Annotated in this window: 52 protein-coding genes (2 of these 52 running past the window's edge); 36 read left to right on the top strand and 16 right to left on the bottom strand. The window is 41.1% G+C overall.

Translation table 11 applies throughout. The features are described from left to right. Window positions 1-1,100 carry the 5' portion of a sigma-54-dependent transcriptional regulator gene (locus tag BM043_RS08600; RefSeq protein WP_092790754.1) on the bottom strand. The gene continues 289 nt to the left of window position 1, outside the view, so only the first 1,100 of its 1,389 coding nucleotides appear in the window; the start codon lies at window positions 1,098-1,100; its stop codon lies off the left edge, out of view. Window positions 1,101-1,417: 317 nt separating this feature from the next. Here BM043_RS08600 and BM043_RS08605 point away from each other — a divergent pair, with 317 nt between their 5' ends. The 12 genes from BM043_RS08605 (at window position 1,418) to BM043_RS08655 (ending at window position 23,696) form a co-directional block, all read left to right on the top strand. Further along, on the top strand, window positions 1,418-2,668 hold the full coding sequence (locus BM043_RS08605; RefSeq protein ID WP_092790756.1) for an efflux RND transporter periplasmic adaptor subunit: 1,251 nt from the start codon (window positions 1,418-1,420) through the stop codon (window positions 2,666-2,668). A 190-nt stretch (window positions 2,669-2,858) separates the two neighbouring features. Then, entirely contained in the window at window positions 2,859-3,170 is a 312-nt protein-coding gene (locus BM043_RS08610) for a four helix bundle protein (protein WP_143189499.1), read from the top strand. A gap of 115 nt (window positions 3,171-3,285) precedes the next feature. After that, the gene (locus BM043_RS08615; protein WP_092790758.1) at window positions 3,286-3,984 is read left to right on the top strand and encodes an ABC transporter ATP-binding protein; all 699 of its coding nucleotides are present in this window, start codon (window positions 3,286-3,288) and stop codon (window positions 3,982-3,984) included. Window positions 3,985-4,130: 146 nt separating this feature from the next. Further along, on the top strand, window positions 4,131-6,491 hold the full coding sequence (locus BM043_RS08620) for an ABC transporter permease (protein WP_092790760.1): 2,361 nt from the start codon (window positions 4,131-4,133) through the stop codon (window positions 6,489-6,491). A gap of 180 nt (window positions 6,492-6,671) precedes the next feature. Then, window positions 6,672-9,041 carry an ABC transporter permease gene (locus BM043_RS08625; RefSeq protein ID WP_092790762.1) on the top strand — a complete coding sequence of 790 codons (2,370 nt, stop codon included), beginning with the start codon at window positions 6,672-6,674 and terminating at the stop codon, window positions 9,039-9,041. A 219-nt stretch (window positions 9,042-9,260) separates the two neighbouring features. Then, on the top strand, window positions 9,261-11,681 hold the full coding sequence (locus BM043_RS08630) for an ABC transporter permease (RefSeq protein ID WP_092790764.1): 2,421 nt from the start codon (window positions 9,261-9,263) through the stop codon (window positions 11,679-11,681). Window positions 11,682-11,834: 153 nt separating this feature from the next. Continuing rightward, on the top strand, window positions 11,835-12,014 hold the full coding sequence (locus tag BM043_RS19350; RefSeq protein WP_143189500.1) for a hypothetical protein: 180 nt from the start codon (window positions 11,835-11,837) through the stop codon (window positions 12,012-12,014). 124 nt (window positions 12,015-12,138) lie between these two features. After that, window positions 12,139-14,565, top strand: coding sequence for an ABC transporter permease (locus tag BM043_RS08635; RefSeq protein ID WP_092790766.1), 2,427 nt, complete (start codon window positions 12,139-12,141; stop codon window positions 14,563-14,565). Window positions 14,566-14,574: 9 nt separating this feature from the next. Further along, entirely contained in the window at window positions 14,575-17,001 is a 2,427-nt protein-coding gene (locus BM043_RS08640) for an ABC transporter permease (protein ID WP_092790768.1), read from the top strand. Window positions 17,002-17,205: 204 nt separating this feature from the next. Continuing rightward, window positions 17,206-19,659, top strand: a complete 2,454-nt coding sequence (locus tag BM043_RS08645; RefSeq protein WP_092790770.1) for an FtsX-like permease family protein — start codon at window positions 17,206-17,208, stop codon at window positions 19,657-19,659. A 180-nt stretch (window positions 19,660-19,839) separates the two neighbouring features. Continuing rightward, window positions 19,840-22,194: an ABC transporter permease gene (locus BM043_RS08650; RefSeq protein WP_092790772.1), complete on the top strand. Its 2,355-nt coding sequence runs from the start codon at window positions 19,840-19,842 to the stop codon at window positions 22,192-22,194. Between the two features lie 152 nt (window positions 22,195-22,346). Beyond that, a complete protein-coding gene (locus tag BM043_RS08655; RefSeq protein WP_092790774.1) occupies window positions 22,347-23,696 on the top strand; it encodes a Gfo/Idh/MocA family oxidoreductase in 1,350 nt (449 codons plus the stop codon). Window positions 23,697-23,830: 134 nt separating this feature from the next. Here BM043_RS08655 and BM043_RS08660 read toward each other — a convergent pair whose 3' ends face one another. Continuing rightward, window positions 23,831-24,379, bottom strand: coding sequence for a helix-turn-helix domain-containing protein (locus BM043_RS08660; RefSeq protein ID WP_245752995.1), 549 nt, complete (start codon window positions 24,377-24,379; stop codon window positions 23,831-23,833). Continuing rightward, the gene (locus BM043_RS08665; RefSeq protein WP_092790778.1) at window positions 24,370-24,708 is read right to left on the bottom strand and encodes a type II toxin-antitoxin system HigB family toxin; all 339 of its coding nucleotides are present in this window, start codon (window positions 24,706-24,708) and stop codon (window positions 24,370-24,372) included. The genes BM043_RS08660 and BM043_RS08665 overlap by 10 nt, the downstream gene beginning before the upstream one ends. A gap of 281 nt (window positions 24,709-24,989) precedes the next feature. On the opposite strand from BM043_RS08665, the gene BM043_RS08670 reads away from it, so the two are divergent. Further along, window positions 24,990-25,664 (top strand): ABC transporter ATP-binding protein, encoded by a 675-nt coding sequence (locus BM043_RS08670; protein WP_092790780.1) that lies wholly within the window; start codon window positions 24,990-24,992, stop codon window positions 25,662-25,664. Continuing rightward, window positions 25,651-26,979 carry a TolC family protein gene (locus BM043_RS08675; RefSeq protein ID WP_092790782.1) on the top strand — a complete coding sequence of 443 codons (1,329 nt, stop codon included), beginning with the start codon at window positions 25,651-25,653 and terminating at the stop codon, window positions 26,977-26,979. Before BM043_RS08670 ends, BM043_RS08675 begins: the two co-directional genes overlap by 14 nt. Before the next feature lie 15 nt (window positions 26,980-26,994). Here BM043_RS08675 and egtD read toward each other — a convergent pair whose 3' ends face one another. The 4 genes from egtD to BM043_RS08695 are packed head-to-tail and all read right to left on the bottom strand — an operon-like array spanning window position 26,995 to window position 30,873. Beyond that, window positions 26,995-27,942, bottom strand: a complete 948-nt coding sequence (gene egtD / locus BM043_RS08680) for an L-histidine N(alpha)-methyltransferase (protein ID WP_092790784.1) — start codon at window positions 27,940-27,942, stop codon at window positions 26,995-26,997. Between the two features lie 2 nt (window positions 27,943-27,944). Further along, window positions 27,945-29,099, bottom strand: a complete 1,155-nt coding sequence (gene egtB, locus BM043_RS08685) for an ergothioneine biosynthesis protein EgtB (protein WP_092790786.1) — start codon at window positions 29,097-29,099, stop codon at window positions 27,945-27,947. After that, window positions 29,086-30,579 (bottom strand): BCCT family transporter, encoded by a 1,494-nt coding sequence (locus tag BM043_RS08690; protein ID WP_092790788.1) that lies wholly within the window; start codon window positions 30,577-30,579, stop codon window positions 29,086-29,088. The genes egtB and BM043_RS08690 overlap by 14 nt, the downstream gene beginning before the upstream one ends. 9 nt (window positions 30,580-30,588) lie before the next feature. Then, window positions 30,589-30,873: a DUF427 domain-containing protein gene (locus BM043_RS08695; RefSeq protein WP_092790790.1), complete on the bottom strand. Its 285-nt coding sequence runs from the start codon at window positions 30,871-30,873 to the stop codon at window positions 30,589-30,591. 193 nt (window positions 30,874-31,066) lie between these two features. On the opposite strand from BM043_RS08695, the gene BM043_RS08700 reads away from it, so the two are divergent. The 4 genes from BM043_RS08700 to arsB are packed head-to-tail and all read left to right on the top strand — an operon-like array spanning window position 31,067 to window position 33,588. Then, window positions 31,067-31,399: an ArsR/SmtB family transcription factor gene (locus BM043_RS08700; protein WP_092790792.1), complete on the top strand. Its 333-nt coding sequence runs from the start codon at window positions 31,067-31,069 to the stop codon at window positions 31,397-31,399. Window positions 31,400-31,438: 39 nt separating this feature from the next. Continuing rightward, window positions 31,439-31,903, top strand: a complete 465-nt coding sequence (locus tag BM043_RS08705; RefSeq protein WP_092790793.1) for a DUF6428 family protein — start codon at window positions 31,439-31,441, stop codon at window positions 31,901-31,903. A 24-nt stretch (window positions 31,904-31,927) separates the two neighbouring features. After that, the gene (locus BM043_RS08710; RefSeq protein WP_092790795.1) at window positions 31,928-32,545 is read left to right on the top strand and encodes a low molecular weight phosphatase family protein; all 618 of its coding nucleotides are present in this window, start codon (window positions 31,928-31,930) and stop codon (window positions 32,543-32,545) included. After that, window positions 32,542-33,588, top strand: a complete 1,047-nt coding sequence (arsB, locus tag BM043_RS08715) for an ACR3 family arsenite efflux transporter (protein WP_092790796.1) — start codon at window positions 32,542-32,544, stop codon at window positions 33,586-33,588. The genes BM043_RS08710 and arsB overlap by 4 nt, the downstream gene beginning before the upstream one ends. A gap of 38 nt (window positions 33,589-33,626) precedes the next feature. Here the strand turns inward: arsB and BM043_RS08720 are convergent, their stop codons facing one another. Then, window positions 33,627-34,052, bottom strand: coding sequence for a response regulator (locus tag BM043_RS08720; protein WP_092790797.1), 426 nt, complete (start codon window positions 34,050-34,052; stop codon window positions 33,627-33,629). A 503-nt stretch (window positions 34,053-34,555) separates the two neighbouring features. On the opposite strand from BM043_RS08720, the gene BM043_RS08725 reads away from it, so the two are divergent. The 3 genes from BM043_RS08725 (at window position 34,556) to BM043_RS08735 (ending at window position 37,260) form a co-directional block, all read left to right on the top strand. Further along, the gene (locus BM043_RS08725; protein WP_092790799.1) at window positions 34,556-35,392 is read left to right on the top strand and encodes an alpha/beta hydrolase; all 837 of its coding nucleotides are present in this window, start codon (window positions 34,556-34,558) and stop codon (window positions 35,390-35,392) included. 254 nt (window positions 35,393-35,646) lie between these two features. After that, a complete protein-coding gene (locus tag BM043_RS08730) occupies window positions 35,647-36,417 on the top strand; it encodes a ferritin-like domain-containing protein (RefSeq protein ID WP_317042373.1) in 771 nt (256 codons plus the stop codon). A 24-nt stretch (window positions 36,418-36,441) separates the two neighbouring features. Next, entirely contained in the window at window positions 36,442-37,260 is an 819-nt protein-coding gene (locus BM043_RS08735) for a ferritin-like domain-containing protein (protein ID WP_092790800.1), read from the top strand. Window positions 37,261-37,382: 122 nt separating this feature from the next. Here the strand turns inward: BM043_RS08735 and BM043_RS08740 are convergent, their stop codons facing one another. Continuing rightward, window positions 37,383-37,913, bottom strand: a complete 531-nt coding sequence (locus BM043_RS08740; protein WP_092790801.1) for a GNAT family N-acetyltransferase — start codon at window positions 37,911-37,913, stop codon at window positions 37,383-37,385. Window positions 37,914-38,393: 480 nt separating this feature from the next. Between BM043_RS08740 and BM043_RS08745 the strand changes: the two genes are divergently transcribed. The 4 genes from BM043_RS08745 to BM043_RS08760 are packed head-to-tail and all read left to right on the top strand — an operon-like array spanning window position 38,394 to window position 41,288. After that, window positions 38,394-38,666, top strand: coding sequence for a hypothetical protein (locus BM043_RS08745; protein ID WP_092790803.1), 273 nt, complete (start codon window positions 38,394-38,396; stop codon window positions 38,664-38,666). A gap of 46 nt (window positions 38,667-38,712) precedes the next feature. Beyond that, complete coding sequence (locus tag BM043_RS08750; protein ID WP_092790804.1) at window positions 38,713-39,873, top strand: DUF4221 family protein; 1,161 nt, start codon at window positions 38,713-38,715, stop codon at window positions 39,871-39,873. Further along, a complete protein-coding gene (locus tag BM043_RS08755) occupies window positions 39,827-40,291 on the top strand; it encodes a hypothetical protein (protein ID WP_143189501.1) in 465 nt (154 codons plus the stop codon). Before BM043_RS08750 ends, BM043_RS08755 begins: the two co-directional genes overlap by 47 nt. Then, window positions 40,245-41,288: a hypothetical protein gene (locus tag BM043_RS08760; protein ID WP_177188446.1), complete on the top strand. Its 1,044-nt coding sequence runs from the start codon at window positions 40,245-40,247 to the stop codon at window positions 41,286-41,288. Before BM043_RS08755 ends, BM043_RS08760 begins: the two co-directional genes overlap by 47 nt. Before the next feature lie 309 nt (window positions 41,289-41,597). Here BM043_RS08760 and BM043_RS19860 read toward each other — a convergent pair whose 3' ends face one another. Beyond that, window positions 41,598-41,723, bottom strand: a complete 126-nt coding sequence (locus BM043_RS19860) for a DUF2442 domain-containing protein (RefSeq protein ID WP_218144137.1) — start codon at window positions 41,721-41,723, stop codon at window positions 41,598-41,600. 505 nt (window positions 41,724-42,228) lie between these two features. On the opposite strand from BM043_RS19860, the gene BM043_RS08770 reads away from it, so the two are divergent. Next, a complete protein-coding gene (locus BM043_RS08770) occupies window positions 42,229-42,918 on the top strand; it encodes a hypothetical protein (RefSeq protein ID WP_092790809.1) in 690 nt (229 codons plus the stop codon). Between the two features lie 246 nt (window positions 42,919-43,164). On the opposite strand, the gene dinB is transcribed toward BM043_RS08770, so the two are convergent. Beyond that, window positions 43,165-44,370: a DNA polymerase IV gene (gene dinB / locus BM043_RS08780; protein WP_092790811.1), complete on the bottom strand. Its 1,206-nt coding sequence runs from the start codon at window positions 44,368-44,370 to the stop codon at window positions 43,165-43,167. 183 nt (window positions 44,371-44,553) lie between these two features. Here dinB and BM043_RS08785 point away from each other — a divergent pair, with 183 nt between their 5' ends. From BM043_RS08785 to BM043_RS08795, 3 genes are read left to right on the top strand one after another with little or no spacing between them, the layout of a single operon-like run. Beyond that, window positions 44,554-44,760, top strand: a complete 207-nt coding sequence (locus BM043_RS08785) for a hypothetical protein (RefSeq protein WP_092790813.1) — start codon at window positions 44,554-44,556, stop codon at window positions 44,758-44,760. Window positions 44,761-44,763: 3 nt separating this feature from the next. Then, the gene (locus tag BM043_RS08790) at window positions 44,764-45,174 is read left to right on the top strand and encodes a type II toxin-antitoxin system VapC family toxin (RefSeq protein WP_092790814.1); all 411 of its coding nucleotides are present in this window, start codon (window positions 44,764-44,766) and stop codon (window positions 45,172-45,174) included. Between the two features lie 7 nt (window positions 45,175-45,181). Then, window positions 45,182-45,880, top strand: coding sequence for an XRE family transcriptional regulator (locus BM043_RS08795; RefSeq protein WP_092790815.1), 699 nt, complete (start codon window positions 45,182-45,184; stop codon window positions 45,878-45,880). Window positions 45,881-46,278: 398 nt separating this feature from the next. Here the strand turns inward: BM043_RS08795 and BM043_RS08805 are convergent, their stop codons facing one another. From BM043_RS08805 to BM043_RS19490, 3 genes are read right to left on the bottom strand one after another with little or no spacing between them, the layout of a single operon-like run. After that, complete coding sequence (locus tag BM043_RS08805; RefSeq protein WP_143189503.1) at window positions 46,279-47,469, bottom strand: hypothetical protein; 1,191 nt, start codon at window positions 47,467-47,469, stop codon at window positions 46,279-46,281. Beyond that, window positions 47,420-48,607, bottom strand: a complete 1,188-nt coding sequence (locus BM043_RS08810; protein ID WP_177188447.1) for a DUF4221 family protein — start codon at window positions 48,605-48,607, stop codon at window positions 47,420-47,422. The genes BM043_RS08805 and BM043_RS08810 overlap by 50 nt, the downstream gene beginning before the upstream one ends. Then, entirely contained in the window at window positions 48,579-48,797 is a 219-nt protein-coding gene (locus tag BM043_RS19490) for a hypothetical protein (protein WP_177188448.1), read from the bottom strand. The genes BM043_RS08810 and BM043_RS19490 overlap by 29 nt, the downstream gene beginning before the upstream one ends. A 693-nt stretch (window positions 48,798-49,490) precedes the next feature. Between BM043_RS19490 and BM043_RS08815 the strand changes: the two genes are divergently transcribed. From BM043_RS08815 to BM043_RS08850, 7 genes are all read left to right on the top strand, one after another. After that, a complete protein-coding gene (locus tag BM043_RS08815) occupies window positions 49,491-52,148 on the top strand; it encodes a PQQ-dependent sugar dehydrogenase (RefSeq protein ID WP_092790819.1) in 2,658 nt (885 codons plus the stop codon). A gap of 59 nt (window positions 52,149-52,207) precedes the next feature. Continuing rightward, the gene (locus BM043_RS08820) at window positions 52,208-52,816 is read left to right on the top strand and encodes a class I SAM-dependent methyltransferase (protein WP_092790820.1); all 609 of its coding nucleotides are present in this window, start codon (window positions 52,208-52,210) and stop codon (window positions 52,814-52,816) included. A 68-nt stretch (window positions 52,817-52,884) separates the two neighbouring features. Further along, the gene (locus tag BM043_RS08825; protein WP_092790821.1) at window positions 52,885-53,247 is read left to right on the top strand and encodes a DUF2116 family Zn-ribbon domain-containing protein; all 363 of its coding nucleotides are present in this window, start codon (window positions 52,885-52,887) and stop codon (window positions 53,245-53,247) included. Between the two features lie 24 nt (window positions 53,248-53,271). Further along, complete coding sequence (locus tag BM043_RS08830; protein ID WP_092790822.1) at window positions 53,272-53,691, top strand: VOC family protein; 420 nt, start codon at window positions 53,272-53,274, stop codon at window positions 53,689-53,691. Continuing rightward, window positions 53,691-53,975: a GNAT family N-acetyltransferase gene (locus BM043_RS08835; RefSeq protein ID WP_092790823.1), complete on the top strand. Its 285-nt coding sequence runs from the start codon at window positions 53,691-53,693 to the stop codon at window positions 53,973-53,975. Before BM043_RS08830 ends, BM043_RS08835 begins: the two co-directional genes overlap by 1 nt. A 446-nt stretch (window positions 53,976-54,421) precedes the next feature. Then, window positions 54,422-55,699, top strand: a complete 1,278-nt coding sequence (locus BM043_RS08845; RefSeq protein ID WP_092790825.1) for a metal-dependent hydrolase family protein — start codon at window positions 54,422-54,424, stop codon at window positions 55,697-55,699. 2 nt (window positions 55,700-55,701) lie between these two features. Further along, complete coding sequence (locus tag BM043_RS08850; RefSeq protein WP_092790826.1) at window positions 55,702-56,826, top strand: serine hydrolase domain-containing protein; 1,125 nt, start codon at window positions 55,702-55,704, stop codon at window positions 56,824-56,826. Between the two features lie 4 nt (window positions 56,827-56,830). Here the strand turns inward: BM043_RS08850 and BM043_RS08855 are convergent, their stop codons facing one another. Beyond that, window positions 56,831-57,220, bottom strand: coding sequence for a response regulator (locus tag BM043_RS08855; protein ID WP_092790827.1), 390 nt, complete (start codon window positions 57,218-57,220; stop codon window positions 56,831-56,833). 164 nt (window positions 57,221-57,384) lie between these two features. Next, window positions 57,385-57,671: the 3' end of a chaperonin GroEL gene (groL, locus tag BM043_RS08860; protein WP_092790828.1), read on the bottom strand. Its footprint extends 1,345 nt past the window's final position; only the last 287 of its 1,632 coding nucleotides appear in the window; its start codon lies beyond the right edge, outside the window; its stop codon occupies window positions 57,385-57,387.

Raw genomic sequence — 57,671 nt, forward strand, 5'->3', positions numbered from 1 at the left:
TTGCTCATTCGCTTGACTAGGGGATCAGAGGCTTTTCGGATATCCTTATTGTACTTTTTGGCATAGTAAGAGATAAAGTGATCCGCAAGCAAAGGAATGTCTTCTACCCGTTCGCGAAGCGGAGGCAAGGTGATTTCTATGGTATTGATCCGATAAAGTAAATCTTGTCTGAACGTGTTGTCATAAACCATGTTATAAATCGGCATATTGGTTGCCGAGATTAGGCGGATATTGACATCCACTGCCCGATTGGCCCCCACCCGGGTGACTTGGCGATTTTGCAGCGCAGCCAAAAGTTTGGACTGAAGCGCCAGAGGAAGGTTTCCGATTTCATCCAAAAAAAGTGTGCCCTTATGTGCCTGCTCAAATCTTCCTGCGCGATCTTCTTTGGCGTCGGTAAATGATCCTTTTTTATGACCGAAAAGTTCGGATTCAAATAGGGTCGAGGTAATTGATCCTAAGTCCACTCCGACAAAGGCTTCCCGATTTCTACGCGAATTGCGGTGAATTGCCCGGGCCACCAATTCCTTTCCCGTTCCATTTTCACCCAAAATCAATACATTGGCATCTGTGGTCGCCACGCGCTCGATTGTCTCAAAGACTTTTTGCATCGAAGGACTCTGTCCGATGATATCTTTGAATTTATCGTCCATGTCCTGATGCAGGGTGGCTTTTTGATCTTTGAGCAAATTGACCTCGAGTTTTTTCTGTCTGAGCTGAAGGGCTGAATTTAGCGTAGCCAATAGGCGTTCGTTTTCCCAGGGCTTCAGTACAAAATCCGTCGCGCCTTCTTTGATCGCTCGCACGGCGAGATTGACGTCTCCATAGGCCGTGATCAAAACCACCACTGCCGAAGGATCCAATTCCAATATCCGATCCAGCCAATAAAAACCTTCCTGACCCGAACTCAGATCTTTGGTAAAGTTCATGTCAAGTAGGATCACGTCATAATTTTCATTGTGGGTGAGGATCGGAAGCAAATCCGGATTGGTCTCCGTATCCACCTGGGCAAAATGCCGCTTGAGAAAAATCTTTGCTGCTTTTAGCAAATCCTCATTATCATCGACAATCAGGATTTTTCCAATTCGTTGCTCATTCATCAGGATTCGGATTTAGTATTATTGGTTTTGATCGGATATTCAGTGTTCCAAAAGTTTGCCGACTTTTTTGGCCTGCGTATTTTTTTCAAAAAGTGCCATTTTCGGACAAGATTGGCGGATTTTGAACAGTTAGTCCAAAGGTAGTGACTGTTCACTTCATTCCAGTCTTGAGGCACTTTTGTTCGCTGGCGGACGAAAATGTTCGAGAATTGATTTCGTATTTTCCTTTAAAAGGGGAATTAAGCGGATTTTGAGCCACTTTTTTGCTGGCACAGCCTTTGGCAACTAGAGGGCAAGCCCAAAAGGGTGAATGAATCATGGATAGAAAAATCGAAAAGAAAACGTGGACTCCCAAAAGAATAGCTGCGATCCTAGGAGGGGCAATTTTGATCGGGGGAATAATTTACCAGTTGGGCTTTGCTGATCATCGATCTACAATGAATGTAGAAAAAGATCGCCTAAGCATTGGCACTGTCCAAATGGGTGAGTTTACAGATTATATTTTGGTCTCTGGACAGATCGAGCCCGCCCGCACCGTTTATCTGGATGCGATCGAAGGGGGTGTGGTCAATCAGGTGATCCGGGAATCCGGCGCTTTGGTTGATCGGGGGGATACGATCCTCATTCTGGCCAACTCCAACTTGCAGCTTGATGTCATGCAGCGGGAAACAATGCTCTACGAGCAGATTAATAATCTCCGCCAAACTCGCTTGTTATTGGATCAAAATGACTTGAATCAACAAGGGCAATTGGCCGAAATAGATTATCAAATTAGTTTACTGGAACCTCAATATGAGCGATTCAAAGAACTCCATGAAAAGAAGCTGGTTTCCGATCGGGAATTTGAAGAGGTCAAGGAGCAATACGATTACAACCTGAAACGCAAAAAACTCACCTATGCTTCGTATAGAAATGATTCGATAGCTCGCTCGCTTCAGCTGAATCAATTGCGAATGTCCGAAAATAGGATGCAGGCATCGTTGACTGGGGTGGGAAATATTTTGGATAACCTGGTGATCACTGCTCCGATAGGGGGGCAATTGGCCACTCCCGAACAGCTGGAAATCGGACAGGCCATCAATCCTGGACAGCGCTATGGACAGATTGACGTCTTGGATGAGTTTAAAGTCCGAGTGCCGGTAGATGAACTTTATCTTCCTAGAATTAGCCTGGGACTGAACGGGAAGTTTTCCCTGAGCGGTCAAGAATACGAACTCGAAATCAACAAAATCTATCCGACGATCACCAATGGGCGATTTGAGGTAGACATGGTATTTACCGGAGAGCGACCTCAGGGAATCCGGAGGGGACAAAGTGTCCGGATCCGACTTCAGCTCGGTCAGAGTGAACAGAGTTTATTGCTTCCCACAGGAGGATTCTTCAAGGATACCGGCGGAAACTGGGTATTTGTGCTCAATACCTCTGGAAATGCCGAGAAACGAACGATCCGCTTAGGCCGAAAAAATCCAGAATTCTATGAGGTATTAGAAGGTCTCGTCGAAGGTGAAAAAGTCATCATCAGCGGATATGAGAATTTCGGGGATAATGAGGTGCTGGAGATGAGGTAAATAATTAGAGGGAAGACAGAAGACGGGAGACAGAAGACGGGAGACGGAAGATCGAAGAGGGCCCCTGAGATAAATTGAGCTTATAAAAATAGGGTTTAGAAAAGTTGAAATGATTAAATTATAGTATTCATAATCAAATATTTAATCCTATGAGCTTCAAATTTGAAAACTCTTAATCTGGCAAAAAGCAATGGATCTTGCTGAAGAAATCCATTTGCTTTCAAAGAAATTTCCCAAAGAGGAATTCTACAATCTTACTGGTCAATCAAATCGATCAGCTGATTCTATTGCTCTTAATATTGCTGAAGGATCGATTTCTCAGACAAATCCTGAACAACATCGGTTTTTGGGATACGCCATAAGGTCCATCGCTGAATTAGTCACTTGCCTGTATAAGGCCAAAAGGAGAAAGTATATTACTCAGGAAGAATTTGATATAAATTACAAAGAGTGCTTTGACCTGATGAATATGACCATTGGATTTAAAAAGAACATGAACTAACGGAATCAATAGGATTTCAAAATTGAATAAAAATTAAGCTGATAATAATCTTAAAATAAGGCTGGAACTGCTAGAACCCTTCGGTCTTCGGTCTCCTGTCTTCAATCTCTACATTATGGAAAACGTAATCAAAACAGTAAACCTTCGTAAGTTATACACTACGGAGGAGGTTGAAACCACCGCACTGGATGGAATTCAAATTGAAATCAAGAAAGGCGAATTCGTCGCTATTATGGGACCTTCGGGTTGTGGTAAATCCACCTTGCTCAATATTATCGGGCTACTGGACAATCCTGATGAAGGACAATATTTCTTCCTCGGACAGGAAGTGGCGCAATACTCTGAAAGACAGCGCTCCTCACTCAGAAAAGGAAACATCGGATTTGTCTTTCAAAGCTTTAACCTCATCGACGAACTTACAGTATTCGAAAATGTGGAGCTGCCCTTGCTGTACCTCAAAATTCCTGCAGATGAGCGAAAAAGACGAGTCGAGGAAGTCTTGACCCGGATGAATATCATGCATCGTCGAAACCACTTTCCACAGCAGCTTTCCGGTGGTCAGCAGCAGCGGGTAGCCATCGCGCGGGCTATTGTCGCAAAACCTTCCGTGATCCTGGCCGATGAGCCAACAGGTAATCTGGACTCTAAAAATGGGGAAGAGGTGATGCGGCTTTTGGAGGAATTAAACAATGAGGGAACGACGATCGTGATGGTGACTCACTCCCCGCACGATGCCAACTATGCCCATCGAATCATCAATCTCTTCGATGGAAAAGTAGTGACCGAGAATATCCGGGAGCAGTTTCACGTCTAATTTGAGCTTGAAGACCGAAGACCGGAGACGGAAGAAGACCATAAGCTTTTTTTGTCTCCACTTTAAAAAAAGCAATAACGGAACTCATGGGAGGATTTTAGATCGCATTTCGGTCTTCGGTCTCCTGTCTTCCAAACTTAAAATCCATGCTCTCCCACTACCTTCTTCTTGCTATTCGGAACTTTTCCAAATTCAAGTCCATCTTTATCATTAACCTGATGGGATTAGCACTTGGGTTGACTACGGTGATTTTGATTTCGCTTTGGGTCAAAGATGAATTAAGCATCAATCGCTATCATGAGCATTCCGATCGGATTTACTCGGTCATGACCAATCATGATAATTCCGGAGGAATGGTGACTTGGAATCTCACGCCTGCAGAAATGCCTGAGGCCATGAAAGCGGACCTTCCCCAAGTGGAAAAATCGGCCGGAGTTTCTCCTTTTATCAAGGGAATGGCTTTTGATTCGGGAAAGGAGAAAATAGAGGCAGCGGGTTTTTTTGTGGATCAGGACTACTTGGAGATTTTCAGTCATGAATTTATCATTGGCAATCAATCCAAGGCACTGTCCGGAATCAATTCCATTGCCCTGTCTGAATCTTTGGCCAATGCACTCTTTGGCTCTCCTCAAAATGCCATCGGAAAATCACTGAAATGGCAGGTTTTTGATTTTGGGAATGAGGTGGAGGTCACCGGAGTCTATCGGGATTTTGGATCGCTTGATGTGGAAAAACCGGAGTTTTTGATGGCTTATCCCTTTTTCTTACAAATGCTCGGTGATGGAGCACATTGGGATAATTACAACTCGTCTACGGTATTGTTGCTCCGCGAAGGAACGGATATCGCAGCCTTCAATTCACAGATTGCTGATTTCATCAAAGAAAGGGCAGAAGGATCCAATGTCACTCCATTTGTTCAGCTATTTGCAGACACCTATTTGTATGGAACCTATGAAGGTGGAAAAGTAGCAGGAGGACGGATCAATTACGTTTGGATTTTCTCAGGGATTGCCTTGTTCATTCTCCTGATTGCCTGTATCAATTTTATGAATTTATCCACTGCCCGATCAGGGGCAAGGGCAAAGGAAATCGGGGTGAAAAAGTCAATGGGAGCTTCCCGAACCGGGATTTTTGGACAGTTTATGGTCGAATCGTTGGTCATGACATTTTTGGCCTTGGTGATCGCTATTCTTGCCGTTTACCTCCTGCAGCCGCTTTTTAGTCAAGTTACCCTAAAGCAGTTGAGTTTGGATATGAACGTGGAGGTAATCTTCATTTTGTTTGGAATTTGGGTTTTCACCAGTTTAATCGTAGGAATATATCCCTCGCTTTATTTATCCCGATTTAAGCCAGTTCAGATTATGCAAATCAATCTGAAAGGAAGTCTTGGAGAATTGATCGCCAGAAAAGGACTGGTAGTTTTCCAGTTTGGAATTTCCATGTTATTAATCATTGGAGTAGTGGTGATTGGTAAACAAATGAATTATATACAGAATCAAAATCTGGGATATGATCAATCCCATCTGTTGAAAATTCCTTCAGAGTCTATTCCAAAATCCCAGATAAATACTGTTTTGGATCAAGTCAAAGCTATTCCTGGAGTAGAAAATGCGTCAAGTCTTACGCATCCGCTGGTTGGGCTGGCAAGCTCTACCATCGGACTTTCCTGGGATGGGAAAAATCCCAATGAGCAGGTGAAGTTTGAAAACATCACGGTGAACATGGGTTTGATCGAAACGATGGATTTTGAGTTGGTAGCAGGGAGATCTTTTTCTCAGGAATATGGAGAGGAGAAGGCCAAACTCATCCTAAACGAGTCCGCTGTTGAAACCATTGGTTTTGAAGAGCCTGTAGGTCAAATGGTAAATCTATGGGGGGATGACATGGAAATAATTGGCGTGATAAAGGACTTTCATTTCGAATCACTAAAAGAAACCGTGAAGCCTGCTTTTTTGAAATATGATCCAGGCTTCGCCCAAAATATCTTGGTCCGAATCCAGTCCGAAAATCAACCGGAAACCATCGCGGAAGTCACCGCCATATTCCAAAATCTTCTCGGACAGAAACCCACCGTATCATTTATGGATGAATCCTATCAAGCATTATATCTTCAGGAGCAGCGGGTTTCCGCACTGGCCGAATACTTTGGGATAGTCGCTATTTTCCTTTCCTGTCTGGGACTATTTGGTTTGGCGGCATTTACTGCCGAAAGTCGAAAAAAAGAAATAGGAGTACGCAAAGTTCTGGGTGAATCCATAGGAGGCATTTTGAATTTAATTACTGTGGACTTTATCAAATTGGTCGCAATTGCTATTCTGACAACACTACCTCTCGGTTGGTATTTCGCCAATTCCTGGCTGGAAACCTATGCTTATCAAACCAATCTGAGCTGGTGGGTTTTTGTAGGTTCGGGTTTGCTTTTGATTCTTGTTGCCTTGATGACTGTGGGCTTTCAGGCCTACAAAGCTGCGGCTTCTAATCCGGTTCATTCCCTTCGAAATGACTGATCCAAATCGGTCGATATTTTTGGTCGATTTCGAACGAAATTGTCCATTATATTCACATGGAATCTTACAAAAACAGGCTTTAAAGGGTTGATTTAGGCTTTTTGGAATGGCATAAAACGTGAAATTAAATTCACATCTACTTGAACGACAAGAAACCCAATTTCAATTTATCCCAAGACTATGTTTGCTAATTATTTGAAAATCGCACTTAGAGGCTTTGCCAAACACCGGCTGACTTTCTTTATCAACACACTAGGACTTTCACTTGGTCTTTGGGCGGCTATTTTGATTGGGCTTTGGATCAAAAGTGAGTTTGAAGTGGGAAGAGGCCTACCGGATTCTGATCAGGTATTTCGGGTCATGGAGCATCAGACCTATGGAGATCAGGTTTTCACTTTTCCTTCTACTCCTGGGGTTTTGGCTGAAGCTATGAAAGAAAATTTATCCGAGGTGGAGCATGCTGCCACCTATACTTGGAATGAGGAGCACTTGTTTGTGCATGAGGAAAATAAAATCAAGTTGAATGGCTTGTATGCGGGACCTGATTATCTAAAGATTTTTCAATTTCCATTACTTGCTGGAAACAGGGAATCGGCACTCTCAGATAAATCCCATATCGTCTTGACCGAGTCTGCGGCGATCAAATTATTTGGGAAACTGGATGTATTGGGAGAGCAGGTAGAGTTGATTTCAAATGAAGAAACTGAGCTTTATTTGGTGGAGGGCATACTAGCTGACCCCGGAGAAAAGGCGGAGTCCAAGTTTGAATACATTTTGCCGTATCAGGTTCTATTCGACAAGCCCTACAACGAATGGCTCAAGCACTGGGGAAATAATGGACCGAGCACAATCTTAAAATTACAGGCGGGTACCGACCCGGATCAGTTTTCGGCTTCCATCAAAAACTTCATCAAAGATCGCATGGAAGGCAGTCATGTGGAATTGTTCGTTTTTCCCCAAAGTGATATGTATCTCTACGGTTCGTGGAAAGATGGGATTTTGCAGGAAGGTAGAATCAAAACCGTAAAGCTTTTTGCCCTAATCGGATTTTTTATCCTCATCATAGCCTGCATCAATTTCATGAATCTATCTACCGCCAAATCTCAAAAGAGAGCCAAAGAGGTGGGAGTCAGAAAGGTGTCAGGAGCTGATCGAAAGTCATTGATCTATCAGTTTTTGAGCGAGTCTCTGTTGATTACGCTGTTTTCGGGTTTTTTGGCGCTGTTGCTCGTTCAGGGGACCTTGCCAGTTTTTAATCAACTCACCGGAAAGGATCTGATCATTCCATTTTTGGACTTGGCTTTCTGGCTTCAATTCATCGGAATTTTACTCTTTACTGGACTGATAGCCGGTAGCTATCCGGCGTTTTATCTTTCGGCCACCAAGGTGGTATCGGTGTTCAAAAATCATTTGAAGGGAAGTAAAAATGTGATTTTGGCCAGAAAGGGATTGGTTTTATTTCAGTTTGTTTTGGCCACTGGACTGATCGTTTCAACAGTGGTGATTTTTCAGCAGATCAACTATGCCCTCAATCAGGATTTGGGTTATGAAAAAGACCAGTTGATTGCCCTATCTCTGGAGGGTCAGTTACTCGAAAAGTATGATATTTTCAAAAGCCGGATCGAATCCATTCCGGAAGTCGGCTCGATGTCAAGAGCGCTTCACAGTATGATGGGGAGAAGTAATAATACCGGCGGGTTGGATTGGGAAGGAAAGGACCCGGATTTCAATGCCTTGTTTGAGCGATTTCGGGTGGATTATGATTTTTTGGAAACGATGGGAATGCAGCTCGTCAGCGGGGAAGATTTCTCAAGAGAAAGAGGTTCGGATTCCATTGGTACAGTGATTTTAAATGAAAAGGCTTTTCAAATTATCACCCAAAATAATCCAGAAAACCGATCAGTGAATATCAACGGAGACGATCGGGAAGTAATAGGAGTAGTCAAGGATTTTCACTTCCAGAGTTTGCATGATGCCATGGAACCCGCATTCATTATTCTTGAACCGCAATTTGCCGAAAATGCCTTTATCCGAGTGAAATCAGGCGATATGAAACAGACCTTGGCATCCATTCAGCAAGTAGCCGAGGAACTAAACCCTTTGTTCCCGTTTAGCTACCAGTTTATGGATGAAAATTACGCTAGGATGTATCAGGACGATGTTCGTCTTCGGGATTTGGCCAAATACTTCAGCATGTTAACTATTTTGATTTCCTGCTTAGGGTTATTGGGACTTTCGGCTCATGTGGCGGAGCAAAAAACCAAAGAAATTGGAATTCGAAAAGTCTTGGGAGCTTCCACTTGGTCGATTTTGACGGTGATTAATCGTGAGTTTATTTCCATTGTAATGCTGTCCATATTCATCGGTTCTGCGATGGCTTTTTGGCTGATGCGGGATTGGCTGGAAGGGTATGCCTATCGGATAGATTTTGAGTGGTGGTTTATTCCCTTGGCCGCTGCAGTGATTCTCGGAATTGCTTTGCTTACCGTGGGGATACAATCGCTCAAAGCAGCACGTTCCAATCCAGTTCATGCCATAAAATCCGAATAATTTATTTATATGCTCAAATTATTTGTCCGAAAGCGATCAAATTTTGAACATTACGGACATAGGAAAATAATAAAAAATGCCCTCTGAATAGTCAGAAGGGCATTTTTTTGTTTTGGAACATTCTGTGAACTTACTGTTGCAACCTTTCTAACGGGGAATGCATCTCAATTAAAGAAGGCTAAACCAACTTTATACAACCCACTTTATCCCTCCAGCATTATGTGGAAAAATTATTTAAAAATCGCCTACCGAAATCTGCTCAAAAATAAGATTTACTCCGGTATCAATGTCTTCGGTTTGAGTTTGGGAATGGCCGCCAGCTTTCTCATTTTGATTTATGTACTGGATGAATTGAGCTATGATAAATTTCATCCTGATGGAGAGCACATTTATCGGATCGGTATGCAGGGAAGCATGAATGGGAATGATTTTGATATGCCTTTTTCTCCTGCCCCAATGGCTCAGGCTATGGTAGACGAAATTCCTGAAGTAGAGGAAGCAACAAGAATCGGCGTGTTTAGAACAATGCCGATGCGCTATGAGGAAAAATCGTTTACCGAGCCGATCACGCTGGTCGTTGATCCTAATTTCTTCAATTTTTTTGGATTTAAATTACTAAAAGGAAATCCCAAAGAAGCACTGACTGGACCCGATAAAGTGATTCTTACAGAGTCTACTGCCAAGCGCTATTTTGGAGATCAAGAACCGATCGGAAAAGTTTTGTTGAGAGGTTCGGAGAAAACCGCCACTGAGGTGAGTGGGATTGTGGCAGATCCTCCTTATCATTCTCATTTAACTTTTGAAATGCTGCTTTCTGCTGACAGCTGGGGCTATATGAAAGATGAACAATGGTCCTCAAACAACCTTTACACCTACTTTCGGATTCACTCAGAGGCCAATCCCCAAAATGCACAGGATGGGATCGATGGCTTTGTAACCAAGTATTTTGGACCCGAAATCCAGCAGTTTCTGGGCATTTCTCTTGATGCATTTTTGGAGCAAGGAAACCGCTACGGGTATTCCTATATTCCTATGATGGACATCCATCTATTTTCCGGTTCGGCAGATGATATCAAGCCGGGTGGAAATATTCAATACCTCTATATTTTTGGAGCCGTCGCTCTGTTTATCATTTTGATCGCCTGTATTAATTTCATGAATTTGGCTACAGCGAGAGCTTCTAGCCGGGCTAAAGAAGTGGGCGTCAGAAAAGCGATCGGAGCTCAAAAAAGCCGCTTAATCTATCAGTTTCTCACCGAATCGATGCTTTACAGTCTGATATCTGGTTTATTGGCTTTGGTTTTTATCGTTCTCGCCTTAGCACCTTTTAATGGCTTGTCCGGAAAAGATTTGGGATTGGAATTGCTCACCAAACCCTATTTTCTGATTGGCTTGGTTTCTTTCATTCTCCTAGTGGGCGTATTGGCTGGTTCATATCCAGCATTTTACCTCACTTCATTTTCGCCAGTGGAGGTTTTGAAAGGCAAAATCAGAAGTGGAGTAAAGCGCTCCAATTTCCGAAATGGACTGGTGGTTTTTCAGTTTTTTATTTCGATCTGTTTGATTATCAGTAGCATGGTGGTTTATAAGCAGCTGCGTTTTATGCAGGAAAAAAACCTGGGATTCAATAAAGAGAATGTGGTGGATTTGCTGCATACCCAGACCTTGGGGAAAAACGCAGAGGCTTTTAAACAGGAGCTGTTGAGTCAGACAGATTTTGTGTCCGCCAGCTTTGCCAATACCCTTCCTCCAAATATCGATTGGTCTTCGGTATTTAAAACCACGGACAGTCAGCAGGATTTTCTTTGTACACTCAATTTTGTGGACCATGATCAATTGCAAACTTTGGGATATGAGCTTGTAAAGGGAAGATTTTTCTCCCGGGATTTTCCCAGCGATACGGGCACTGTCGTACTGAATGAAACAGCCTTTCGGCAAATGGGCTGGACTGAACTGGACGGAAGCCAAAAAGTAAGCGGCTTTTGGAATGTCAACTCGGAGCCAGTGGCTCGGACGGTCGTTGGGGTCATCCGGGATTTCAATTTTGAAAGTTTGCGGACATCGGTGAGGCCTTTGATTATGACCTTGGGAACTGTCCCAAATAATGAAATGGCTATTCGGCTCCGTTCAGGGAATCCAGCCGAGAAAGTGGCTCTACTCGAGCAGATTTGGAAAAAGCACTCTGACGGAGCGCCTTTTGAATATTCGTTTATCGATTCCAATTTTCAAAGGCTATTTCAAGCCGAGCAAAAAATGGGGAATATCATATTGGTTTTCACCGTTTTGGCGATCAGTATTGCCTGTTTGGGATTATTTGGGTTAGCGGCCTACACCACTGAGCAGCGATCCAAGGAAATCAGCATTCGTAAAGCCTTGGGAGCATCGATACCGCATTTGGTAACGATACTTAGCAAGGATTTTACCATCTTGGTCTTGATCGCTTTCGTATTTGCCGGACCTTTGGCCTATTACTTGATGAATAGTTTCTGGTTGGGGAATTTCGCTTACCGGATTGAAATTGGGATTTTCTTGATTTTACTTTCGGGATTAATGGCAATCCTGATAGCCTGGATTACGGTCAGTTATCAGAGTTTTAAAACAGCTGCCTCCAATCCCGTGGATTATTTAAAAAGTGAATAAACGCCCTATTCTTTCTTATCGTCCGTCAGCGGTCAAAATGGCTGCTGATCGGACAATAGATTCTGGTTAAATGGTTGATTTTGCAAGATTTAGCGGCCTTTTTCCTTGGCACAATTCCTGAATTCATTTAGTCATATATAGCCCAGTATCCTGATGAAACTCAATTCTGTACTATTTTCATCGATTCTGTTTATGGCTGTTGTTTTTACGGTAAGAGCCCAAAATACAGAAACACGATCCCCCGGCACCTTTACCAAAATCGAAAACGGCGGAAGCTGGGATGTTCAAATCATTAAAGGATCTACCGATGAAATCCTAAGAAAAAGGCATTGACATCTCCAACTCTTCGAAAGTAATCAAGCAATAATATATTAAATCCCAGCCCTATGAATGAATGAAAAGTGTCCTTAATCTCAATTTTGTGGCACTTTTTGTTTTTAAACTAGCCTCATGATGCATGCTTAGAAACTATCTTAAAATAGCCTATCGCAATCTAGTCAAAAACAAAACCTATACCTCAATCAATATTTTTGGATTGACGCTGGGTTTTGTTTGTTGTATTCTCATCATATTATTTGTCAGAGACGAATTTTCTTATGATCAGTTTATTCCCGAGGAGGATAGGATTTTTCGGGTGGCTTTGGAGCGGATTTATCCAGATCATACCAGTTTTTATGCTGTCATTCCTGACGGTTATTCAGATGTATTCGCAGAGGAAATTATTGGTGTAGAGGAGTCAACTCGGATTTTTGGATTAGGAAATACCTTTGTGATTGATATTGACGATCAGCGATTTGATGAGCGGTATGGAGCTGCGGCCGACTCTAATTTTTTCAATGTTTTCGACTTTGAAATTCTGCACGGAGCATCGCAGCAGGAGGCCTTAGCTAAACCCAATACAGCCGTCTTGACCCAGTCAGCTGCACGGCGGCTATTCAAATCTGAAAACCCGGTAGGAAAATCGTTTGATGTTTTTGGGCTGGATTTTGAAGTCTCTGCTGTAATGGCAGATTTACCGGAAAATTCCCATCTCCAATTAGACTTTTTGTTTGCTTCGGTTTCATTTCCGGGACTTGAGGGGGAGAATTTTACTGGATTTTCTGCATTTACTTACCTGAAAATCAATCCGGAGATTAATGCCCTGCAAGTGGAAAATCAAATCCCAGAATTGGTTAATAAATACGCTTCAGGGCAAATCGAGCGGGAATTGGGAGTTTCATTTGCTGACTATACCACCGCAGGAAATGGCTATCGTTACTTTCTTCAGCCCATTACATCCATTCATCTTCATTCCAATTTGGAAGGGGAGATGAAACCCAATGGAAATTCCCTTTATGTCTATATCTTCATTTCCATAGCGATTTTCATTCTGGTATTGGCTTGTATCAACTTTATCAATTTGGCCACAGCCCGATCTGCCGATCGGGCACGAGAGGTCGGAGTGCGCAAAGCCATGGGCTCGGATAGAAGTCAGATTATTTTACAGTTTTTGTTTGAAGCACTTATCCTGACCTTTATTTCCCTTTTGTTGGGGATTTTGCTGGTGAATTTAGCCTTGCCTTTTTTCAACGATCTGGCAGAGAAATCACTTAGGATAGAATTGGAATCGGTTCTATATGCCTTGCCATTTTTAATCGGTTTTGGCTTTCTGGTTGGGCTTTTAGCAGGATATTATCCGGCATTTCATATATCCAAGCTGAATACCATCAGCATACTCAAGGGCAAACTGGAAGTGAGTGGTGGGAGAAATTGGCTTCGGAATGGATTGGTTGTTTTTCAGTTTGCCATTGCTATCATGCTCATCGCTGGCACTCTGATCATTCAAGGTCAGGTCAAATTCATTCAATCCACCAGTTTGGGTTTCCAAAAAGAAAATGTACTGGTCGTGGAGCGCTATGGAAACCAAGAAAAAAGAGAATTTATCAAGGAAGAGTTGGCAAAGATTCCCGGTGTTATTTCGGCCGGGGTATCGAGTAGTCTTCCTGGAAGAGGTACTACTGGCATTCAATTTACGAAACCTGGCGGAGGCGATGTATTGACTGCTAAAAGTTTTGCAGTGGATGATTATTTTTTCCAAACTATCGGAATTCCTCCGTTGGAAGGTCGGGTTTTTAATGAAAATTTCAACGATTCGCTTTCCCTGATTTTAAATCGTGAGGCAGGAAAAGTATTTTTTGGAGACCAAGACCCCATCGGACAGAGGCTAAAAACCAATACAAACCTCGATGGTCAAAACCAAGAGCTGCAGCTGACAATCATCGGAGTAGTGGATAATTTCAATTTTGAATCACTCCATACCCAAGTTACTCCACTGGTGATCCTTCACGTGGAAAATCCCATCGGAAATGAAAATTTTCTTTCCCTCAAATTCGATTCCGGTCAGCAGGCAGCTCTGGTAGAAGCTCTAGAATCCAAGTGGAATCAGCTTTCGGATGGCAGTAACCTTTCCTATTTCTTTCTGGATAATGATCTTGTGCAACTCTACCGAAGTGAACAGGTCTCTGGCCAGATTCTGGGAGTATTTTCCATTTTGGCGATTGTGATCGCCTGTATTGGATTGTTTGGGTTGGCGGCATATACCGCATTTTTAAAAACAAAGGAAATCGGTGTCCGGAAAGTTCTAGGCGCCACAGTGGGTAGCATTGTTTTTCTCTTGACTTTGGAATTTGCCAAATTAGTAGGAATCGCCTTTCTTTTTGCAATACCTGTAGTTTGGTTTGCGATGGATTCTTGGTTGGAATCCTTTGCCTTCAGAGTGCCTATGAACCCTTTGGTTTTTTTAGCGGCTGGAGGGATTACCCTATCGATTGCTTTGCTGACGGTAAGTTACCAGGCGATCAGTGCAGCTCTAGTCAATCCAGTAAAAAGTTTAAAATCAGAATAATCTCCAGCCATGCTCAAAAACTACTTCAAAATCGTTTTCCGAAATGCACAAAAGCATCCCTTGTATGTCCTGATTAATCTAATCGGTTTGGCCATCGGGATGGCGGTAAGTATCGTGATTTTACTTTATGTCCAGTTCGAATTAAGCTATGATCGCTTTCATCCGGATGCAGACCGGATTTTTAGGGTTTCCAGAGCATGGTTCAATCCGGATGGGGATATCAGCCTACACTTGGGACATACTGCACCTCCTTTTGGGCCCTTGATCAAATCTGATTTTCCGGAGGAAGTAGAATATTCTGCCCGTCTGTTCAATTTTAATCCCTTGATCAAATCCGGTGAAAATGCCTTTGAAGAAGAGCGTTTTTTCTTTGCGGATCCGGAAGCATTTGACCTCTTTGGCTGGGAAATAATCGAGGGCGAAGGAAAATCCGCCATGGATCAGGCGGACGGTGTAGTGATTACCGAGGAAACTGCCCAGCGCTATTTTGGAAATGAATCAGCAGTGGGGAAAGAATTTTTGGCCAATTTGGCGGGGCAAGAGGTTACTTTACAGGTAAGAGGGGTGATGAAAAATACCCCTGAAAACTCCCATTTTCATGTGGATTTTATTGCCTCCATGGTTCCGGTAGTTCAGTTTTATGGAGGCTTGGAATCCTTTATGTCCAATTATGGGTCAAATAATTTTTCCACCTTTATTAAATTAAAAGAAGGAGTTGACTATCAATTATTTGAGGATAAGCTTCCCACGTTGATCGACAGACACATTGGCCCAAATCAAGCCGGGATTGCTGCTTCTAAAGGAACTCAATTGTTTTTATGGCCAATTACTGACGTGCATTTGTATTCCAATTTGGATTCGGAAATAGAACCTAACGGGAATATCGACTACGTGTACACTTACATGGCAGTCGCGTTTTTTATTCTGCTGATCGCCTGTATCAATTTTATGAATCTCTCTACCGCCCGATCTTCTCTTCGGTCCATGGAGGTCGGTTTACGCAAGGTCATGGGGGCAGACCGGGGGCTGCTGATTCGTCAGTTTATGGGAGAGTCTTTTATTATGACCTGTATGGCTATGGTTTTGGCATTGATACTTGCCTTTTTGTTCTTGCCTACTTTTAGTGATTTTACGCAGAGTGCTTTGAGCTTTAATCTTTTGGAGAACCCAGAATACCTTTTGGGGATTTTCGGGATTATCATCTTTGTAGGTTTGATTTCGGGAAGTTACCCAGCTTTGTTTCTATCTGGCTTTTTACCCGCGAGAGTGTTGAAGGGGACTTTTAAAGCCGGAAAAGCCCATGAGCGATTTCGCTCAGTGTTGGTCGTTGGGCAATTTGCGATTTCGGTCATGCTGATTGTGGCAGTCTTGGTAGTGGTGCGACAATTGGAATACATGCAAAACAAAGATCTCGGCTTTGAAAATGAGGATATTGTGGTCTTGCCGACGAGTGATCAAATCAATGAAAATTACCTGATTTTAAAGGATCGACTGGAAAATCATCCCGGAATTCAGGCGGTGTCGGTTTCTAGTCGTGTTCCTTCCGGCAGACTGCTTGACTCACAGACTACAAGTGCAGAAGTGGATGGAGAGTTGACCCAGATTAATTTGAGGATAGCGGATATTCACATAGGGCATAATTTTCTGGAAACTTACGGGATAGATATCGTAGCCGGTCGCACTTTCGATTTTCAATTGGCTTCAGACTCTACTGAGGCATTTGTGCTCAACGAAACTGCGATTCGTGAGGTGGGTTGGTCTAGTCCTGAGGAAGCCGTCGGAAAACAATTTATCTATGGCAACCGCAGGGGCTTTGTCACGGGAGTGATGAAGGATTTTCATTTTGAAAGTCTTCATCAGCCGATTGTACCTATTGTTTTCATGATTTCGCAGAATAGAAATAATTTGATCAGCCTTAAAATCGACTCCAATCAGCGGGATGAGGTTTTGTCTTATCTGAGAGAGGAATGGGCACAGTTCCGTCCGGATTTCCCGTTTGAGCCATTTTTTGTGGATGAAGGATTTGACCGTCAATATGAATCAGAGGCTCGTGTCAGGACTATTTTCACGTTTTTCTCGGCATTGGCTATCTTGATATCCGTGTTGGGGCTTTTGGGATTGGTCACTTTTGCGACTGAGCAGCGGACACGGGAAATCGGCATCCGAAAAGTCATGGGCGCGGAGACATCCAATATTCTGATTCTGCTGGGAAAAGACTTTTTGAAACTGGTCGGGATAGGATTTTTGATCGCAATTCCCATTTCCTGGTTTGGGATGAATACCTGGCTGGAGGATTTTGCCTACCGGATCGGGATTCACTGGAGCACCTTCTTGTGGGCGGGACTTTTGGCTGGTTTGATCGCAGCAATTACGGTAACTTCACAAACCATCAGAGCCGCCTGGGCCAATCCGGTAAAAAGTATCAAGAATGAGTAGTATAAATTTTGATCAGGGTATTGATTTCCAAGCGGTTTTGCTTTTCAGAGTTTGATTTGAGAGTTGACCGAAATCGGTCAAAATCGTCCGTAAATTAAGGCCTGAATTCCATTGAATGCTTCAAATTACGCTGCATTGGCATTTTTTGAGTTGGCTTGATTTTGATCTATTCAAAGGAAAGAAATCAAATTTAATTTAACCTCTATGTGGATTAATAATCTTAAAATCGGCTTCCGAAATTTATTGAAAAATCGGGCCTATACCATGATCAATTTCATCGGACTTTCGGTAGGTGTGGCAGTCGCTACCTTGTTGTTTTTTTATATCCAATTTCAGGTCAGTTTTGATTCTTTTCACCCGGAAGAAAAATCACTATATCGGGTTTTGAGAGTGCAAAATGGCGATCAGGGAGAACTTCGTTTTCCTTCCTTGCCTTTGGTTTTGGAATCGGTAATCGATAAAAATCTTTCGGATCGAGTGGATTATACCAATTTTGTCCCGAATAATTTTTTGGTCAAAAAACCACAAGGAGATGGATTCAATCAGTCGACGACATTGGTGGGTACAGATTTTTTTGAAATGTTTGGATTCAAAATGCTTCAGGGAAGCTATCCTGAAAATATGGAGCAGCGAAGCGGAATCGTAGTTTCCGAATCCACTGCCACTCGGTTTTTTGGAACGGAGAATCCTATCGGTCAAGAACTTCAAATCCGTCTGACTGACGAATTGCTCAATTTTGAAGTGATCGGGCTGATAGAGGATACGCCGGCTAATTCCAGTCTGAGCTATGAAATACTGATGCATGATTCCAATCTGGAGTTGCTTTATCCCGAGCGAATGCGAACTCATTGGTACATGTCATTTGGAGATGGATTTGCCAAGCTGAAAGATGGAATGAGCCCAGAGGTGTTTGAGTCAGAAACCAAGGATTTTGTTCGTAGAGCATTCCAAGATCCTCAAGAGGCCGAGAATTATGGTTTTACCCTTCAGGAAATCACCGACATGCATTTGAATCCGGAAATCCCAACGGGTATTGCCTCAGTGGTTAATCCCAGGATTTTATGGATTCTTGGCGGGATTTCAGTGTTGATTATCCTGATCGCTTGTATCAATTTCACTACCATGGCGATTGGAAATTCTGCCAGCAGAGCCAAAGAAGTGGGCGTGAGAAAAACCATGGGAGCAGGATCTAGACAGCTTTTTGGGCAGTTTATGTCCGAATCGGTTATTTTAACTTCCAGTGCAATGATTTTAGGTTTGATTCTAGCCATGATCCTATTGCCTATTTTCAATTCCTTGATGCAGACACAGCTAGAAATCAATTTTTCGCTGGAGCAATCACTTATTTTTGTTATGACAGGATTGGTGATCGCCTTGATGGCTGGGTCCTATCCTGCGCTTTTCTTGGCTTCATTCAGACCGATTCAGGTGTTGAAATCCAATGTGGGACTAAAGCTAGGAAAGCAAAATTTGCGAATGACGATGCTTGGTTTCCAGTTTTTCATCTCCATGCTTTTGATTACCTGTACCCTAGTGATGCTGAAGCAAATGAAAACAGTGGAACAATATGACTTGGGTTCTGCGAGTTCGGACATTCTCCAAATCACAGTTCCTCCACCCGCTGCGCAGGGATTGGAAGATGCGATTGCCAAAAGCTTCGAATATGCCCAGCCTTTTAAAAACGAACTTCGGAAATTGCCGGAAGTGACTGGCGTGACCGTGGCCACGGCTATGTATGGGGACAATTCCTGGTTTAGCGTTGGTTTTCAGGAAAATGAGAGTAAACCAGGAATCGACTTTCACCTCAATATTGTGGATGAAGATTATGTGGATTTCTTTGAGTTAAATGTGCTAGAGGGAAGAAATTTTTCGGCAGCGACACCTTCTGATTTGACGAGTGCATTTTTGATGAATGAGGAAATGAAAAAAACCTTGGATTGGGAAGATGTTTTTGGAAAAAGTATGGAAAGTCTCAACGGGTTTGGGGAAAACCGGGCCGTAGGAGTCGTAGAAGATTTTCACTATGAAAGCTTGTATCAGCCGGTAGAGCCTGCAATTCTGGTGATGAAACCAGAGAATTTCTTCAGGGGAATGAGAAATCTGACCATGGAAGATGAGATGACCGGGAAGGTTTTTATTAAGCTGAATAGTCAGGATAAACAAGCCACTGTGGCAACTATAGCCGGGATTTGGAAAGAGCTTTACGGATCTGATCCATTTGACTACCAATACATCGAAGATCAGATTGCTCAGGAATATGTGCAGGCTAGCAGCTTGAGCTCTTTGGTCACGATTGCATCAGTTGTTGCCTTAATCATAGCGGGAATGGGACTTTTCGCTATGGCTTCTTTGGCGATTTCATCGAGAATGAAAGAAATCGGAATTCGCCGGGTGATGGGAGCGACGACTACAGAAATCTCCCTGCTTTTCAATAAGCAGTTTATCTGGATTACGCTGATCGGAGTGGCTATTTCCATACCGGCCAGCTATTACCTGATGAGTATTTGGTTGGAGGATTTTGCAGTCAAAACTACCATCGGAATTGGTGTATTCCTGATTGCTTTGATAATTGGGGTTGTATTTTCTGTCGTGATTGTGAGCTTTGAAACCATCAAATCAGCCTGGGTAAATCCTACCAAGTTATTGAGAAGTGAATAGAAAGAATAGGGTATGGGGAAACCATTTTCCCCAATTTAAAATGAAATTCTGCTCGTTATCGGACAAAATTGGCCGCAGATTTTCTCTATTTATCCAAAAATGTCTGTTTCTGAGCAATGAACAGGCCTATCGATTGGCATAAAAGTGGGAATTCAGTTGATACCGTTTAACTTTTGAATTATGTGGAAGAATTATCTAAAAATCGCCTGGAGGTCCATTATCCGAAGCAAAGGATTTGCTTTTATCAATGTGTTTGGATTGGCAGTTGGACTTGCTGCCTCAGTCTTGATTTTTGTCTGGATTCTATTTGAGCGATCCATTGACAGCTTTTACGAAAAATCGGATCGCATTTATGCGGTATGGAGAAATGACCACAATCAGGGAGAAATCAACAGCTGGGATTATACACCTGCCCTGTATGCTCCGACGATGAAAGCTCAATTTCCCGAGGTGGAAGAAGTGGCTCGGGTTACCCGCTGGGATAGTCAATTGTTGGCGGTGGAGGAAAACAGTTTTTATGAGTGGACTACCTTTACGGACCCGGGCTTTTTTACTTTATTCGATTTTGAGGTGCTTGAGGGCGATCCTGTGGCGGCATTGGAGGAGCCGGGAAATATTGTGCTGACAAAATCGGTTGCCGATAAGCTTTTTGGCAGCCAATCTGCGATGGGAGAGACCGTCAAAGTCGAAGGACAGTTGGATTTTAAAGTAAGCGCGATCATTTCGGATTTACCCGAGAATACCAATTTCAATTTCACCGCTTTCCTCCCTTTTAAAAAATTGGAGACCATGGGATGGGCAGATGAATTTTGGGGGAATAATTCCTATCAAACGTTCGCTTTGCTTACCGAAGGAACCGGTTTGGAAGAATTTAATCAAAAATTCGAAGATTTTACTAGCCGAAACTCGGATGCTGAGACGGTTACTGATTTTTTGTTTCCGATGGCTGATTTGCATTTGAAATCCAAATTTGAAAATGGAAAATCAGTAGGAGGACGGATTGATCTTATCCGGATGTTTGGTATTGTAGCCATCATCGTCTTGTTGATTGCCTGTATCAATTTTATGAATCTCAGTACTGCTCAAGGCGGAAAACGGGCAAAGGAAGTGGGAGTTCGCAAGATTTCGGGAGCGGGCAGGGGGATGCTGATTCGGCAATTTCTAACCGAATCCGCTCTAATCGCCTTGGTAGCCTATCTAGTAGCTTTGGTGATCGTTTCGGTGACCTTACCGGTTTTCAGTGATATCATCGGAAGCCGTCTTCCCAATCCGTTTGGGGAGTTGTATTTTTGGGTCATTTCCTTGGCTTATATTTTGGTCACGGGAATCTTGGCAGGAAGTTATCCGGCTTTTCTATTGAGTTCATTTCAGCCTGCGATTGTTTTCCAAACCAAAATGAACACCATGCGCTATTGGTTTACCCCTCGACAAGTGTTGGTGGTGTTTCAGTTTATGGTCGTAGTCATGCTGATTTCCAGTGCTTGGATTATTCGGGATCAGATGGATCATGTTCAAAACCGGGACTTGGGAATAGATCAGGAGAATTTGATTTTTCACCCAGTGACTTCGGAGATTCGCAAAAACAAACAAGCGCTACGAAATGAGTTGTTGGCACTGCCTGAAGTCAAATCAGTCAGCTATACTTTTTCGCCTTTGACGGAAATTTACAGCAATACGCAGTCGATGAATTGGCAGGGCAAAGATGAGGGCTATCGCCCGAATATCAGCCGAATGGCTACCGATGCTGATCTGATTGAAACAGCCGGGATGGAATTAATTGCTGGAAGGGAGATTGATACCTATACCTTTCCATCGGATAGTTCTGCCGCTCTAATCAACCAAAAAACGGCTGAAATTATGGGTTTTGATGATCCTATTGGTCAGGTGATCGATGATGATACGAAAAAGTTTACGGTAGTGGGAGTGGTGAAGGATTTTATCATGGATTCCCCATTTGAAGACGTAAAGCCTATCGTGATAGTGGGTCCAATGCGAAATCTCGATTTCATCCATATCCGATTAAATCCAGGAAATACGGTGGCTGCCCTTGGTGAGGTAGAAGCTATTTTTAAGAAATTCAATTCGGGATTTCCTTTTGAATACCGATTTGTGGATCAGGAGCATGAGCGTAAGTTTTCCGGTCAAAAACAAACTGCCCAGCTGACCGGCATTTTCACGTTATTGGCGATTTCGATTTCGTGCATGGGTTTGTTTGGCTTGGCGGCTTTTATGGCTGAGCAGCGAAGTAAAGAACTATCGGTGAGAAAGGTTTTTGGCGCTTCCGTGATGGGATTGATTCGGTTGATTTCCTCTGAATTTACCAAATTGGTGCTGGTGTCTGTGGTCTTGGCAATTCCGATTACTTGGTATTTGATGAATAATTGGTTGGAAACTTTCCCCTATCGAATTTCCATTGACTGGCAGGTTTTCCTTTGGACTGCAATGGCCGCTTTGGGGATCGCCTTTGTCACGGTAAGTTCACAAGCCTTCAAAGCGGCTAGGGTCAATCCGACCAAGCTTTTGCGCAGCGAATAAGAATAGTAGCAATGAACCATTTTGATCGGGCTAGGAGAAGGGGGTAGGGTTGATAGTTATTCCAATTGATAAATGGCGCTGAAAAATCCATTTACTCTTTTAGATTTGTAAATCAACCTTGAGATTCAATCAAACCAATAAACCCATAACCTATGAATACGAAATTCCAATTTATCGACCGACGGGACTTTTTGAAAAAGTCATTGCTTGGAGCAGCTGGTGTGACTTTGGCCCCATCACTTTTGGCTCAGGCGAAAGCCGCAGGAAAACTAAGAACTGCCCATATCGGATTGGGGGCGATGGGAATGGAGGATTTGACTGCGATTGCCTCTCATGAATTGGTAGAAGTGGTGGCCCTTTGTGACGTGGACAGCAATGCCCTTGCTACGGCGACCTCACGCTTTCCCAATGCGAAGACCTACTCGGATTATCGAATTTTATTGGAAGAAATGTCCGAAGAGATTGATGCGGTGATTGTTTCCACTCCGGATCATACGCATGCGCCGGCATCTCTAATGGCCATGGAAAAAAATAAGCCGGTTTATTGCCAAAAGCCGCTGACCCACCATGTGACTGAGGCTCGTGAAATGAAGAAAATGGCGGAGGAAAAAAATCTGATTACCCAAATGGGAATTCAGGTGCATTCCTTTTACGATTATAAACTGGCGACCTTACTGATCCAAGATGGCATCATCGGAAAAGTCCATACCGTACGGGCTTGGTCACCCAAAAACTGGGGATACGACGGTCCCAAACCTAAAGGAAAAGATCCGATTCCAGAGAATTTGGATTGGAATCTGTGGTTGGGGACAGCCAAAAAGCGAAAATATAAAGAAGGGGTTTATCATCCGGGTAATTGGCGAAAGCTACTCGATTACGGTTGCGGCACCCTTGGAGACATGGGCGTTCATATTTTTGATACCCCTTACAATGCACTGCAGCTGGATGTCCCACGCACTATTATTAATAATTGTAGGAGGCCGAATGGTTTTGGTTTTCCGGAGAATAACGTGGTGACGTATGAATTCCCCGCTACACCTTACACCGCTGAGACACTGAAGTGGGTATGGTATGATGGTCCCGGTGCACCTGTAGATCATGAAGATCTGAAGCTTCCCAACGGCGATGAGCTACCGGATCAGGGTGCGATGTTTTTGGGAGAAAAAGGGCGGTTGCTGTTGCCGCACTTTCAGCAATTGCCACGCTTGATCGTGGATGGGGAATATCAGGAGTTTGATGTGGCCAAATACAATCTCGGAGAACCGGTCAAAGATTACGCAGGAGAAAGCAAAAAGCATTATCATCAGTTTGTGGATGCCTGCCTGGGCAAAGATGAATGCAGCGCGCCCTTTGAGTATTCTGCCCGATTGACAGAGACGATTTTGCTGGGGGTGATTGCAGGCCGATTCCCGAATCAAACCTTACACTGGGACAGTGAAAAGGCCGAGTTTGCCGAGCGAAAGGCCAATAAGTTTTTGGGCGGGAAGTATCGGAAATTTTAGAAAAGTCTGAAATTTAATGTCTGAAGTACTAAAAATGGAAATAATACGAGGGAAAGATTTATTTCTTTCCTTCGGCTAAATACATATATATCAGATATTTATATTTAATGTTAAAAATAACCCTAGGTATTTTTTTAGAAGTTTAGCTTTGGATTGTTCATCTTTTCAATAGCCTCTAAAACCTTATCTTGATCTGATTTGGAAATAAAAGGGGGAATTAAGTCATTTAATTTTATCCCAAGAAGTTTGCTGATGATAAGTAGATCTTTCAAGGTAAAAGATCTGATCCCATTGATGAGTTCTGATATATAGGATTTATTTTGATGACCTAGAATTTTACCCAAATCCTGTTGTGTAAGATCAAAGTAATTTAGCTTTTGTCGGATAAGTTTCTTTCGTTGGAGAAAAAAAATCCGTTCTTCATTGGCTATTATTTCGGCCTCATCACTTTTTCTTAATTTGCTTTCAGTAATCCGAGAGTGAGTTGACCACGTTTCATTTTCATAATTGTAAATCAAAGCTCTGAGCTTTTTTCGAATTTCTGAAAATTTAGAATTTTCTTTACTCAAAACGCGTAGTTTCCTATCTGCAATTATTGCTCTTTCTAAATCCAGTTCATTGCTGATTTGGCCAGATTCTAAAATCTTATCGATATCAGAAAATGTATTCATATTTAAATCCATTCTTTATTTCTTAACCATTTTTTTATTGTTCTCTTGTTATTTTGAAAGGTTTTTTCATAATCTGAATGACTTCCTGCCCATACCACTGTTGCTTCAAGATCATCAAATTCGACCAGAATCATAGTTCGACAGATGGCTATGTTAAAGAAATAAAATCCATCGCTGTGCACACAATCTGCATCGGGCCTTGATTTTTTTAGATCGATCTGGTTAGTCCAATTATTTTCTGCAATATCTGAGATCAAGGCATCTATTGCTAAATTCAAAGATGAATTACCTTTATTCTTCCGTTTTAGTTTTTCCAATAATTTTTTATTGATCAACCTCATTTCAATTCATAATTTATAAAAAAAGTTCTAATTATTTCCGAACCTTTGATTTCTTAAGATTATTTTTTGGGCAGGAAGTATTGAGAGTTTTAAAAATCGGAAATTCTAAATATTTAGGTTTTAAATTTTATCTTTCAGACTTTCAGTAATTCGTCCGCCAGCGAACAAAAATGTACGCAAAATCAAAGGCTTTCTAACTCACATAATGGCTCTGGAGTGTATTCAGGACCTTTTTTTATGGCATAAAACTGGAACTACCGCTCGGCATAATACGACACAACATGATTCAACTCAAGGATATTGATAAATACATCGAATCCCGATTTCAACGGGTTTTCCTGCTCAAAGGAATTAATCTGACTATCAGTGAGGGTGAGTTTTTGACACTGATGGGACCTTCCGGTGCCGGCAAATCTACTTTGCTCAATATCATCGGATTGTTGGATGAGGATTTTGAGGGAGATTATTTTTTTGGTGAAAAAAATATCCGCAAGATGAAGCAGCGAGAACTATCCAACCTGCACAAAAGTGAATTTGGTTACATTTTTCAGGCGTATCATTTGATCGATGAACTGACCGTCTATGAAAATATCGAAACTCCACTGCTTTATCGGAAAGTAAGTTCTTCTGAGCGGAAAAGCATCATCGCTGATTTGCTGGACCGATTTAATATGGTCGCAAAAAAAGATCTCTTTCCTGCACAATTGAGTGGCGGTCAGCAGCAGCTTGTAGGGGTTGCACGGGCTATCGCCGGAAAACCAAGAGTTCTTTTGGCCGATGAACCCACCGGAAATCTGCACTCGGCACAAGCCAAAGAAATCATGGAGATTTTCCTAGAACTTCATCGGGAAGGGACTACCATAATTCAGGCAACGCATGCCCGAGAGAATGCGGAATTTGGCACGCGTTTGATTCAATTAATTGACGGAAGAATAAAAAGTGATGAAAAAATTTAATCTGATTATACTGATCCTTTTCCTTTTTGTAGGGAAACTTCATGCCCAAGATACCCTGCTTTTGAATTTTGACCAGGCGGTGGAATATGCCCTTAAAGCCAATTTGGATTTTCAAATCCAGAATAACAATCAAGAAGTTCTGAAGCATGAAAGACGCGCTGCGCTTTTTGCCCAGTTACCAACGACGAATATTAATTCCAATTTTTTCCGTCAAAACGGTCAGCAGTTTCAACAGGTCGAGGGAGAAATCGTCGTAACCAATGTGACCAATGATATCATCTCAGGAGGATTGAGTATGAATATGCCTCTGTTTAATTCGGGGCGGAGAATGCTTGAAACCCAAGCGGCTAAGTTGTCCTTGACCGCTGGCGAAAATGGATTAAAGCGAGCCCGACAGCAGGTTGTCTTTGATGTAGCCCAGCGGTACTTGCAGGTTCTTTTAGATCAGGAATTGGTAAGAATAGCGAGCGAAAATCTCGAAAATCAGCAGCAGCAACTTCGACAGATTGAAGGATTTGTCGATGCCGGAATCCGAACCATATCCGACAGGTACAATCAACAATCCGAAGTAGCCCGGCTGGAATCAGTTTTGGTCGATGCGCGGATCACGCTGGAAAATGACCTTTGGTCTCTGACCGAATACTTACAGCTCGAAACAGGAACGGTTCCTGAGCTGGAATCCGTGGAGTTTTCCGACTCAGACGGCTTCGTCTTTGCGGAAGAAAATCTTTCAGATCTGGTCAGTATCGCCATGGAAAACCGAGTCGATCGAAACCAACAGGAGCTTTTGGTCACTGCGGCCAAAAAATCCATTCAGGCTTCAAAGGCGATGTATTTTCCGAGAGTCAATGCTTTTTTTAATTATAATACCTTCTTTACCTCTCTGGATGAGCGAAGTACCAGTGAGCAGCTTTGGCGGATTTATCCCCAAAATACGATTGGGTTTAATCTGGCGATTCCGATTTTCAATAATTGGCAAAATAGACTTGCGGTGGTGCGGGCTCGGGTAAATTTTCAAAATGAAACCCTCCGGGAAGAAGCCTTGGACCGAAGGATTTTTCAAGATGTCAAATTGGCCCATCAAAACTATCAAGCTGCGTTGCAAAAATTTAAAAATGCAGCGGTACAGGTCAATGCCGCAGAGGAAGCCTATTTGGCGGTTAATGAGCGGTTTCGATTGGGATTGTCCACTTTCGTCGATTTGGCTACGGCCAATCAGCAGCGGGTAGCGGCAAAATCGGATCAGGCACAGGCTGTATATTCTCTTTATTTTCAGGAAACCCTGATGCGATTTGCTTTGGGTATCACAGAGTAGCGATAGGCCGGGATTTTAATTTCCCGATACGTTCATGAGCACCCAGGCAAAACGCTCCTTTGAGTCCTTGTAAATCGAATCTATGACATAACCGGAATCAGATGCCAGATTTTCCAGCATAGGGAGATCATATTTCTGGGAAATTTCGGTTTGTATAATTTCATCCTTTTCGAATTGTACCTGTTCTTCGCCGATATTTACTGATTGCTTTTTGAGACTTACCAAAAAGCTTTCAGAAGCTCCGGTGATCGGATGATAAGTGGCATAATGGTCAAAAGCGCTTAGGTCAAAATCCCCTCCAAGTTCCCGATTGATTCGCTTCAATAAATTCAAATTGAACTTTTTGGTGATTCCTCCTGCATCATCATAGGCATTTCGGATCGTTCGTGGATGTTTTTTAAGGTCCACTCCCAATAAAAAGAAATCACCTGATTGTAAATGTTCCCTAACAAATCGTAGAAATTCAGCTGCTTTTTCCTTTCTAAAATTTCCAATATTGCTTCCCGCAAAAAGCATGATTCGAGTATGGGTCCTGTCTTTAATTTCCGGAAGGGTATGAAAGAAATCTCCTGCTAGAGGATGCACCCGAACTCCTGGGATTTCCTGCTCAAATAGACGTCGGTTGACTTGTAAAATACTTTCCGAAATATCCAAGGGGAGATAGGTCAGGTCAGTAGTTTTTGCTTGGAGGATTTTGACAAAATGGACCATTTTTCGTCCATCTCCCGCTCCGAGCTCGATCAAGTCCACCGACTTGTCCCGAAACAATTCTGCTATGGCTTGCGATTGAGAATGGATTATATCGAGTTCGGCCTGAGGTAAATAATAGGAAGCCATATCCATGATTTCCTGAAAAATCCGGGAGCCTTCTTCGTCATAGAAATATTTGGAGGAAAGGGTTTTCGGGGTCTGACGAAGTCCCAAAAGGACATCGTTTAAGAAAGTCTGTGTGCTTGAAGTCATATTTACTTAGCTAATCGGATTCCTGAAAAGATCCATCGGGCAGCCGGATGGAAAAAATTACGATAGGTGGGGCGGGAGTGTCCAGTAGCAGTGGCGACCGATGCACCGCGGAGAACCTGCTGATTGACCATGAATTTGCCGTTGTATTCGCCGAGTGCACCGGGAGCTTTTTTGAAGCGCGGATAGGGCAAGTATGCACTTCCGGTCCACTCCCAGAGTTGGCCCCAGTCAAATTTTTCTGAGGCTATTTCCCATTCAAATTCGCTCGGAAGCCGAAGTCCTTTCCAAGCCGCATAAGCTTGCGCTTCATAGTAGCTGACGTGCTGCACGGGTAGTTCAGGATTTATTTTTTGCAAGCCAGAAAGCGTATAATGTTGCCATTCGCCCTCGATCAGATGCCAATAAAGGGGAGCCTTGATGCCTTCGTTTCGAATGAAACTCAATCCTTCGTCCAGCCAATAATCAAAATTTTCATAGCCTCCGGCTTCGATGAATTCCAAATACTCTCCGTTGCTTACGAGTTGATCGGAAATTTCAAATTCCTCCAAAAAAACCTTGTGACGTCCGTGCTCATTATCATAAGAAAATCCTGATCCCTCAAATCCCACTTCATATAACCCCTCCGGTACTTTAAACAATTTTCCCCGGGAAGTTTCATTAGTTTGAAAAGCTGATCCATATACCGGGAAAGTCGGTTGGTAACCGAGAATGTATTTGAGGTCATAAATCAACAATTCCTGATGCTGCTGCTCATGATTGATACCGAGCTCAATCCGCTCCAAAATTTCCGGGTTTTCTATAGGATTATTGAGCAAGTCCACCATTGCTTCGCTGATATAAGCTCTGTATTTCATTACTTCTCTGACAGGTGGACGGCTCATCAATCCGCGATTGGGCCGAAGAACCCGCTTGCCGGCGTGATTGTAGTAGCTATTGAATAGAAAGGCAAAATCCTCGTGATAGATCTGGTAGTTTTTGGCAAAAGGAACCAAGATAAACTGCTCAAAAAACCAAGTCGTGTGTCCCAAGTGCCATTTGGGAGGCGAGACATCTGCAATTGGCTGGGGAATATAATCTTCGATTTCCAAAGGCTCACAGATCTGCTCAGTATGCGTTCGGGTGAGCTGAAATTGGTGGAGCAAATCAGCTGTTTTCATGGAGCGTTGATTTAAGGTTTTTAAACAAAAACAAAAGGAGTGGTAAGAAAACCACTGCAAAAGGTAAAGAACTTACGATAAGAATATTACTTATTGAACCGAGTAATTGTTCGCTTCCGTTCCATAAAACTATGGCAGTCAACACAAAAAAAGATATCCCCCAGAAAATTCGAATTCGTTTTTTGGGCTCTTTTTTTCCATTATCGAGGTACATACTGAGAACAAAAATCGCTGAATCCACAGAGGTAATTAAGAAGGTAGCTAGGAAAAATGAGCTTAGAAATTGCGTGATCTTCGGGAGGGGTAATAAACCAAAAAAGATAAAAATCGAACTGTAAACTGATTCAAATGCTTCTACAGAAACGGATTGATTTGCTACCAGACTGAAGGCATGATTCCCAAAAACCGTAAACCAGAGGAAAGTACCCAGAGAAGGTATCAAGAGGGTGCCTAGCAATACCTCTCGGATGCTTCTGCCCTGAGAAATTCGTGCGATAAAAATCCCGGTAAATGGTGCCCAAGCCAGCCAAAAAGCCCAGTAAAAGACGGTCCAGCTTTGTAGAAAGTCATACGATACGGCAGAATTACCCAAGTTTAGACTCATGGGGATCCATTCGAGTAAATAATAAAACAGAGTTTCAAAAAAGAGCCCTGTGCTTTCCCCAATGGGACCCAGCATAAAAGTAAATGCCAACAGCAGCAAGGCTCCGGCAATATTCAAATCCGAAAGTCTTTTAATCCCCTGTCTGACACCAAGAAATGCAGATAATGTCGCTGCTAGGCAAATAATTGCAAGCGGGATGAAAGCCCATTTGGGTTCCCAGATAATCCCTCCCCAAAACTCTCCTGATGCCAATAACTGTCGGCTGCCGAGAGCTACCGAAGCCAAAACTCCAAAAAAAGTGGTTACGATTACCAATAAATCGATCAGATCTCGGAGCCATTTTCTTTTGATACCACCACCAAAGAGTAAGTCTGAAAAAAGAAAGCTTTTATCTTTTTGATAATAAAACCAGCCTACCAGCACAGCCGTCAATCCATAAAATGCCCATGGAGTAAAACCCCAATGGAAAAAAGTGTATTCCAGTGCAAAAATTTCAGCGGAATGAGAAGATGCTCTAGGGGGATTTTTTAAAAAGTAAATCGGCTCCTGTATTGCCCGAAGGAGCAATCCAGAGCCCATTCCGGTACTGTAAAGCATGGCGACCCAAGACCACAATCCATACTCGGGTTTGCCTTTTCCGAGTTTCTTTTTGCTAATGGGGTGAACGGACAAAATGATCCCGATGACCACAGCCGAAAATCCCAGAATCAAATAAAACGGTCCAAAAAAACTCATCAATGTTGCGGTACTTTCGTTGATAAACTGGAAAAAACGAGGTCCAGCCCAAACAATACCAAAAAGCAGGATGATTAAAAAAAGAATTATCCAGAGGATTAATCGGGATTTAGGATTGGGAAGATTTGTATTGGATTCCAAATGAGTAAATTATGAGGGATCAACTAATACGCCTCTCCAAAAAGCAATGTAATTTTTAATACTTTTTGCTGCCGTTTTGGGATCGGGGTAATACCAGGCCGCATCAGGATTTATCTTTCCATCGACATGGATGTCATAGTAAGATGCTTCCCCTTTCCACGGACAAGTGGTATGAGTATCTGATTGCTTAAAAAATTCGCATTTAATAGATTCAGGGGGGAAGTAATGATTGCCTTCGATGAGAATCGTTTGATTACTTTCTGCTATAATCTGATTGTTCCAGGTGGCTTTCATAAAGGATTTGGCTATAAGGAAAATAAAAGAAAAAAGGAGAGAATAGACTTTCCCTCTAGTGCTAATTTAAGGAAATCCATTGGGAAATAGTGCCCAAATGACGATTTGGTCGTGAATTAATAAAAAAAACACCGATCTATTTGGATTTATAATCCTTTGTATCGTAATATTGCAATGAATAATTCAATAGGATATGGGAGTAACCCAAACACATCTCTTTACCGCAGAGCAAAATGAACTCGCCCAAATGGCCAAAGCTATTGCTCATCCGGCTAGGATTGCCATTCTTCAGCACTTGGTCAAAACCCGGTCTTGTATCAATGGAGATTTGGTTATGGAAATCGGCTTGGCTCAAGCGACCATCAGTCAGCACCTTCGTGAACTCAAAGACGCGGGACTGATTCAGGGAAGCATCGAAGGCACTCGAGTCAATTATTGTATCAATCCCGAAAAATGGACACTCTTAAAGGCACTCTTTCAAGATTTCTTTGAAAGTTATGACACGTGCTGTGGTTCCAACTGCTAAAAAAATTTGAATTTAATCATCGTAATAAAGCAATAAATCATGAAACTATCTGAAGCAAAACAAATCCTGAATCAATCCGAAACCATCGCTTTTCAGCTACCAAATGGAGAATTGGTTCCCCGTCATTTTCACGTGACCGAAGTCGGCTTGATCGACAAGCATTTTATCGATTGCGGTGGGACAGTTCGTAAAGAACAAAAAGTCAATTTTCAACTTTGGAATGCAGACGATTATGATCACCGATTGCATCCTGATAAACTGGTGAAGATCATCGAACTGTCGGAGCGGATACTGAGAATCACCGATTTAGAAATCGAAGTGGAATATCAAGGTGAAACCATCGGGAAATATGGTTTGGATCACGACGGAACCCATTTTCTATTGACTACCAAGATGACTGACTGCTTAGCCAAAGACAACTGTGGGATTTCAGCAGAAAAACCTAAAGTTCGACTTTCCCAACTGCAAGCTTCTTCTTGTGCACCGGGTTCAGGTTGTTGTTAATTGTTTTTCTCCAAAATCATACGCATGACACTATTTTCCAAGCTTTCCGATTCGGTCGACAAAGCACTTGAATTACCCATTTCTCCAGAGCGAAAAGAACTACTGGGATTATTGATCGACTTCATCCAAGAAAAAATCAATCAAGGAGAAATGGTCAATTTGAATTTTATATGCACGCATAATTCCCGTCGCAGCCAATTTTCACAGATCTGGGCTCAGACCGCAGCGGATTATTACGGAATCCCCGCCAACTGCTACTCTGGAGGAGTCGAGGTCACCGCATTTAATGAGCGTGCAGTGGATTCGATCATGCGAGCTGGTTTTGACGTTATTCCAACCGATACTTCTGACAATCCGCGATACCATATTTTACATTCCCGGGGGGGCAGACCAATTTTGGCATTTTCCAAAACCTATGATGATCCTGCCAATGACGCTAAAAATTTTGCAGCTGTCATGACTTGTGATCATGCGGACGAAAACTGCCCCTTTATCCCGGGAACAGAGCAGCGGATTCCGCTTCGCTACGAAGATCCGAAAGCTTTTGATGGAACGGGACAAGAAGCCGAAAAATACGATGAGCGATCCTTACAGATTGCTTCAGAGCTATTCTACGTCTTTTCCAAAATCCAGAAAAAATGAGCCCAACTAAGCGGTTGAGTTTTCTGGATTCCTACTTGACCTTGTGGATCTTCATGGCCATGGGGATAGGTATAGGATTGGGTTATTTGCTTCCGAGTGCGGCAGGGGCGATCGAATCGATGAGCAGTGGTAGCACCAATATTCCCATTGCCATTGGATTGATCGCGATGATGTATCCGCCTTTGGCGAAAGTCGATTATCGTTTACTTCCTCAGGTATTCAGAAATGTCAAAATTTTAAGCCTTTCTTTAGTCTTAAACTGGGTTATTGGCCCGGTATTGATGTTTATTTTGGCAATAACCTTTCTTCAGGATTACCCGGAATATATGGTTGGTCTGATTTTGATCGGATTGGCCCGCTGTATTGCCATGGTTTTGGTCTGGAACGACCTCGCGGAGGGGAGTCGGGAATATGGAGCAGGTTTGGTGGCTTTGAATAGTATTTTTCAAGTCTTCTTTTACAGCTTTTATGCTTGGATATTCATTACGGTACTGCCTCCATATTTCGGATTTGAAGGCGCGATTATAGACATTTCCATCGCTACTATTGCCGAAAGTGTGGCGATTTACCTGGGTGTGCCCTTCCTGATGGGTTTACTTAGTCGCTTGATTTTGGTCAAAATGAAAGGGGAGGAATGGTACACTAATCAGTTTATCCCGACAATTTCTCCGATCACCCTGATTGCCTTGCTTTTCACGATCGTGGTGATGTTTTCGCTGAAAGGGGAATTGATCGTGGAGATTCCGGGTGATGTGCTGAGAATAGCCGTTCCTTTGTTGATTTATTTTGCACTGATGTTTTTGATTGGGTTTTTCCTCAGCAAAGTTTTTGGAGCAGCTTATGATAAAAATGCTGCTATTGCTTTTACAGCAGCAGGAAATAATTTCGAATTGGCTATCGCGGTAGCGATTGCGGTATTTGGCCTTAACTCCGGGCAGGCTTTTGCGGGCGTAATAGGTCCGCTTGTCGAAGTTCCGGCTCTGATTTTACTGGTCAGAGTTTCTTTCTGGTTAAGGGATAAATATTATTCTAAAACTGATTGACAAAAAAGGAGTCTTTCTGCCTGTTCAGGAAGACTCCTTTATTCTATCGCCTCATCGCAGGATTTTAAGATCTGATTAAAATCTGCCACCAATAGGGGTTTGGAATAGTAATTTTTCACACAATCGTAAGTTAAGGCACGATCCCGATCAGACTTGTTGATCGAGCTACTGACGATAAAAATGGTGTAATGTTCCTTAATGGATTTGGGTAGGTTATGGAAAAGGTCCAAAAATCCCCAGCCATCCAAAATAGGCATAGTTAAATCCAAAAGAATGATGGATTTGTAGGCTCTTTCGTCTTCCTCCATGGGATCCCTGACATACTCAATGGCATCTAGTCCATCAAAGAAAGAATGAATCGTCAAGTTTGGGTCCAAGGCGAAAAAAGTTTTTTTCAAAATCATATGAAAGGAATGATCATCCTCTATAATTAAGATTTCTCTTTTGATATTTAATAAGGGCATTTAGGGTACAGCTGGGCAGCGTTTTGTAAAAATTTTATTTTCAAACTTTAATTTACCACCTAAAGACTAAAATCCAAGGAAAATGATTTGAGGATTTTTTCAAAGAATGGTGGCAGGTAGATTAAAGAATAAAAAAACAGGAAACCCCGGAGGATTTCCTGCTGAACAATGTCGGATCAACTAAACTAAAGAAAAGCCTTACTCTCCGTATGAGCAGCAGAACAAATTCTTTGACATTGTCACATTACTATACCGTATGTTTCAAATCAAAGTTTTGGTAAGCCTTACATTTATGATTTCAGGGTTTTTTTCAGTTCAGTCGGTTAATTTTCATGATTAATAAAAACGCCCGTTTTGGCACAAAAATCCGCTTTGAACGCCTTTGAGACGGGTTTTTCGATAGCGGACAGATCGTTATTTGAAGTTATCCGATCATTCCTTTGGCATCTTCATGAGGGATTGAAATATACTTTTGTATTTTCCGACAATAAAGAAGAACATGTATGAATCATTTAGAGACAAATTACCAAACACCGGATGGAGTCAATCTTTTTCTTCAGGCATGGATGCCAGAAAATCCAAGAGCTTCTTTATTATTGATTCATGGCCTCGGCGAGCATAGTGGACGCTATGGGAAGTTGGTCCAAGGATTAACCGAGCTTGGAATAGCGGTCTTTACATTTGACGGCCGTGGCCATGGAAAGTCCGATTTGCCAAAGCCCAGTGCCTATTTTGATTCATTTGAGGAATATTTAAAAGATATTCATGCGCTATTTGGTAAGGTGAAGTCCTATGTTCCCGGTTTGCCTTCTTTTATTTTTGGTCACAGTATGGGTGGAGGAATGGCCGCGTCATATGCCCTAAAATACCGTCCAGAAGTTAATGGAATCATTTTGTCCGCTCCAGCCATCAAAGAGGCCGAAGGAACTTCCGCACTTTTGGTGGCAATCTCAGGGGTTTTGAACCGGATTTCTCCCAAATTGAAAGCCCTGGTATTGGATATTGTGGGGATTTCGAGAATACCGGAGGAGTTAGAAAAATATAAAAATGATCCCTTGGTTTATCAGGGTAAAATTCCTGTGAGAACCGGCTACGAGCTGCTACAGATGATGCGCTTCATTCAATCCAATGTGTATCGGTTTGACTTTCCTTTTTTAATCATGCATGGGACTGCCGATCGACTGACCAATCCGAAGGGCTCCCGTCTATTGTTTGATAAATCATCTTCTCGAGACAAAACACTGAAGATTTTTGAAGGAGCCTATCATGAGTTGCTCAATGACTCTGATCAGGAGGAAGTTTTATCCTTGATTTTGGACTGGGTCAAAGAGCGGATGTAGATTTTGCTGGATATTTTAAAGACAAAAAGATAAACAGAACAGCGGTTAATCGACGGGTTCATTTTGAAAAGAATGGAGGGTTAATTTTTTGCCTCCTGTGAAAAAGAGTTTGAAATCAGACAACTCGATTTTTTGATTGCGATAGGACATTGGGCTTTTAAATAAATAAATTCCTGAATAATAATCCATCATTTTTAGAATCCACTCAATCCAAGGTTTCCCATCACTTCGTAAATCTTTTTAATTCTGTCAAAATGATGACCGTATGCAGTTTTGATTTTTACATCAAAAGCCGAAACCGAAATTTTAATAACCTAAACACCACAAAAATGAAAAGTGAATTGATCAAATCACCTGGACTGGTGAAAAATGCAAACAGGCGGCAATTCTTAAAAAGAGGCACGCTATCGGTAGCTGCAGCAGGACTTTTGTTAGTTGGCTGTAGTGATGAGGATGATCCCATCCCAATGAATCCTGGAGTAAATTTAGGATCTGGAGATACCGGGATTTTGAATTATGCCTATGCGCTGGAGCAGTTAGAGGCGGCGTTTTATGCGGCTGTGCTGGAGGGAGGATATTTTGCCAATGCAAGTGCAGAAGAGAAAACTATTATGGGTGATCTGGAAAAGCACGAACGAGCGCATCGGGAGTTTTTCAAAGCCGCATTGGGAAATAGTGCAATTGAAAATTTGGAAGTGAACTTTGGGTCCATCGACTTCAATAGCCGAAACTCAGTTTTGGCGGCTGCAAAGACCTTTGAAGACTTGGGAGTCGCGGCATACAACGGAGCTGGACAGTTTTTAGAAAATCCTGATTTCTTACTGATTGCCGGTAAAATCGTTTCTGTGGAGGCTCGTCATGCAGCAGCGATTCGAGACTTGATCAATCCCGGTTCTGATGATTTTGCGGGAGATGATCTGATTGATAGTAACGGATTGGAGCGGACACTTACTTTCTCGGAAGTTTTGACAGCGGCGAGTTCCTTTGTGACGACCCCGATCGATTTTAGTCAATTGCCAAGTTAATTTTCACCAAAACAAAAAACAGCTATGAACTTGATCAAATTATTAGATAAAATGTGTCCGGATACTCAAAGTTCGGAACAAAAAGATATGTTTTTCACCAGAAGAGAGGCCTTTAGGCAGTTTGGTGATTTTGGGAAGAAGGTGGCACTTTCGGCTGTACCGCTGTCGATTTTGACTGCGATTCCCCGGGTAGCGAAAGCGGATACAGAGAGCTTAATTGGCGTGTTGAACTATGCGTTGACTTTGGAGCATTTGGAATATCGGTATTACCAACTAGGATTGGATTCAGGCGTGATCGAAGGAGGAGATTTAAATATTTTCACCAAAATCAGAGATCATGAATTAGCTCACGTCCTGTTTCTGCAAGAAGTGATTAGTAATGTATTGGGTGGTAGTCCGGTAGCAGAGCCGGAGTTTGATTTTACCGCTGGCGGCAACTTCTCTCCTTTTACGGATTATCCTACATTTTTGGCACTATCTCAGGCATTTGAGGATACCGGGGTAAGGGCATATAAAGGACAGGCGGCGAACGTGATGGAAAGCGACGTGGTGTTGACAGCCGCTCTGTCCATACATTCTGTGGAGGCGAGACATGCTTCCATGGTCCGGAGATTAAGAACCAAAAAAGGGCAAGACGATATCAAAGGATGGATTACCAATGCATCGATTGGTTCGCTTCCTGCGGCTACCCAGGCCATCTATGCCGGAGAGGATAATCTGACTCATGGAGGAGTGAATGTGGCAAATCTCACTAGCATCGATGCAGCGGCAGTTGCAGAAGGCTGGGATGAGCCATTGAATATGGAAGAGGTTTTGGGCATTGCCTCCTTGTTCCTAGCCTAAAGACTTGTTTTAGTTGAGTTGGGGTTTGGGATGTCATCTTTAGTAGAGGTGGCATCCTTTTTTTGATATTCAGTTTTGTGTTGTCTGGAAATCTTGGATTGTGATAATGGGTTTTGAGGACGTCAGAAAACTATTCCAAACAAACTGCATCTCATGATTTCTGGATGAGTTTTAAGTTCAGGATAGTCAAAGTCCTTATGGTAAGTCATCCCTATTTTTCTCATCACTTGGATGGATGCGATGTTTCTGGCAGGGGTAAAAGCGTTAACTTCTTTGATTTTTTGATCCTTAGCAAATTCCAAACATCGGGAAGCTCCTTCGCTAGCTAACCCCTGATTCCAGAATTCTTTGTGAATTCGCCATCCGATATCCACACAGGGAGTGAAATCAGCTTCAAAGGTTTTCCAGCCCAATCCAATCGTGCCAATCAATTCTTGGCTATACAACAAATCTAATTCAAAATAACAATAGCCCTTTTCCTCATACATGGATTGCATTCTATGTATCATTGCTAGGGTTTCGTCCTTGGAAAATGGCTTCTGGAAATACTGCATGACTTCTGGATCAGCATTGATAGCAGAGAAAGGATCAAGATCTGATGCTTGCCAAGTGCGGAATCCGAGTAGGGGAGTCGTAATTAGATATCGGTTCATTTGGGGTAAAAATCTGAGTTTTCCCGATCGTAATCGAAAGTTTACCCATTTATTTTCGGTTATGATTGAGGATTAACATTTCCAATTTCAGATTTCTAATTTTTCACTTCTCACTTGCTCACACCTCCATCCCATTAAAGGGATTAAATCGTCTCCTTCCTACAGCCATGGCTACGGCCCGGCAGACGGTTTTGTTGATTATTTACTTGCCTCCTCTTTAATCGCAATTTATTCATTTACAATTTTCGTTAGTTCATGTATTAAATATAATAATTCATTTATTATTTATAAAAAAATCAATTTTTATAGTTGACTTTTACACACACACACACCATATTTTAGTTTAAAAAAAGCTTAAAAAGGGCTAGCAACCCAACCTAAGTCGGGGATGTGAAAGCGAAAAACGACTTAAAAAATCCAAGAGTAGTCCCGGATGCCGAAAAGGGAATGAGTAGGTGAAATTATTTTCGAACAAAAATTATGAAGAAAACATTTTCAAATCTTATAGGAACAGCAGTAATAGTGGTCAGCCTATTTTCAATTAATCCAGCTTTTGGGACTGAGGGTGAATCTGAAGGATTCGTTAAAGAGTTTTGCGCTGTAAGTCAAACAGAAAAATGCAAACAGGCCGGTGATGGTTGCACAGCCAAAAAGATTTGCTTCTGGAAAGATTTGGGTCAGATAGCAGAAACAGCAGGTAAGATAGCAGCTACAGCTGCATCTGTAGTTGTTATTGCTGATGCAATAGATTAATAAGTTTTGCCACCTTTACTGAAGGTGGCTCTTTTTAAAATATCAAATGAGGAATAGTTTAATTGCCGCAATATTAGTTCTATCAGGGTGTACTCAAAATGCCGAAAATGTAACTTTTCACGAGGAATTGGTACATCAGTTTGGAGAGCAGAAAACTTTGATTCATTCTGAGACTAGGACTATTTTGATTGATTCACTTTCATTACCGTTCTACGATTATTTCCAATTGATTAATCGAGACGAATCGCCTTATCTGGTAGGTTTCAACAGGCAAAGTGTATCATTGGATTTTATCCCGTTAAGGCAGGGGGATGCGATTGATCATTTAGTATTTGCAGATGATGGGCCAAATGCTGTTGATGCTGATTTGGATATTATTCATCTGTTTTCAGAGGACAGTATTGTGACCATACAAGACCGCGCCCTACGATTTAAAGTGTTGAATAGAGAAGGGAAATTGATAAATTCTTACCGAAAGACCATTAGGGATTTCAAAGGGGTGGAGATGTATCCTGTTTCCTATTCATACCTTGGACAATGGCCGGTTTTTTTAGATTCAGTTTGGGTTTTACCAGTATATCCGGACTTAAACGTGAAAAAGAAGCTCTACTATGAGCGGAATAAATTCATGATTTATGATCCAGTTAAGGATGAGGTGGTGGATGAGTTTGGTGCCTATCCACAAATGTATCGAGGAGATAATTACTTTGATGTTTTACGTGAGCCGAATCTCACCCCAACCCCACAAGGGACATTTTTGGTGACCTTTCCCGCCGACCCGGGGATTTATGAATATCAATTGGATAGTGATACCGTGATCTATCACCGCTATGAGGAATGGGGAAGGTTTTTCAATGAAGGGGTTGACCGGGATGCAGACTTACAGCAGTTTGTCAATCATTACATTTCATCTGCTTGGTTTCAGCAACTTATATATGATCCTTTCAGGGAGGTTTATTATCGTTTTGGAAAGGAGCAACAAGATCTTCGAAAGTCCGATGGAGAAAAAAATACTGCATTTGATGCAGAATGGAAGATCTTCCTATTAGACAAAGACCTCAATCCTATGGGAGCTTACTCACTGGATTCGAAACGGTTTAATCCTCTTTTCACCTTTGTGAGTAAAGAAGGTTTATTTATATATGATAATCAAAGAGAACATGACGATGAAATGGTCTTCGGTATTTTCCAGCTTTCGGATTATTAAGGTAGCCCTGCTCTTATTATTAGTTTCCTGCACTGGGTCGAAAATGGAGCCTTATGTGTATGGGCAAGAATTTGAAGCCTATTTGGAAGCGATAGATGCTAAGCTTGATTTCGAAAAGGTAATTCTTCTTCCACTTGATAGCTGTGGACTCTGTGTAGAGCAAGTACTGGAAGACTTACAAAAAAGTAATCAGGGCTTTTCTGTCATCTTCTCAGGAGAAAAAAACTCTCCCGATCGGGTGGAAAAAGCTAAAAAATTGTTCCAAAAAGAAAACCTTCAGATCATCATTGATGAAAACAGCAAATCAAAATCTTTCGACCTGAATGCCTTCAGTCCAATTATTCTTGACGTTTCAAAAAAAGAGTATAGCTATGCTTCGCTTTCACCACAAAATTCTCCTGAATATATTCTGGATTAATCTTCTCATTAGTTCTAGCCTATTTGCTCAAGAAGAAATAAAACCTGAGTTGGTATATGGCTGTGAAAACTGTGTTTTGACTTCTTTTTTGCCTATGGGCGACTATAAGGTACTTATCTATGCCTCAAATAAAAAACCAGAGAAGCGGCACATGTATCTTTTGGATCAGTCCAATCTTATCGTCGATGATATGAAGATCGATGCGGCTCAGTCTTTTGTAAAAGTGAATGACTCCATTTTTAGTCCTTTAGATGTTAGTTATGCTGTCATGGTGAAGATTGAAGAGAATGAAATGATAGTAGATGAGGCTTATGAGTTTTATAATGGTAAAAAACATGGAATCAATACTCCTAATACTTTCATGAATCCAGAGTATATCACTGGCTTTGATTACATCGAAAATGGAAAGACGGAAGGGGTTCAGTTATATCTTATTGACCGTCCTGAAAAGAAAATTATAAGCTCACGCAAATTTCATGTGGGGTATGATTTTAAAGAGAGAGCACCATTTGATTATGGATTTTTATCCAAAGAAGATACTTCCGTAATTTTTCAGCCATATGGAAGACTTATAGGAAAATCAGACGAGACATTTTCTAGATATTTCGGTTATAAGGATGGTACAACCTATATCTGGGCTACTACTCATAAAACATTGATTCGTGTAGATAAAGAGGGAAATATCCGTAGAAGTCGCGTTCCGATTCCTTCGGAAAATACGGAGATGAAGATGTATGTTGATAATGTCTCGGGGGAACTCTATTTGCTCTCATGGGAGTCTGGTTTGGAAGATGATGAGCGCGTATATAGATTGAATCAAGTCACTGATGAGAATCAGCTTCGCCCTTTGCTCAATCTTTACTTTTTTCCGATGGTCATTGATAATGGCTATGCATACGAAGGACGAAAAGATAAGAAGTCGTTTGAAGTCTATCGCTATCCGCTCAAGGGTCAAGTGCCTGAGAAGGTTGTTCCCTTTGGATTTGAGGAAAATTAGCTATTTTGTTTTCACAACTCCATTCTATTAAAAGGATTAAATCGTCTCCTTCCCACTCCCATGGCTATGGCCCGGCAGACGGTTTTGTCGCCATACTTGACATTGAGTCTGTCTAGGGCCTGGTAGAGGTTGATCTGCTCTTGGCTGTCTTCGAAGGGCTTGTGATCTCTAGTAAAAATTTCAAAAACTAGGCTAATTCTACTTTTTCACCTTCCAATTCCTTTAGAAAATTAGGACAAAAATCATAGCCATTTTCCCATGCGATTCCTCCTCCCTGTTCGATAAATACTTTTTCAAATTTGGAAGGATCTAAGAGTTCGGCGGTAAACCCTTGCCTAGGAAAGGTCGAAGATTAACTATTTTTACTTCATCATCTTTGAAGCGTAACCAAACTCGATAATCCTTCAATACTTTTATTTCGACTACTTCGTTCATATTGCCTCGGTCCTATGACAGCTATTGCTTTGAAGTTTTTGGATAATAATTCCAGTTCACTTTCTGCTTCGCGATAAATCATTTTATTTACAATTTGAGAATTTAATTCCTAAATTGTAAAAAATATTTGGCTTATTCAAGTCTTAAACCTCCATCCCATTAAAGGGATTAAATCGTCTCCTTCCCACACCCATCGCTACGGCTCGGCAGACGGTTTTGTTGATTATTTACTTGCCTCCTCTCTAATCGCAATTTATTCATTTACAATTTTCGTTAGTTCATGTATTAAATATAATAATTCATTTATTATTTATAAAAAAATCAATTTTTATAGTTGACTTTTACACACACACACACCATATTTTAGTTTAAAAAAAGGCTATAGTAGGGCTGGCAACCCAATAAAGTCGGGGATGTGCAAGCGAAAAACGACTAAAATAAACCGAGAGTAGCCCCGGATACCGAAAAGGGAATGAGTAGGTGAAATCATTTTCAATCAAAAATCATGAAAAAAATATTTAAAGGGAGTTTGGCAATTGTTTTGATCAAACTAATAGTAGTTTTGTCTTCTTTTGTTTATTCATCCTGTCAGGAAATTGAGTTTACAGATGATATATCCAATGATTATTTTTTGGAAAAATTTCGAGATGTATCAAAAATTCAAACGACAATCTTAAAAAATAGAATTACAAGCGAAGAAGGAATTAATTCCCGAATAACATCAGAATCCACAATCGAAGGTATGGAGGAGTCTGAATTGAAACTTATAATAGAGCCTATGGTATCTTCAGGTGTAGAATTGTTAATGTCTTATGGATTGACGGAAGATGAAATAATCTATGAATTTGGAAGTTTGACTTCTCCAGATATCTCAAGAGCTGCCTTGGCTGTCAGTCAGCTTGAAAATTTAGCCAATGATGGATATACCATTGAAGGCTTTGATGATACTGATTTTGTTATTTCAGGCCTTTTCGTACAGCAAGCCTATGCTTCGGATATTTACGACTGTGCATTGCAAGCGGCAGGGGTAAAAGTTCTAGTTGAGCTCGCTAGTGAAGGTCTTGAAGAAGGAGTGAAGAAGTTAGGAAAAAAAGGTGTAAAGAAACTTGTTAAAAAAGTTGCTTCCCGAACATTAGGTTGGGTTGGAGCTGCAGTTGCCGGTTATGAATTTGGAGATTGTATGGGATGGTGGTAAATTACGACTGTTATGAGATTCAAAATTAAATTTACTCAATCTTGGTTTGCCTTGGTTTTGTTTTTACTGGCATGCACGATTTACGAGCTTTTTTTCCTAAGGTCAATGAGAAGTATATCATTTTCTGATGCCTTGATATTTGTCCTTTTAATCTTTTTGACTTTATCTTATGTTTTTAAAATATTTAAGAAGAATATCTTGGGAAAAAAGCAATCAACAGATTAGATTATTTAAAAAAACAGAGTCCTAGGGCTCTGTTTTTTTGACCTCCACCCCATTAAAGGGATTAAATCGTCTCCTTCCTACAGCCATGGCCACGGCCCGGCAGACGGTTTTGTCGCCATACTTCACGTTTAGTTTGTCGAGGGCCTGATACAGATTGATTTGCTCTTGGCTGTCTTCGAAGAGTTTGATTTGGTAGTTGCCATAGACCAGGCTACTAAAGCGCACGCCGATCAGACGGATGAGCATACGCCGACTGTAGAGCTTTCGGAAGAGTTCCTTCACCACCGGTAGGATCGTATGATCCGCAGAAGTGTAGGGGATGCGCTGCTGCATGGTATGTGTCTCAAAGTCCGAATAACGAATCTTCACACTCACACAGGCGGTGAGTTGGCCTTTCTGACGAAGCTTGGAGGCGAGTTGCTCGGTCATTGCCACCAGCGTCGCTTCCAGTAGTTGAACATCGATGGTGTCCTCTTCGAAGGTATTTTCGGAGGAAACCGACTTGGCTTCGGAGTAGGGGATGACCGGATTGCGGTCGATGCCATTCGCTTTTTCCCAGATCATCTTCCCATTTTTTCCAAAAGTTGCTTCCAGAAGTTGGGAAGGCATCTGCTGCAGCGTATGGACTTTTTTGACGCCCATGTTGTAGAGTGTTTGGGAGGTTTTTTCGCCGATCATCGGGATTTTACGCACGGAGAGTGGGGCGAGAAATGGCTTTTCCTGCCCGTTGGGCACCTGCTTTTCATTATTGGGTTTGGCTTCGCCGGTAGCGACTTTGGAGACGGTTTTGTTCTCCGACAGCCCCATGGAAATGTTCAGTCCGCTTTCTTTGATGATGCGTTGGCGGAGTTCGTGGGCAAGCTTGAAGCAACCGAAAAAGCGGTCCATTCCCGTCAGGTCGATGTAAAACTCATCGATGGATGACTTTTCAAAGAGCGGAACAGATTCCTTGATGATTTCGGTGACCTCATGGGATTTTTGGCTGTATTTTTCAAAATCTCCTTTGACGATGATGGCCTCAGGACACAGCTGCCTCGCCGTCCGCATCGGCATGGCGGAGTGCACGCCGAATTTTCGCGCCTCATAGCTGCAGGAAGCCACCACACCCCGGTCACTCGAACCTCCGATCAGGATGGGTTTCCCATCGAGCCGGTTGTCAAAAAGCCGCTCCACCGACACAAAAAACGTGTCCAAATCCATATGCGCAATACTCCGCTTCCCCTCCATAACTTTTTGTTAATTATCTTGACATTTTAATGTTTATAATTTAATCAAAAAGATTAGATTTGGGGTAGTAATATGACGGGACTTGTCGGGGTTGAAACAATTGTAGCTTGAGCTTAATAGGTAACAACTCCAAAGAAAAATCGTAATTTGTAAAGCTAAATCACTTTAAATCAAAAGTAAGTCATGTCAAAAGTTGAGCTATTAATTCAGGAAATTAGAACTCTTGAGCCGGATGATCTTCAAAAAGTCCTTCAGGAATTGCTGAAGCAGGCAGATCGCTTCAATTTAGCAAAAGATGCATTGACGAAATTTGCTGGTTCAGGAAAAGGGGTTTGGAGCCAAGATGCTCAAGAATATACGGATCAACTTCGAGCAACTGACAGACTTTGATTTATGAAATTGTTTGTAGATACCTCACCATTTATCTATTTAGTAGAATTCCATAAGACTTATGGAGAAAAGGTTCGGGATTTGTTATTGACTAGTGTGGTGAGAGATGATCAATTGGTTACCAGTGTGATTACTTGGATGGAATTTAGTGTTATACCAAAGAAGACAAAGAGATGGGATTTGATAGAAAAATACCAAAATCTTTTAGATCAACTTGGAATTCCTCTAATCGAAATTTCAAAATCTACTGCTGATCAAGCTGCCTTTTTACGAAGTGAGTATGATTTTTTGAGGCCTATGGATTCATTACAGCTCGCTGTGGCCATCGAGTCAGCATGTACTCGTTTTGTCACTAATGATAAAGGACTCCATCGGATTACTGAAATAGAAGTAGTGACACTTGATCAATTTTAAACCAGTAATGCAAGTCCAAAACAACCTCAAATTCCTCCGAAAACGGAAAAACCTCACCCAAGAGTCCCTCGCTCAAGCTCTGGGTATCTCACGATCCAAACTCGCGGGATATGAGTCAACCATCAATCCTCCGATCGAGACCTTGGTCAAGATCTCTGATTACCTTAGGATATCGCTTGATATTTTGCTCAAAGAAGATCTCTGCAACTATTCCGAATACAAACTCCGTGAACTGCTCGAAACGGATCAGTTTCTGAGAGGGCGAAAGCTGCGGATACTCTCCACTACGGTGGATGCCGAGGGCCGCGAACTCATCGAAGTGGTCTCTCAGCGGGTAAAAGCGAGTTACTTGGCAGGATTTTCCGATCCGGAGTTTATCTCAGAACTGCCTCGCTTTTCCCTGCCTTTTCTCCCCATGGATAAAAAGCATCGGGTCTTTCAGGTGGACGGAGACTCTATGCTGCCAATTCCCGATGGTGCCTGGATTGTCTGCGAATATTTGGATGACTGGATGGCGATCAAAGACGGGGAGCGCTATGTGATCGTCACCGAGCAGGATGGGGTGACCTTCAAAATCGCCTATAATCGCATCAAGGATCAGGAAAAATTATTACTCTGTTCCTCCAACCCGATTTATCCCCCCTTCGAAGTAGCGATTGAGCAGCTGAGAGAAGTGTGGCGGTATCGCTTGGCGATGAGTGAGTGAAACTTGCTTAATGAAGTTTGCTTAGTAAAACTTCGAAATTACTACTGTCTAAATTTTCAATTTTAGTTATGTCCTCATTTTCAATTTGAATGATCATAGGCTGATTGTGTTTAAAATCAAATTCTAAGAATTTTCCATTACTATCTATTATGGTGTTTTCATGGTTGAAGAGCTCCTCCCCATATTGCATTTTACTAGATTTCAGTGAAAGGAAATTGTAAATAATAAGCTTGTTCTTGTTTAGTACCGATAAATTACTTGATATGTATGACAGACTTGAGTGAATGCATGCGTTACATGCGTCAAATGGAAGGATAATTATCGAAAACTTATCTTCATATTCTAAGCCTATATTATATTTAATATAATTTTCGATCGATTTTTTTTCTGATTGACAACTAATTATTAGTATTACGAGAGATAGTAAAAGATTTAAATGTAATTTTGTTTTCATCGGGTTTTGATTTTATGTAAGGAATAAATAGGGTGTCTCTTTTAGAGAATATGAAGTCTTCTGAAGCTGATACAAGCAGAATGTCATTGTCTAGAGTAGGATTTTGGAAATATTTTTCCCCTAATAATTCTCCATTCTTCGAGAAAATATAAATTGTGAAATTTCTTGCTTTAGCTTCTGTTTGATTAGATTGATGAATAAATAATCTAACAATAAAATTTTCTGTTAAAATTATGGATGTGTATCTGCTCAAAGAATTGATTTTATTTAGAATGTTGCTAATTCTATTTGGTTCTAAATTACTGTATCTTATATCATTGTATATAGGTTTGTAATGATTTTCAAATTGATGATTTAATATTGGTGTATGTAGACCTTCCATTGAATTTTTATTCAAGTTGTATTTGTAAATTGAATTGGTTAATGGAAATGACAAATAGAGGGAATTTGTACTTTCATCTAGGTCATACCAAAAATCTACAAAATCATTTTCAAATAGATTTTGAATAGAATATGGTGGTTCTATTATTTCGTTAAGTGTTTCCGAATTAATGTTATAAATACCAAGTCTTTTGTATTCAGAAGATAAATGCTCAGTCGGGTAAAATATTTTATTTTGTTTGAATAGAAAATTCTTGTTATTTCCTATTTGAGTATACCCAAAAATGCCAGAATATTCATTATTTTTGCTCTTTATTTCGCCAATTAAAAATTCATCAATAATTTCCCCCTTCTTGTTGATAAGTTTTATGTTTTCTCCAAAATCAACTACAAATATTGAATCCCTGTTATGATAGAAAAATCTTGTTGGGTTGTATATAATATTTTTTTCATCTATATTTAAAGGTATTTTTTCAATTAGTTCTCCGTTATTCCATTCGAAAATATTTATATTGTTTTTTATTGCATCTAGGGTTAGTAAAATATTCTCTTTCTCTTTTAATTGTAAGCTTAACAATTCAAAGGAGCTTTCTGTGTCAAGTTGAATGATTTTGTCTTTACCTTCTATTATTGATGTTTTTTTAACATATTGTTTTGTGTTTTGCGTGCAACTTAATAAAGTTGCAATTATTAGCCCGACAAACTTAATATTTTTCAGTAATTGTGTAAATGTCATATGTGATGTATTCATCATTTTCAGGTATTTTTTTAACATATATTTTGTTATCTATATTGAAAATTTCTGATTGTTCATAAATACCGATCTGATAATCATTAGGAAAGCTATTTGTTTTGCCTTTTATTTTTAAATTTTCATCATAAACTATGATTTCTATTTCGTTTTTCCAATATTTTAAAGGTTTTGGGTATGAATTAAATTGCTTGGGCTCAATTGGTTTTTTTAAAATCCTATAATATTTTTTATTTTTCTTATCATATAGGAGGTTGCTGTAATGATAATTATTGTATGTATTTGAAATTAGGTTATTTAATTCTTCTTCGGCTAAATTATTTATTTTATTTTCTGTGTAATGGCTTTCTCTTGGGAAAGGATAATTATTTATTACTTCTATTATTTCTTTAGAATTAATATTTAATTTTGATAAATTATTGGAAATAGGATGTCCATAAATTAGGATTGTATCGTTTATCATTATGTGGCTTAGGTAATCATACCAATTTCCAGCCAAATAATCTTTTTTTTCTTTATAAAATTTTGGATATTCCCCGTAGTTTTTTTCTTTTTTATTTATCATATTATATTCCCAGAATATCTTATTCAAAAAATTATTCTGTGAAGATGTGTATATTATCCTATCATTAGTTATGTAAAATGGAAATCTATGATCAATTTTTACATCGTTAGGTCTATTTGAAGTAGGTAGGTTGTAGTTTGCTAAATATTGACCTGTATTTCGGTCTATTAATAATAAGTCGGATTGGTAATTCATTACAAACAAGGAGTCCTTTCCTTTTAAATAAAAACCGGAAATCCCACCTCCTTTTTCAAAAAATGGCATTAAATTATTCAGATCTAATTTTATTATTCCTATTTCCTTCGATTTATTCAGGGAATAAATAGATAATGTTTCATATCCATAATTTGCTCTTATTATTTCTATGTCCTCATTTATTTCCCTTATTTGATGATCACTTATTGATAAGCCTTTTTTATTTAATTTTATCTTAATTTCTCCAGTTTTCTCTAATGTGTGAAGTTCTTCAATATTTAATTTATTGGAGTTAGTACAGGCAATAAATAAAACAAAAGTAAGGAGAAAATTTAATTTTCTCCTTAAATTTTTAACCAATTTCCGGCGCAATTTCTCCATCTTTCTTAAATAGACATCGTCCTTCAGAATTTTCCGTTGGCTTTTCCACACATGTTTTCTTAACCCCGCCACCGGCTTTTTCCTGCTGATCGCAATATCCATTTGTATGTGTTGTTTGGCAATCTGAATATCCAATTAAAACAGTTGAAAACATTAGCAAAGTACCAATTATCCATTTTGTCTTTTTCATGGTGCTATAGTTGATTGTGATTGGCAACTTTCGGATTCGCATCCAGAATTGCTGCATGCTATATTACATTTTCGCATGGGCGACTCGTATCTCGAGCTACAAACATATCCAAACCATAGATTGTAACTGCAGTATGATGGCGAAGCAATGTTGTCACAATCCCAACAATCTGCTTTTGTTTGAAAGGGATTACTGAGCATAATCGTAAAGATTATACCAATCCCAAATACCTTTAGTATTGAATTTTTCATAATAGTTTTTGGTTATATATTAATTACGCTCTGAATGTTTGAATATATTTTTGCATTTCCAAATATGAAATTAATTTTCTTTAAATAATTTATTTTTTTTTCTTCTAATTTTGATATTTTATTTTGGTGAAATTAGAAAAAAGAAATAATATTATGTTTAAATTTTTAAAACCTATATTTTATTTTACTGTATTTATTGTTAACAATATTTTGTTTTTTTTCAATTTTTTTTAATTTTCTTGTTTTGTTTATATTTTTATTCTTTATTTAGTTATAATTCAATTTTGAATTAGAATTTTTAAATATTTATATTGTATTTTTTTTATTATTTTTAGCTTAAAGTTTTAAAATTTTATGTCTCAGTTATTTTTTCTCAACGGTTCTAGCCTTTTGCCTTCTCTTTTTTATCTTGAAGGCCAAATAAACCTAAAAACCTGCTTTCATGAAATTTGGTCGATTTTCAGGATTTTTTGTCCTGCTCGGATTGCTTTGGAATTGCTCCCCAAAAGAGGCTGATCCCTTTGCCACCGTCAAACCGGATGAGACTCGCTTTACCAAGGTGACTCTGGTCGAAAAGCTCAATGAACCCATGGAGCTCGAAGTTCTCAATAATGGGGATGTGCTTTTTATTGAGCGGGCGGGTAAACTTAAATTATACGAGGCCGAGTTAGGAGAAACCACGGTAGTCGGTGAACTGGAAGTATATCTGGAACATGAGGATGGTTTATTGGGTTTGGCCAAGGATCCCGGTTTTGAAAAGAATCACTGGATTTATCTTTATTATGCCCCTTTGGATTTTTCTCCGGATGTTAATCGTCTTTCACGATTTGAGTTTGTAGATAATAGGCTGGATCTCACCTCGGAAAAAGTAATCTTGGAAATCCCGGTTTTTAGAGGCTGTTGCCATTCTGGCGGTTCGATTGAGTTTGATGCCAATGGACTGCTTTTTCTTTCTACCGGAGATGATACCACCCCATTTGAATCGGATAATTACAACCCGATCGATGAGCGCCAGGACCGCCCTGCCAATGTAGATGCACAAAAAACCTCGGCAAATACTAATGATTTGAGAGGAAAGATTATTCGCATCAAACCCGAAGCTGATGGAACCTACAGCATTCCTGAAGGTAATCTCTTTCCCCCAGGCACTCCCAATACCCGACCGGAAATCTATGTGATGGGCAATCGAAACCCTTTCCGCATTTCTGTCGATCAGCATACCGGCAATCTTTTTTGGGGGGAAGTGGGGCCCGATGCTTCAGTGGATTCATTAAAAAGAGGCCCCAAAGGCCATGATGAAATCAATTTGGCTCAAAAGCCAGGTTTTTATGGTTGGCCCTATTTTGTGGGGAATAACAAACCCTATTGGAAATATGATTTTGATACGCAAGAAAGCCTGTTTGAATTTGATCCTGCGGCACCGGTGAATACCAGTCCCAATTCGACTGGATTGGAAAAATTGCCACCCGCTCAATCTGCCTTGATTTGGTATCCTTATGATGAGTCGGAAGAGTTTCCCATGCTTGCTACTGGCGGAAGAAACGCTATGGCCGGGCCGGTCTATCATCGGGAAGATTTTGAAAATTCGGCTATTCGTTTTCCAGGGTATTATAATGATAAGCTTTTTATCTATGACTGGATGAGAAACTGGATTTTTACTGTTTCTCTGACGGAAAATTACGAGTATGATACCATGGAGCGTTTTATGCCCTCGACCGTTTTTGACAAGCCTGTGGATATGCAGTTTGCCAAGGATGGATCGCTTTATGTGTTGGAGTACGGGACCTATTGGCGTGCTCAAAATGATGATTCGGGTTTGTACCGGATCGAGTTTGCTCCCGGAAATCGTCAGCCGGTTGCCAAAGTTTCTGTTGACAAGCGAACAGGTGCTGCGCCGCTGACCGTACAGTTTTCCTCTGAAGGTTCGATGGATTTTGATCCTTCGGATAGTCTTTCCTATTCATGGGATTTTGGCGAAGCCAACGCAAGCAGTCAGGATGTCAATCCTACCCATACCTTTGAGCAGCCAGGAGTTTATTCTGTGACATTGACCGTCACAGATCTGGAAGGTGAAAAAGCCACCGCCTCCATCGAAATCCAAGTGGGGAATGAGCGCCCTCAAGTCTTTATTGAGTGGGCGGGAAATAGTAGCTTCTATTTTGAAAATGAGTCGGTGAATTATTCCGTCCAGGTTATGGATCGGGAAGATGGTGAGATTGATTCTGATCAGGTGGATTTTTCCATTGACTACATTGCGGGAGGATATGATTTGATTCAAGCAGGGCATCAGGAGGAGCAAGTATCTGTGGGCGAGAATTTCATCACTCAGGCGGGCTGCAAAGCTTGTCATGCCATTGCCAATGAATCTGTGGGACCGACCTATGAGGAAGTTTCCGTCAAATACAAAGGTCAAGCCGATGCCAAAGATTATCTAATCGGAAAGATCCGAAATGGAGGCGGTGGCGTGTGGAGTGATGAGCGAATCATGCCCGGTCATCCGCATTTGCCAGAAGATCAGGTAGGAGAAATGGTTGATTTTATTTTAGGGCTGAAAGATCCAGATTATGGCAAGGAAATTTTGCCTTTGGAAGGTGAATTTACTCCCGATCAAATTGAGCAATCAGAAGGCTATTATTTGATCCAAGCGAGCTATACCGATCAGGGAGCAAATGAAATAGGCCCACTTCGTGGAAATGTCCAATTGCTGCTTCGTCATCCCGAGGTCAAGGCAGTGACAGCAAATCGCTTTGAAAATACCGCAAAGGCCAACGCCAACGGGCTCAACTTTGTGAAGTTTACCGAAAAAGGATCTTGGATTGCTTTTGATCAGTTGGATTTACGCGGAATAAATGAATTGGAATTGCTGGTGAATCCAGCGGGTATCAAAGGAGTTTTAGAAATCAGAACAGGAGGGCCTGAAGGAACCCTGATTGGTCAAACCCAAGAGTTGATTCAAGGTGATCGAAAAGGTTATTTTCCAGTAAAAGTGGCATTGGAGACAAGGGAAGATTTAACCGATCTTTATTTCGTTTTGCGAACTGATTCGGGAGTTTCCATTTGGAATACCTTTAATCTGGATTGGGTAAGGTTTATAAGATGATTTTAATGGGAACTTTCGGGTTCCCTTTTTTATTTTCTCAATAAAAAAATCTAGAGATCATGAAAGAGTTTTGGGATGAGCGATATGCCGCAGAGGAATATGTATACGGGAAGGAAGCTAACTTATTTTTACAGGCACAATTGGCTGATCTAAGCCCAGGAAAAGCACTTTTTGCAGCAGAGGGAGAGGGGAGAAATGCCGTCTTTGCAGCCACTCTCGGATGGGATGTCATTGCTTTTGACATCAGTGAATCTGCCAAAGTCAAAGCAGATCGATTGGCCAAAGAGAAAGGTGTTGCGCTTGATTACCGTGTCGGTACTCTGGGACAGTTGGATTTTGAGGAAAATTCGTTTGACTTGGTTGTGTTGATTTTTGCACATTTTCCAGTTAGTCTCCGAGCTGAAATCCATCAAAAGTTGGTGAAATTAGTTAAACCCGGGGGAATCGTGATCTTAGAAGCATTTTCTAAAAAACACCTCCAGTTCAATTCCAAAAATCCAAAAGCTGGAGGTCCTAAAGACGTGAGCATGCTTTTTTCGCAAAGTGAATTGGAGGATGATTTTAAAGGGCTGAGTCAATTGGTTTTTGAAGAGAAGGAATTGTACCTGGAGGAGGGCGCCTATCATGTCGGTCAATCAGCAGTAATTCGCTTGCTAGGGAAAAAGTAAGATTTTTGGGCTTTTTCTTGATTTTTTAAACTAATTCTATAAATTCAAATAAATCTTTTTTAACAGCTATGGAAAAAAAGCATTGCCTCAACTGTGGAGAACCCATTCAAGGTCGCATTGATAAGAAATTTTGCGACGATCAGTGCAGGAATAATTACAATTATCAGCAATATGCGGCCTCCAATAATCTGATCCGGAGAGTCAATCATTCGTTAAAAAAAAACCGGAATATTCTCGAATCTATGATTCCGGAGGGTGAAGAAATGGGCAAGACGACCAAAGAGCGACTGCTCCGCGATGGGTTTCAGTTCAAATACCAAACGCATACCTATGAGACTAAAAAAGGCAGTATTTATCATTTCTGCTATGACTATGGATATTTGCCTTTGGATGGAGATTGGTTTTTGGTCGTGAAAGGAAAAGATGTGTAATTCATTAAAAAACAATCTAAATCTATGAGTCGAAAAGTCACGGGAATCGGAGGGGTATTTTTTAAAGTGAAGGACCCCGATGCCACCAAAAGCTGGTATTCCGAACATCTAGGATTGAATGTCGATCGATACGGAACTGCCTTTGAGTGGAGGAGTGCTGAAAATCCGGAACAAAAAGGCTTCAGTCAATGGTCTCCTATGAAAGAGGATACTACTTATTTTGAACCTTCGGCCAAAGATTTTATGATCAATTATCGGGTGGAAAATTTACTTAAACTCGTGGAAGAATTGAAGAGGAATGGCGTTCGGATTTTAGATGAAATCCAAGAATTTGAATATGGGAAATTTGTCCATATCCTCGATCCAGATGGGCATGCCATTGAGCTTTGGGAGCCCAATGATGAAGTTTACGATCAATTAACAGAAGGAAGAACTAAGAGCTAATGACAGTAATTCAACATCAATCCGACGGAAAACGGGGGTCGTTTTTTATCGAAGAAGGGGCTAAACGATTTGCCGAAATGGTCTATGTGATGGCTGGTGCCCGAAAAATGATCATCGAACATACCGAAGTAGACCCTTCGCTGACCGGTCAGGGGATCGGAGCGGATCTTTTGGAGGAATTGGTGGCTTATGTCCGTGAAAAAGACATCAAAGTCATCCCTCTTTGCCCTTTTGCCAAGGCGATGTTTAAAAAGCGAAAAGATCTTCAGGATGTGCTTAATTGAAAAATAGCAAGATTAAAAAAGCCATCAGTAGAATAAAAATTAACCAAGAAAGAACATTCTTTTTTAGGTAACTTCTTTGCCTTTGTTCTTGGTGCAAATGGAAAGCAAGGGAAATATCTTTTTTAGAGGCGTTTTTACCACTTCGTGATTTTTCCTCTATTTTCAATTGGGGTCTAACTTTCCCCAGTGAGTGATTGTCCTTAAAGGACTGCATACTTGATCTACTAAATCCCGCTCCTCCAGTCATGGATTGATTTTGTGTAAATTTCAAGTTAGTAAAAAATGGGATTCAAATCAGTGTTTTTGACTATGATTTTAATTAAATCGCCGTTGATTATTTCATCTAACTTATGATAAGCCTATTCGATACCCCAAAAGCACTTGAAGATTTGATTTGCCTAAACCAATTTTTAACTATATTTCTCCTTCTAAAAACATCACCATCTATGAAAAAGATAGTTCTATCCACTTTAGCTTTTTTAATTGCTTTTGCCTCATTAGCTCAAAAAACCTATATCCAAGCCGGAAAATTGATTGATGTGCGGGAAATGAAAGTCTTGACAGAGCAAACCATCATCGTCGAAGAAGACAAGATTGTGGAAATCAGATCAGGCTACCATTCTGGTGAAAATGAAGATCAGGTCATTGATTTGAAAACTAAAACGGTCATGCCAGGCTTGATGGATATGCACGTCCACATCGAAGGACAGACAAGTCCTACGCGCTATGTGGATGGTTTCCGTGACAACGAAGCCGATGTAGCATACAAGGCTTTGCCCTATGCCAAAATCACTTTGATGGCGGGTTTTACTACCGTCAGAGATTTGGGTGGATCAGGGGTGAATATCGCTTTGAGAAATGCCATCAATAATGGCTTGGTTGTAGGTCCACGGATATATACCGCCGGAAAATCCATCGCTCCGACAGGAGGTCACGCGGATCCGACAAATGGCGTAAAGCGTGAGTTGATGGGCGATCCGGGACCTGACCAAGGGGTAATCAATGGACCTTATGATGCTCGAAAAGCCGTGCGTCAGGCAGTCAAATATGGTTCGGACGTCATTAAAATAACTGCCACAGGTGGAGTGCTTTCTGTCGCCAGAGATGGGTCTGCTCCTCAATTTCAGCAGGATGAAATCGATGCGGTAGTGGAGACAGCCAAAGATTTTGGAATTCATGTCGCGGCGCATGCGCATGGAGATGAAGGAATGCAGCGGGCGATTAAAGCGGGGATTCACTCCATCGAGCATGGCACTATGATGGAGGAGGAAACCATGGATATGATGCGAGAAGCGGGAACTTGGTATGTCCCCACAGTGACTGCGGGAATGTCAGCTGCCGAGTATGCCAAAATTCCAGGTTACTATCCTCCTATCGTCCGGGATAAGGCGATGCGAATCGGGGCCCAAATCCAGGAGACTTTTGGAAAAGCTTATAAAAAAGGAGTCAAAATTGCCTTTGGCACCGATGCGGGTGTTTTTCCTCATGGAGAGAATTACCGTGAATTTCAGTACATGACCGAAGTGGGAATGCACAATCTTGAGGCCATCCAATCAGCGACACTTAATGGAGCATTATTGCTAGGTATTGAGGATAAATTAGGAACCATTGAGCCGGGGAAATTAGCCGATATTATTGCCGTGGATGGTGATCCTTCTGAGAATATTGAGGTGATGAAGGAAGTGGTTTTTGTAATGAAAGACGGTAAAATAGTAAAGAAATAGTCATGAGTAAGATTCTTCGATTGATAAAAAGTCGTATTCAAACTTACTTTAAACTCCTGATTTTTATAGGGAGTTTCCTTTCATTTTCACTTTCTTTTGCCCAGAAAAGCATTATTTCAGATTTATATTTCCCTCCAAACAGTTCTTCTGAGTGGGAAAAGATGAGCTTGATTGAAGCGGGGTTTGATCAAGAAAATATTGGAGAGTTTTTGGCTTGGATCTCGACGACCAATACCCGGTCATTCATCGTGTTAAAGGATGGTAAACTGGTCATTGAGGAACACTGGGGTAATAAACTAACCGGTATGGGAGCAATGAATCAAGAATCATTTTGGTATTGGGCCTCTGCTGGGAAAACCTTGACTGCGGCTCTGATTGGGATAGCTGAACAGGAAAAGATCCTTAAATTGAATCATAGCAGTCAAAAATATTTGGGAAAAGGCTGGACGGCCATGTCCAATTCACAAGAACGGAAAATAAAAATTATTCATCACCTCAGTATGACCACTGGTTTGGATCATCAGGTTTCCAATCCAAATAGTACGGTATCTGATGATCTCAAGTTTAAAGCCAAGCCAGGAACTCGCTGGAGCTATCATAATGCGCCTTACACGATTTTGGATCGAGTACTGGAATCTGCTAGCGAGATGAGTTTTGCGGATTATTTTAAATCAAAGATTGGCGATCCCATAGGTATGCAGGGATTTTGGCAGAAAAATGGACGGAATAATGTTTTTTACAGCACCCCGCGTTCCATGGCACGATTTGGTTTGTTTTTGTTGGCTAAAGGAAATTGGAATGGGGTTCAAATTGGATCAGCGGATTTTTTTGATTCTATGACTACGCCCAGTCAAAATTTAAATTCCAGCTATGGATATCTTACTTGGCTCAATGGACAAAATTCCTACATGCTTCCTGGTATTCAGCAAGGATTTGAGGGTCCATTAGTTCCATCTGCCCCTTCGGATATGTATCAGGCTATGGGCTTAAACGGGCAATTCCTGATGGTTATTCCTTCGAAGAATTTGGTGATTATTAGAATGGGGTCTAGTCCTAATTCAACAGAAATTCCCTTTACCCTGATTCAGGATATGTGGGATCGACTAGCTCCATTGATACTGGATTAAAAAGTTATACTTGGTATTTTTTCATCTGAGATTCAATCTTCTCAAGCGTTAGAGGTTTTTCTAAAAAACCACTGACGATATCGTAGCCCATGGCTCGCTGACGATCCTGAAAATCAATCGAACTGGAAAGGATCACAATTTTATCTTTTCGATTCTCAAATTGGATCAAATATTCATTTAAAAATTCCCATCCATTCATGACCGGCATATTGATGTCTAAAAACACCATGATAGATTGAGTAGGGGGGAGAGAGGCAATATTTTCCAAAGCTTTTTCAGCTTCCAAAAATTCATAGATATTCTCCGAATATTTCATTTTTTTGAGTAGACGTTTATTGATCAGATTGTTGATCGGATCATCGTCTACCAGAAAAATTGCATCGAAATAAATCATTGATTAATCAAAAGTCAAAAACGGTTTCTCTATAGGCCAAAATACGATTATTCCGATTGCAAGTAAAACCATTATGAAGCTTTTTTTTAATTGATTTCAAATCATTTTCATTTGAAATAAAAAAAGGAGGCTACTTGCCTCCTTTTAATAGGTATGAAATGGGATTACATCATGCCGCCCATTCCTCCGCCGCCACCCATTGGAGGCATGGAAGGTCCGTCTTCTTTAACATCAGCTACCACACATTCGGTAGTCAATAGAAGTGCGGCGATAGAAGCTGCGTTTTCCAAAGCCAATCTCGTCACTTTAGTAGGATCGATTACACCGGCTTTGAACAGATCTTCATATTGATCGGTGCGGGCATTGAATCCAAAGTTTCCTTTATTTTCACGGATCTTATTGATTACCACAGAAGGTTCGCCACCAGCATTGAGGATGATCGTTCTCAAAG

It is taken from the genome of Algoriphagus hitonicola, from assembly GCF_900113375.1.
Classification (GTDB): Bacteria; Bacteroidota; Bacteroidia; order Cytophagales; family Cyclobacteriaceae; genus Algoriphagus; species Algoriphagus hitonicola.

Bases quoted from the DNA above. Each gene is read 5' to 3' on its own strand.
- BM043_RS08740 (WP_092790801.1), bottom strand. From the start codon at position 37,913: ATGAACCGATATCTAATTACGACTCCCCTACTCGGATTCCGCACTTGG.
- BM043_RS08625 (WP_092790762.1), top strand. From the start codon at position 6,672: ATGTTTGCTAATTATTTGAAAATCGCACTTAGAGGCTTTGCCAAACAC.
- BM043_RS08725 (WP_092790799.1), top strand. From the start codon at position 34,556: ATGAATCATTTAGAGACAAATTACCAAACACCGGATGGAGTCAATCTT.
- BM043_RS08675 (WP_092790782.1), top strand. From the start codon at position 25,651: ATGAAAAAATTTAATCTGATTATACTGATCCTTTTCCTTTTTGTAGGG.
- BM043_RS08710 (WP_092790795.1), top strand. From the start codon at position 31,928: ATGACACTATTTTCCAAGCTTTCCGATTCGGTCGACAAAGCACTTGAA.
- dinB (WP_092790811.1), bottom strand. From the start codon at position 44,370: ATGGAGGGGAAGCGGAGTATTGCGCATATGGATTTGGACACGTTTTTT.
- BM043_RS08830 (WP_092790822.1), top strand. From the start codon at position 53,272: ATGAGTCGAAAAGTCACGGGAATCGGAGGGGTATTTTTTAAAGTGAAG.
- BM043_RS08855 (WP_092790827.1), bottom strand. From the start codon at position 57,220: ATGATTTATTTCGATGCAATTTTTCTGGTAGACGATGATCCGATCAAC.
- BM043_RS08805 (WP_143189503.1), bottom strand. From the start codon at position 47,469: ATGATGAATACATCACATATGACATTTACACAATTACTGAAAAATATT.
- BM043_RS19490 (WP_177188448.1), bottom strand. From the start codon at position 48,797: ATGAAAAAGACAAAATGGATAATTGGTACTTTGCTAATGTTTTCAACT.
- BM043_RS08645 (WP_092790770.1), top strand. From the start codon at position 17,206: ATGTGGATTAATAATCTTAAAATCGGCTTCCGAAATTTATTGAAAAAT.
- egtD (WP_092790784.1), bottom strand. From the start codon at position 27,942: ATGACTTCAAGCACACAGACTTTCTTAAACGATGTCCTTTTGGGACTT.
- BM043_RS08730 (WP_317042373.1), top strand. From the start codon at position 35,647: ATGATGACCGTATGCAGTTTTGATTTTTACATCAAAAGCCGAAACCGA.
- BM043_RS08655 (WP_092790774.1), top strand. From the start codon at position 22,347: ATGAATACGAAATTCCAATTTATCGACCGACGGGACTTTTTGAAAAAG.
- BM043_RS08755 (WP_143189501.1), top strand. From the start codon at position 39,827: ATGACGATGAAATGGTCTTCGGTATTTTCCAGCTTTCGGATTATTAAG.
- BM043_RS08615 (WP_092790758.1), top strand. From the start codon at position 3,286: ATGGAAAACGTAATCAAAACAGTAAACCTTCGTAAGTTATACACTACG.
- BM043_RS08670 (WP_092790780.1), top strand. From the start codon at position 24,990: ATGATTCAACTCAAGGATATTGATAAATACATCGAATCCCGATTTCAA.
- BM043_RS08630 (WP_092790764.1), top strand. From the start codon at position 9,261: ATGTGGAAAAATTATTTAAAAATCGCCTACCGAAATCTGCTCAAAAAT.
- BM043_RS08700 (WP_092790792.1), top strand. From the start codon at position 31,067: ATGGGAGTAACCCAAACACATCTCTTTACCGCAGAGCAAAATGAACTC.
- BM043_RS08825 (WP_092790821.1), top strand. From the start codon at position 52,885: ATGGAAAAAAAGCATTGCCTCAACTGTGGAGAACCCATTCAAGGTCGC.
- BM043_RS08795 (WP_092790815.1), top strand. From the start codon at position 45,182: ATGCAAGTCCAAAACAACCTCAAATTCCTCCGAAAACGGAAAAACCTC.
- BM043_RS08790 (WP_092790814.1), top strand. From the start codon at position 44,764: ATGAAATTGTTTGTAGATACCTCACCATTTATCTATTTAGTAGAATTC.
- BM043_RS08745 (WP_092790803.1), top strand. From the start codon at position 38,394: ATGAAGAAAACATTTTCAAATCTTATAGGAACAGCAGTAATAGTGGTC.
- arsB (WP_092790796.1), top strand. From the start codon at position 32,542: ATGAGCCCAACTAAGCGGTTGAGTTTTCTGGATTCCTACTTGACCTTG.
- BM043_RS08650 (WP_092790772.1), top strand. From the start codon at position 19,840: ATGTGGAAGAATTATCTAAAAATCGCCTGGAGGTCCATTATCCGAAGC.
- BM043_RS19350 (WP_143189500.1), top strand. From the start codon at position 11,835: ATGAAACTCAATTCTGTACTATTTTCATCGATTCTGTTTATGGCTGTT.
- BM043_RS08810 (WP_177188447.1), bottom strand. From the start codon at position 48,607: ATGGAGAAATTGCGCCGGAAATTGGTTAAAAATTTAAGGAGAAAATTA.
- BM043_RS08610 (WP_143189499.1), top strand. From the start codon at position 2,859: ATGGATCTTGCTGAAGAAATCCATTTGCTTTCAAAGAAATTTCCCAAA.
- BM043_RS08815 (WP_092790819.1), top strand. From the start codon at position 49,491: ATGAAATTTGGTCGATTTTCAGGATTTTTTGTCCTGCTCGGATTGCTT.
- BM043_RS08750 (WP_092790804.1), top strand. From the start codon at position 38,713: ATGAGGAATAGTTTAATTGCCGCAATATTAGTTCTATCAGGGTGTACT.
- BM043_RS08835 (WP_092790823.1), top strand. From the start codon at position 53,691: ATGACAGTAATTCAACATCAATCCGACGGAAAACGGGGGTCGTTTTTT.
- BM043_RS08695 (WP_092790790.1), bottom strand. From the start codon at position 30,873: ATGAAAGCCACCTGGAACAATCAGATTATAGCAGAAAGTAATCAAACG.
- BM043_RS19860 (WP_218144137.1), bottom strand. From the start codon at position 41,723: ATGAACGAAGTAGTCGAAATAAAAGTATTGAAGGATTATCGAGTTTGG.
- BM043_RS08620 (WP_092790760.1), top strand. From the start codon at position 4,131: ATGCTCTCCCACTACCTTCTTCTTGCTATTCGGAACTTTTCCAAATTC.
- BM043_RS08770 (WP_092790809.1), top strand. From the start codon at position 42,229: ATGAAAAAAATATTTAAAGGGAGTTTGGCAATTGTTTTGATCAAACTA.
- BM043_RS08665 (WP_092790778.1), bottom strand. From the start codon at position 24,708: ATGAGGTTGATCAATAAAAAATTATTGGAAAAACTAAAACGGAAGAAT.
- BM043_RS08820 (WP_092790820.1), top strand. From the start codon at position 52,208: ATGAAAGAGTTTTGGGATGAGCGATATGCCGCAGAGGAATATGTATAC.
- BM043_RS08720 (WP_092790797.1), bottom strand. From the start codon at position 34,052: ATGCCCTTATTAAATATCAAAAGAGAAATCTTAATTATAGAGGATGAT.
- BM043_RS08660 (WP_245752995.1), bottom strand. From the start codon at position 24,379: ATGGATTTAAATATGAATACATTTTCTGATATCGATAAGATTTTAGAA.
- BM043_RS08850 (WP_092790826.1), top strand. From the start codon at position 55,702: ATGAGTAAGATTCTTCGATTGATAAAAAGTCGTATTCAAACTTACTTT.
- BM043_RS08760 (WP_177188446.1), top strand. From the start codon at position 40,245: ATGCTTCGCTTTCACCACAAAATTCTCCTGAATATATTCTGGATTAAT.
- BM043_RS08705 (WP_092790793.1), top strand. From the start codon at position 31,439: ATGAAACTATCTGAAGCAAAACAAATCCTGAATCAATCCGAAACCATC.
- egtB (WP_092790786.1), bottom strand. From the start codon at position 29,099: ATGAAAACAGCTGATTTGCTCCACCAATTTCAGCTCACCCGAACGCAT.
- BM043_RS08635 (WP_092790766.1), top strand. From the start codon at position 12,139: ATGCTTAGAAACTATCTTAAAATAGCCTATCGCAATCTAGTCAAAAAC.
- BM043_RS08785 (WP_092790813.1), top strand. From the start codon at position 44,554: ATGTCAAAAGTTGAGCTATTAATTCAGGAAATTAGAACTCTTGAGCCG.
- BM043_RS08640 (WP_092790768.1), top strand. From the start codon at position 14,575: ATGCTCAAAAACTACTTCAAAATCGTTTTCCGAAATGCACAAAAGCAT.
- BM043_RS08735 (WP_092790800.1), top strand. From the start codon at position 36,442: ATGAACTTGATCAAATTATTAGATAAAATGTGTCCGGATACTCAAAGT.
- BM043_RS08605 (WP_092790756.1), top strand. From the start codon at position 1,418: ATGGATAGAAAAATCGAAAAGAAAACGTGGACTCCCAAAAGAATAGCT.
- BM043_RS08845 (WP_092790825.1), top strand. From the start codon at position 54,422: ATGAAAAAGATAGTTCTATCCACTTTAGCTTTTTTAATTGCTTTTGCC.